The following is a 45,327-nucleotide window of genomic DNA, read 5'->3' as shown; positions in this document are numbered from 1 at the left end:
GGGGCGGTCAGCCGGTCCGGGTGGTTGACCTGCTGATACGCATTGATGCCCTTGGGGCAGGGCCGGTGGAGACCAACGCGCCCGCAGCCGCAGCGGCGGGGGATCTGGGTCAGGGGCGCGGGCCGGACGGGTCAGCGGGCCATGATGAGGCTCATCGCCTCGTTGCGCGTCGCGGGGTGCCGCAGCTGGCCCCGGACCGCGGAGGTGATCGTCTTCGCGCCGGGCTTCCGGACACCCCGCATCGTCATGCACATGTGCTCGCACTCGACCACCACGATCACGCCCCGCGGCTCCAGGATCTCCATCAGGGAGTCCGCGATCTGCGTCGTCAGGCGCTCCTGCACCTGCGGGCGGCGCGCGTAGACGTCGACCAGGCGGGCCAGCTTCGACAGGCCGGTGATCTTCCCGTCCGTGGACGGGATGTACCCCACGTGCGCGACCCCCACGAACGGCACCAGGTGGTGCTCGCAGGAACTCATCACCTCGATGTCCTTGACCAGCACCATCTCGTCGTGGCCCAGGTCGAACGTGGTCGTCAGCACGTCCTCAGGGCGCTGCCAGAGCCCGGAGAAGATCTCCCGGTACGCACGGGCCACCCGCGCCGGCGTCTCCCGCAGCCCCTCGCGGTCCGGGTCCTCCCCGACCGCGATGAGCAGCTCGCGGATCGCGTTCTCCGCGCGCTTCTCGTCGAACTCCCCGATGGAGCCCTCGCCGTCCAACGTCACCGGGTCGGTCATCTGTGCCTCGTTCCTCTTGCTCCGCGCGGTCGTCCGCATGCGTCGTCCGGATGCGGTCATACGAATGCCGCGTCCCCCCAGGCTAAAACCTGGGGGGACGCGGCAGCCATCCCGTCGGGGGTGTGACGCGGGAGACACCGTCAGGTGGTCTCCGGGCGCTCCTCCGGTGCGACCTCGATGCCGGGGACGGGGGTGTCCGTCGGCGTGGTGCCGTTCGCTCCCGCGGCGCCGTTCGTCAGGGCCAGCTCCTTGGGGGAGAGGACCGGCGGACGGGTCGAGGGGGTGCGGCGGGCGGAGCCGGTCCACGCGGGGCGGGCCGGACGCTTGACGATGGGGGCGAAGATCTCGGCGATCTCCTCCTTGCCCAGCGTCTCCCGCTCCAGGAGCTGGAGGACGAGGTTGTCCAGGACGTCGCGGTTCTCGACGAGGATCTCCCACGCTTCGTTGTGGGCGGTCTCGATGAGCTTCTTGACCTCCTCGTCGACGAGCGCGGCGACTTCCTCCGAGTAGTCCCGCTGGTGCGCCATCTCCCGGCCCAGGAAGGGCTCGGTGTTGTCGCCGCCGAACTTGATCGCGCCCAGGCGCTCCGTCATGCCGTACTGCGTGACCATCGCGCGGGCCGTGGTGGTGGCCTTCTCGATGTCGTTCGCAGCGCCGGTGGTCGGGTCGTGGAAGACCAGCTCCTCGGCGGCGCGACCGCCGAGCATGTACGCGAGCTGGTCCAGCATTTCGTTGCGCGTGGTGGAGTACTTGTCCTCGTCGGGCAGGACCATCGTGTAACCGAGGGCCCGGCCGCGGGAGAGGATCGTGATCTTGTGGACCGGGTCGGAGTTCGGCGAGGCCGCCGCGACCAGGGCGTGACCGCCCTCGTGGTACGCGGTGATCTTCTTCTCCTTGTCCGACATGATCCGGGTCCGCTTCTGCGGGCCCGCGACCACCCGGTCGATCGCCTCGTCCAGCGAGTGGTTGTCGATGAGCTTCTTGTCGCTGCGCGCGGTGAGCAGCGCGGCTTCGTTCAGCACGTTCGACAGGTCGGCGCCGGTGAAGCCGGGCGTGCGCCGGGCGACCGCGCCCAGGTCCACGTCCGGGGCGACCGGCTTGCCCTTCTGATGGACCTTGAGGATCTCCAGCCGGCCCTGCATGTCGGGGCGGTCGACCGCGATCTGGCGGTCGAAGCGGCCGGGACGCAGCAGGGCGGGGTCGAGGATGTCGGGGCGGTTGGTCGCCGCGATCAGGATGACGCCGCCCTTGACGTCGAAGCCGTCCATCTCCACCAGGAGCTGGTTCAGCGTCTGCTCGCGCTCGTCGTGGCCGCCGCCGAGGCCGGCGCCGCGGTGGCGACCGACGGCGTCGATCTCGTCGACGAAGACGATCGCGGGGGCGTTCGCCTTGGCCTGCTCGAAGAGGTCACGGACCCGGGAGGCACCGACACCCACGAACATCTCGACGAAGTCGGAGCCGGAGATCGAGTAGAACGGGACGCCCGCCTCGCCCGCGACGGCGCGCGCGAGCAGCGTCTTGCCCGTACCGGGCGGGCCGTACAGCAGCACGCCCTTGGGGATCTTGGCGCCGACCGCCTGGAACTTGGCCGGCTCCTGGAGGAACTCCTTGATCTCGTGGAGTTCCTCGACGGCCTCGTCCGACCCCGCCACGTCGGCGAAGGTGGTCTTCGGGGTGTCCTTGGTGATCAGCTTGGCCTTGGACTTCCCGAAGTTCATCACTCGGGAGCCGCCGCCCTGCATCTGGTTCATCAGGAACAGGAAGACCAGCACGATCAGCACGAACGGCAGCAGCGACAGCAGGATCGACAGGAACGGGCTCTGCTTGGACGGCGAGACCGTGTAGCCCTTCTCGATGTCGCCGGCCTCGAACTTCTGCTGCAGCTTGTCGGCGAGGTCGGCGCCCTGGGTGCCGATGTAGCTCGCCTGGATCTTGGAGCTGCCCTTGATCTTCTGGCCGTCCTTGAGCTCGACCTTGATGATCTGGTCGTCGCCGGTGGTCAGCTTGACTTGTTCGGCCTGGTTCTTGTCGATCGCCTGAATGACCTGGCCGGTGTCAACCGTCTTGTAGCCGCCCGAGGAGCCGACGACCTGCATCACCACGACCACGGCAAGGACGGCCAGCACGATCCACATGACCGGCCCACGGAAGTATCGCTTCACGTCCATCCATACGGGGCGGATTCGCCCCGTTCCTCCTGCCCGTAGGTAAGTGCTGCTGTGAGAAAAGACTGTTCTTCGGACGGTACCTCAGCTTGACAACCGTGACCGAACGGTACGGTCGACAAACCTGTCCTCCCCTGCATCAACGGTGGGAGGTCCCGCTTGGTTCCCGCCCCGCGCCCGGGTCGCCCCGTGCGGGGTCAGCCCCCGTAGACGTGCGGCGCGAGCGTGCCCACGAAGGGGAGGTTGCGGTACTTCTCGGCGTAGTCCAGGCCGTAGCCGACGACGAACTCGTTCGGGATGTCGAAGCCGATCCACTTCACGTCGATCGAGACCTTTGCGGCATCCGGCTTACGCAGCAGGGTGCACACCTCGATGGACGCCGGCTCGCGCGAGCCCAGGTTGGACAGCAGCCAGGACAGCGTCAGCCCGGAGTCGATGATGTCCTCGACGATCAGGACGTGGCGGCCCTTGATGTCGGTGTCCAGGTCCTTGAGGATCCGCACGACGCCGGAGGACTGGGTGCCCGCGCCGTACGACGAGACGGCCATCCAGTCCATCGTGACGGGGCTGGACAGGGCACGCGCCAGGTCCGCCATCACCATGACGGCGCCCTTGAGGACCCCGACGAGCAGCAGGTCCTTGCCCGCGTACTCCGCGTCGATCTTCGCCGCCAGCTCCGCCAGCTTCGCGTCGATCTCTTCCTTGGTGATGAGCACCGAGTGCAGGTCGGTGCCCATGTCCTTCTCGTTCACGCGGTCGCTTTCTCTCGCCGGGGGCCCGGGTCAGGCTTGCCGAATGACAAGTCTGCCACCCTGCCGCCGCGCCTCGACGCGGCCCGGCAGATTGATGGCTCCCTGGCCGCGCCAGCCGGTGATCAGCCGGTCGACCTCCTCGACGTGACGGGCGAAGAGCGAACCCGCGGGCGAGCCGGCGTCGATCACGGCCCGCCGCAGCACTCGGCGGCGCACCGCGGGCGGCAGCGCGTGGAGCTTGGCGCACTCCAACTCGCCGGCGTCGTCCCGTACGGCGGAGTCCGCGTCGGCCGCCCAGGCGTCGAGGGCGTCGGCGTCGTCGCGGGAGAGCTGTGCGGTCCGCGCAAGGGCCTCGACGACGCCCTTGCCCAGCGCCTTCTCCAGGGCGGGCAGGCCCTCGTGGCGCAGTCGGGAGCGGGTGTACGCGGGGTCGGCGTTGTGCGGGTCGTCCCAGACGGGCAGCGCCTGGACCATGCACGCCTTGCGGGCGGTCTGTCGGTCGATCTCCAGGAAGGGGCGGCGGTAGCGGCGGTGGGCGCCGGAGACGGCGGCCATGCCGGACAGCGAGCGGATGCCGGAGCCGCGGGCGAGGCCCAGCAGCACGGTCTCGGCCTGGTCGTCGCGGGTGTGGCCGAGCAGGACGGCGACGGCGCCGTGCCGTTCGGCGGCGGCGTCGAGCGCGGCGTAACGGGCGTCGCGGGCCGCGGCCTCGGGTCCGCCGTCGCGGCCGACGCTCACGGAGACGGCCTCGACGGGGTCGAGCCCCATCGCGGCGAGGCGCCCGGCGACCTCGGCGGCGCGCAGGTCGGAACCGTCCTGGAGGCCGTGGTCGACGGTGATGCCGCCGGCGCGGATGTGGAGTTTGGGGGCCTCGAAGGCGAGGGCGGAGGCGAGGGCCATGGAGTCGGCCCCGCCGGAGCAGGCCACGAGGACGAGGGGGACGCGAGCGGCGTGGTGGCCGCCGACGTGGCGCGCTGCGGAGGGGATGAAAGCGGTGGCGGGGCGGGGCGGGGCGGGGGCGGCGCTGGTGGCGCTCGCGGCGTTCGCATCGCGGTGCCGGGCGGCGGGAGCGGTCCGGCCGGGGCGTACGGCCCGTTCGGGGCGGCCGGCCTCGGGGCGGCCGGCGGGGACTGCCGGTTGTCCGGTCTGCGCGGCGGGGGCCGCGTGGTCGGCGAGTTCGGCGTACTCGGTCAGGAGGTCGTGGAGGACGCGGCGGACCGCCAGGCGTATCGCCGCAACCGCAGGATGGGGACCCATGTCGGTGCCCTTCGTGGAGAGGTTCTTTCAGGGGCCTCTGCGTGGCTCGGACGTCGTCACTCAGAGTGCGTCGATGGTGACAGAAGCGAGCCGTTCCCCGAGCATTGCACGCCTATCCCAACGCCTACGGTCCCTCGGACGGGTGATGCTGTGCCGTCCAGGGGGCCGTCTCCCGCCCACCTGGACGGCGTACGCCCCCCGGGGCGCGCGGCACGCTCACGGTTCCGTCCGGCGGTGCACCCGCGCCACCCAGTCCGCCGGTTTGGCGATCTCCGCCTTGGTGGGGAGGGTGTTCGGGGACGTCCAGACGCGGTTGAAGCCGTCCATGCCGACCTCCTCGACGACGGCGCGCACGAACCGCTCGCCGTCGCGGTACTGCCGCAGCTTGGCGTCGAGGCCCAGCAGCTTGCGCAGCGCCAGGTCCAGTCTGCTCGCCCCGCGGGCCCGGCGCTGCTGGAACTTCTCCCGGATCTCGGCGACGGACGGCACGACGGCGGGGCCGACGCCGTCCATGACGAAGTCCGCGTGGCCCTCCAGGAGGGACATCACCGCGGTGAGCCGGCCCAGGATCTCCCGCTGGGCCGGCGTCTGCACCAGTTCGACGAGGGAGTTCCCGCTCTCGTTCTCCTCGCCCTCCGGGCGGGCCCCCGACAGCGACTGGGCGGCCTCGCGCAGCCGCTCCAGGACGGTCATGGGGTCGACCTCGGTCTGGTCGAGGAACGACTGGATCTCGCCCTCCAGGTGGTCCCGGAGCCAGGGCACGCCGGTGAACTGGGTGCGGTGGGTCTCCTCGTGGAGGCTGACCCAGAGGCGGAAGTCGTGCGGATCCACGTCCAGCTCGCGCTCGACGTGGACGATGTTGGGCGCGACGAGCAGCAGGCGTCCGCCGCCGTTGCCGGCGGGCAGCTCGCGGGTGGGCGGGGCGAAGGTCTCGTACTGGCCGAGTACGCGTGAGGCGAGGAACGACAGCAGCATGCCCAGCTCCACGCCGGTCACCTTGCCGCCGACGGCACCGAGGACGGCGCCGGTGGGGCCGCCGGGGCGGCGGTCCTGCATCTTCTCCAGCAGCGGCTTGAGCAACTGGCGGAAGCCGGCGACGTTCGCCCTGATCCAGCCGGCGCGGTCCACGACGAGGACGGGGGTGTCCTCGGGTTCGTGCCCGTCGGGGATCATCCGGGTGAAGCCCCGGACATGCTCCTCGGACGCCTTGGCGTGCCGCCGCAGCTCGGCGACGACCGCGCGGGCCTCGTCCTTGCTCACGTCGGGGCCGGGCCGCACGAAGCGGGTCGCGGTCGCGACGGCGAGGTTCCAGTCGACCATCTCGGCTCCACCGATGCTCGTCATGCGTCAACGGTACGTGGTCCCCCGCGGAGGGGGTGCGCGCGCTTGGGGGACGCACTCGCCGTGCCGCTGCGGGAGCGTTTGGTCTCCACCGGCCGGTGGGTGGCTTGTCGCGCGGTTCCCCGCGCCCCTGGGTTGCCCGCAGTCGCCCAGCTCGCACAGGGATGCAGCGCGGGCGCGGGCCTTTGGGGCGCTGGGAGAGGAACTGCACGAACAACCACCCACGGTCCGCAGACGAACGGGGGTTTCAGGGGCGCGGGGAACTGCGCGAGCAACCCTCCACCGGCCGGTGGAGACCAATACGCTCCCGCGGGGGTACGGCGGGTGGTCGCAGCCGCAGCTACGTCGTCAGGGACGTGGCCAGGGCGTCGAGGGCTCGTTGCGCTTCCTCGGGGGACGCGGTGTCAGAGGCCAGGAAGGCGAAAGCCAGGACGCGGCCGGTGGGGGTGACCGCCGTGCCCGAGAGGGCGTTCACGCCCGTCAGCGTGCCCGTCTTCGCGCGGACGACGCCCGTCGCGGGGGACGCCGCCTCCCGGTAGCGGGACTCCAGCGTGCCGGTGAAGCCGGCGACCGGGAGGCCGGTGAGGACCGGGCGCAGGCCGGGGTGGGTAGGCTCCGCGGCGCGGGCGAGGAGGGACGTGAGCAGGCGCGCGGTGACCCGGCCCGCGCGGTCCAGCCCGCTGCCGTCCGCGAAGTGCGCCCCGGTCAACGGGACCTTCAGCACGGTGAGTTGCTTCTGCACCGCCCGCCCCGCGCCCGCGAAGCTCGCCTCCTCGCGCAGGGCGACCGCGGTGTGCCGGGCGAGCGACTCGGCGATGTCGTTGTCGCTGGTGGTCAGCATGCGCTCGACGACCGCGGACAGCGGTGCGGAGAGCACCGTGGAGAGCGGCTTCGCGCCGGCGGGCGGGCGCCCGTGCGCCGGCGCGCCCTCGATCCGTACGCCCCGCTCCCCCAGCAGCGCCGCGAACGCGCCGGCCGCCTCGCCCGCGGGGTCGGCGACGCGTTCCGCGGACCCGGTGGACCTGGGGTCGACCCGGCCCTGGTCGACCATCAGCGGGGTGACCTTGGCGAGGTTGCCGTTCACGCCGATGGGGTGGAGGTCGGGGCCTCGGTAGCGGGAGGTGTCGTAGCCCAGGCGCACGGCGGTGACCTTGCGGGAGCGCAGGTCGGACGCGGTGCGGTCGGCGAGGGTGCGCAGTCGGGCGCGGTCGAGCGTGGCGTCCCCGCCGCCGACGAGGGTGAGGGTGCGGGCGTCCTTCGAGGCGACGACGGTGGTGGGGACGCGGTGGTGCGGGCCGAGCGCGGAGAGCGCCGCCGCCGCGGTGGCGATCTTGACGGTGGAGGCGGGGGTCATGGCGCGGGTCGCCTCCGCGCCGTACAGCTCCCGCCCGGTGGCGACGTCCACGACGGAGGCGGCGCGCTGCTTCCCGAGGCCGGGGGCGCGCAGCAGCGGGTCGAGTTCGCGGGCGAGGGTGTCGGTCGCGCCGCCGCCGACCTCGCCCCGGCCGACCGCGTCGTCCGGCGCCGTACCCAGCGCGGAGAGCACGGCGGGGGCGCTCGGCGCCGGCGCGGGCCCCTCGTCGACTCCCCCGCGCCGGGTGCCGTCGGGGCCGCGGTCGCTCTCCGCGGCCCAGGTGCGCTCGGCGGTGCGCTGGCCGGAGTCCCACGGGCCGGCCGCGGTGACGGCGCCGGCGGCGAGGGCCAGCCCCAGGACGGCGGCACCCGTCGTGAGCTGCCAGGTTCCGAGTTGTCGCACCCGGCACCAGCCCCTTTCGCGATCACACACGTGCGTGAGGGACACTTAATCACCAGAACTGCGTCTTGCCGCGAGCATGGCACCCCGATCGGAGGCGATTGCCCACCGCCCGGGGGTCCGGGATCCCCCGGACGGGCACAGCTGGGCACAGCATCACCCTGACGTACCTGCCATAAGTGTTGATCTTGGAGGAGCCACCCGTGGAGTTCGACGTCACCATCGAGATCCCGAAGGGTTCGCGGAACAAGTACGAGGTGGACCACGAGACGGGTCGGATCCGTCTGGACCGTCGACTCTTCACCTCGACCAGTTACCCGGCCGACTACGGATTCGTCGAGAACACCCTCGGCGAGGACGGCGACCCGTTGGACGCCCTGGTCATTCTGGACGAGCCGACCTTCCCCGGTTGCCTGATCAAGTGCCGTGCCATCGGCATGTTCCGGATGACGGACGAGGCGGGCGGCGACGACAAGCTGCTCTGCGTTCCGGCGTCGGACCCGCGGGTGGAGCACCTGCGCGACATCCACCACGTCTCGGAGTTCGACCGCCTGGAGATCCAGCACTTCTTCGAGGTCTACAAGGACCTGGAGCCCGGCAAGTCCGTCGAGGGCGCTGACTGGGTCGGCCGCACCGAGGCGGAGGCCGAGATCGAGGCGTCGTACAAGCGCTTCGAGGCGCACGGCGGCCACTGAGCCCAAGACAAGGCGCTAGACGCCGTTCTGCGGGCGGGACACCCCACGGGGGTGCCCCGCCCGCAGTGCGTTCCCGGCCGGCTCCTCCGGCCGGAGGTGTTCCACCGGCGCGGGCGGGGCAGGCGCGGACACGAAGTCGTACGCACGCGCGTCGCCGCACATACTGATCGAGTCACCGATCTGATGGGACACGGACAACAAGACGGCAGGGGAGCGAGCAGGAGATGGTGGCGGAGGAGGCAGCGGACCCGGAGGAGCCCGACCCGCAGCACGCACCACGGGACGGGTCCCGGGACGAGCCGCAGCACGCACCACGGGACGGGTCCCGGGACGAGCCGCAGGACGAGGCCCCGGGCACGTCCCGGCACGAACCGCAGCAGCCGCAGGGCGAGCCGCAGGACGCGAAGCCCCGGTCGGACGAGGTCCGCGGCGGATACCTGCCGCGCTCCCCCGCTCCGCGCCCCGACGTGCCCGCGGACGAGCACCCCTCCTCCGAGTTCGCCGTCCCGGACGGGGTCGCCCCGCCCGACGCCGTCGAGGAGGACCAGGCGACGTCGGAGTTCGCGGTCCCCGACGGCGTCGCCGAGCCGGCCCAGCCGGAGACCGAGGGCTCCGCCTTCGCCCTGCCGTCGACCTACCGGTTCCGCGATTCGCCCACCGCGTTCACCCCCGCCGAGGGCCTGCCGCAGATCAAGCTGACCAAAGACGCGCCCTGGCAGGACCGGATGCGCACGATGCTGCGCTTGCCGGTCGGCGAACGGCCCGTGCCGGAGATCGTGCAGCGGCACGACGACACCGGCCCCGCGGTGCCGCGCGTGCTGGACCTGACCCTGCGCATCGGCGAGCTGCTGCTCGCGGGCGGCGAGGGCGCGGAGGACGTCGAGGCGGCGATGTTCGCGATCTCCCACTCGTACGGCCTGGACCGCTGCGAGCCGACGGTCACCTTCACCCTGCTGTCGATCACGTACCAGCCGTCCCTGGTGGACGACCCGGTGACGGCGAACCGGACCGTACGCCGCCGAGGCACCGACTACACCCGACTGGCCGCGGTCTTCCGGCTGGTCCACGACATCAGCTCGCCGGAGACCGAGGTCACGCTGGAGGAGGCGTACCGCAGGCTCGCAGAGATCCGCCGCAACCGGCACCCCTTCCCCACCTGGGCGCTGACCGTCGCCGGCGGACTGCTCGCCGGCTCCGCGTCCGTGCTGGTCGGCGGCGACTACCTGGTGTTCCTGGCGGCGGCGATCGGGGCGATGGCGGGCGACCGGCTGGCGTGGCTGTGCGCCGGGCGCGGGCTGCCGGAGTTCTACCAGTTCGTGGCGGCGGCGATGCCGCCCGCGGCGATGGGCGTGGCGCTGTCGCTGTCCCCGCTGGACGTCCGCGCCTCCGCGGTCATCACCGGTGGGCTGTTCGCGCTGATCCCCGGGCGGGCGCTGGTCGCCGGCGTGCAGGACGGCCTCACCGGCTTCTACATCACTGCCGCGGCACGGCTGCTGGAAGTGGGCTATCTGGTCGTCGGGATCGTCACCGGCGTGCTGAGCGTGCTCTACCTGGGGATCGCGCTGGGCGCCGCGCTGACGCCGGAGACCGCCCTGCACACCGTGGAACGCCCCGAGGTGCAGCTGCTGGCCGCGATGGGGCTCGCGCTCTGCTTCGCTGTACTGCTCCAGCAGGACCGGGAGACCGTGCTGCTGGTCACCCTGAACGGCGGCATCGGCTGGTCGGTGTACGGGGCGCTGGCGCTCACCGCGGACATCCCGGCGGTCGCGGCGACCGCGGTGGCGGCGGGGCTGGTGGGCCTGTTCGGGCAGATGCTGGCGCGGGCGCAGCACGCGTCGGCGCTGCCGTACATCACCGCTGCGATCGGCCCGCTGCTGCCCGGTAGCGCCACGTACTTCGCGCTGCTGTCGATCTCCCGGGGCGAGCTGAACGCCGGTCTGGCGTCGCTGTCGAAGGCGGCGGCGCTGGCGCTGGCGATCGCGATCGGGGTGAACCTGGGGAGCGAGCTGTCCCGGCTGTTCCTGCGGGTGCCGCCGGTGGCGGGCGGGTTGTCGGGGCCGGCGCTGCGCCGCAAGGCGGCGAAGCGCACCCGCGGCTTCTGAGGCACAGCGCAGGAGCCGCGTCCCCGTGTCGTGGGACGCGGCTCCCGGCGCGCATGTCAGATGGGCGTCAGACGTACGTCGGACGCGTACGGCTCAGCGCTTGGCGTGCCGCTCGCGCGGGTCCTGCCCTTCGGCCGCGGACCCGGCGTCGAACGGCGCCGGCGCCGATCCCCCGCCCTGGAGTCCCCCGCCCTGGAGCGCCGCGCCCGGCCCGTCGCCCTCGCCGCCGCCCGTGCGGGCCTGCTTCTTCCGCTGCGAGCGGGCCCGCAGCAGCTCGATCACGATCGGCAGCACCGAGAGCAGCACGATCAGGATCAGGATCGCCTCGATGTTCTGGTGGACGAACTCCACGTTCCCGAGGGCCGCGCCCAGCAGGGTGACGCCCGCGCCCCACAGGACGCCGCCGACGATGTTGTACGTGACGAACGAGCGGTAGTTCATCCGGCTGACCCCGGCGATGATCGGGGTGAACGTCCGCACGATGGGCACGAAGCGCGCGAGGACCAGCGACTTGGGCCCGTACTTCTCGAAGAAGACGTGCGCCTTCTCCACGTTCTCCTGCTTGAAGAACCGCGAGTCGGGCTTCTTGAAGAGCGCGGGCCCGACCTTGCGCCCGAAGAGGTAGCCGACCTGGTCGCCGGCGACCGCCGCGAGGACGATCAGCACGCACACCGCCCACAGGGGCAGGGTGTCCAGCGTGCCGCTGGTGACCAGCAGGCCGGTGGTGAAGAGCAGGGAGTCACCCGGCAGGAAGAAGCCGATGAGCAGGCCGGACTCGGCGAAGACGATGACCAGGACGCCGATGAGGCCGAAGGTGCCGATCAGATGGTCCGGGTCGAGCCAGCTCGGTCCGAGCGCAAGGGTAGTCACGAGGTCCGGGCTCCTGGGAGAAGTGGGAACGGACGGAGGCGAACGGCCTGCGGTCGAAGGGGCGGTGCGCTCGACCGGCCGTCTCCCCAAGCTATCAACGCATCGGCGCCGGGCCCCGCTCCTGCGGCTCCCGCAGGCCGCGCTGTGACGGCACTGGTACGAAGCCGGGCGCCCCCGTGCGCCGTGCGACGCGAGCGCCGCACGTGCCGCGCTCGCGTTGCGAGGTGCCGCGGCCCGTACGAGCCTGGGCACACGGCGACGGGCCCGGGCACGGCCCGGGCCGGGGGGCGGCACGGACGCGGAAGGCGGCGACAGCGGATGCCACTCCACCAGGGCGCGGACCCCACGGGCCGGGACGAACGACGCGACCGCGAGCGGCGCAGGCTGTCGTTGAACCCCTTCTACGGGGAGGCCAACCCGGTCAGCGGCATGGAGGAGGCGCCGCCCACGCACCGGCTGCCGGACGGGCCGTTGCCGCCGATGACCGCGTACCGACTGGTCCACGACGAGCTGATGCTCGACGGCAACTCCCGGCTGAACCTCGCCACGTTCGTCACCACCTGGATGGAGCCCCAGGCGGGCGTCCTGATGGACGAGTGCCGCGACAAGAACATGATCGACAAGGACGAGTACCCGCGCACGGCCGAGTTGGAGCGGCGGTGCGTGGCGATGCTGGCGGACCTGTGGCACGCGCCGGACCCGGTCGCGGCGGTGGGCTGTTCGACCACCGGGTCCAGCGAGGCGTGCATGCTGGCCGGCATGGCGCTCAAGCGCCGCTGGGCGAAGCGGAACGCCGACCGCTATCCGTCGACCGCCCGCCCCAATCTCGTCATGGGCGTCAACGTGCAGGTCTGTTGGGACAAGTTCTGCACCTTCTGGGAAGTGGAACCGCGGCTGGTGCCCATGGAGGGCGAACGCTTCCACCTGGATCCGCAGGCCGCGGCGGAGCTGTGCGACGAGAACACCATCGGCGTCGTCGCCGTGCTCGGCTCCACCTTCGACGGGTCGTACGAGCCGGTCGCCGAGGTGTGCGCGGCGCTGGACGCGCTCCAGGAGCGCACCGGTCTCGACGTCCCGGTCCACGTCGACGGCGCGTCGGGCGCGATGGTCGCGCCGTTCCTCGACGAGGACCTGGTGTGGGACTTCCGCCTGCCCCGCGTCTCGTCGATCAACACGTCGGGGCACAAGTACGGGCTGGTGTACCCGGGCGTCGGATGGGCGCTGTGGCGGTCGGCCGCCGAGCTGCCGGACGAGCTGGTCTTCCGGGTGAACTACCTGGGCGGCGACATGCCGACGTTCGCCCTGAACTTCTCCCGGCCGGGCGCGCAGGTCGTCGCGCAGTACTACACCTTCCTCCGGCTGGGGCGGGACGGCTACCGGGCGGTGCAGCAGTCGGCGCGGGACATCGCGACGGGGCTGGCACGGAAGTTCGGGGAGTACGACGAGTTCCGGCTGTTGACCCGCGGGGACCAACTGCCGGTGTTCGCGGTGACGACGGCGCCCGGGGTGCGCGCGTTCGACGTCTTCGACGTGTCGCGGCGGCTGCGGGAGCAGGGCTGGCTGGTGCCCGCGTACACCTTCCCGAAGAACCGCGAGGACCTGGCGGTGCTGCGGCTGGTGGTCCGCAACGGGTTCTCGGCGGACCTGGCGGAGCTGCTGGTGGAGGACCTGGACCGGCTGTTGCCGGAGCTACGGCGCCAGCCGGGCCCGCTCTCCGGCGACGCGACGAAGACGACGGCCTTCCACCACTGAGCCGTACGGGATGCGGGAGGCGGGGTGCGGGTTCACGGTTTACGGGTGCGGGGCAGGGCGCCCTTCGGCCTCACCGCTGCCGGGGTCGGGGGCGGGGTCGCCGTCGCCCGTACCGTCGTGGGCCGTCACCAGCTCCTTCAGCCACCGCTCGAACCCGACGGACCCGCCGTCCCGCTCCAGCGGAAGGACCGCGCCGCCGATCCCCCGCGCGTCGAGCCACATGGTGCCCCGGTGCGCTCCGGTGACCACCAGCAGCGTCGCCAGCCCGTACCCCTCGTCCCTGAGCACCACGGCACCGGCCGTGCGCCGGTGCTCGAACGGCTCGGCCTCCGCCTTCCACCGCTCGACGGCCTCCCGGTGGTCGTCGGCGGAGGGGAAGTCGGTCTCGGCGGGCTCCCGTTCGGCCTGCTCCGCCAGGGTCTGCCGGTAGGAGTCGGGGTGCGGGAAGTCGATGTCGAGCAGCCCGTACCGGGTCTTGTCGGCGTCGTCCCAGCGCCAGCGGCCGTCGGTGCGCTCCAGTGCGTTGACCGGGCCCGGGGGGTGGGGGTGGAGCAGATACGCGCGGTACTCGGCGGGGAAGGTGACGCCGTGCTCCTGCTCGGCCGCCCGCACTTCCTCCTCGGCGAGCCGGCGCTGGGGCGTGCGGGTGCGCTTCTTCCGGGGCTCGTCCTTGTCGTCGTCGCCCTCGAACAGGTCCAGCCAATCGATGAGTTCGACCGCCCCGCGGCCGACCCATCCCGCGGCCCGCACGACCGCGCCCACCAGCTCTTCCATCCCCTTGGCTCCCCGTTTCCCCCGGACACGCGGATCCCTCGGTCGGGGGATCCGGACCGATCCAGCGTATCCGGGGCCCACGGCCGCCGAGCGGGCCGGCCGGCTACTGGCTGAGCCTGCGGAACCGGCCGACCGCCAGCGGGAAGAAGGTCGCCAGCAGGACCAACGGCCAGACGACGGCGAGCAGCACCGCGTGGTCCGCGGGCCAGGAGCCGCCCACGGGCAGCCCGCCCAGGTCCCGTACGGCGTTCGCCGTCGCGGACAGCGGGTTCCACTCGACGGCCGCGCCGAGCCAGCCGGGCATCGAGTCGGGCGAGGCGAAGGCGGTGGACAGGAAGCTGACGGGCCAGACGAGGATCTGGACCGCCTGGATCAGCTCCGGGCGCCCCGCCACCATCGCCAGGTGGATGCCGATCCAGAGCATCGCGAAGCGCATCAGCAGGAGCAGCCCGAGGCCGGCGGCGAACGCGGGCGCGCCCCCGTCCCAGCTCCAGCCGAGCGCGAGCCCGATGCCCGCCAGGAGCAGCAGCGACACCGTCGACTCCAGCATGTCGGCGAGGCTGCGGCCGACCAGGACCGCGGAGTCGGCCATCGGGAGCGAGCGGAACCGGTCGATGACGCCCCTGTTGAGGTCCTGCGTGACGTACGTCATCGTCGATTCGAGCCCGAAGGCGACCGTCAGGGCGAGGATCCCGGGCATCAGATACGTCAGGTAGTCCCCCTGGATGCCCCGCCCGCCGCCCATGAGGTAGGCGAAGACGAAGAGCATCATCACCGGGAAGACGAGCGCGATCACCACCTGCCACGGCATCCGGGCCCAGCGGGCGAGTTCGCGCCTGGTCATGGTCCAGGAGTCGCTCAGGAACATCGACGTCGACGTCATGCGGTGACCTCCTTGGTGAGGTGCAGGAACACCTCGTCGAGCGTGGGGCGGCGGACCGTGATGTCCTCGGCGTCGAGCGACGCCTGTTGCAGGGCCCGTACGACGTCGGTGAGCGCGGCCATCCGGTCGGGGACGGGCGCGCTCAGCAGCCGGCGGTCCTCGTCGAGGGTCAGGTCGGCGCTGAAGGGCAGCAGGGCAGCGAGGACGGCCAGGTCGGCGGCGTCGCGCAGGACGACGTCGATGCGGTCGCCGCCGAGCTTGGCCTTGAGTTCGTCGGCGGTGCCCTCGGCGATCACGCGGCCGGAGTCGATGACGCTGATGCGGTCGGCGAGTTGATCGGCCTCCTCCAGGTACTGGGTGGTCAGCAGGACGGTCGTACCGCCGCCGACCAGGGAACGGACCGCTTCCCACACCTCCGACCGGCCGCGTGGGTCGAGCCCGGTGGTGGGCTCGTCCAGGAACAGCACGTCCGGGTCGGTGATCAGGGACGCGGCCAGGTCGAGCCGGCGGCGCATGCCGCCGCTGTACTTCTTGACCGCCTTGTCGCCGGTGTCGGCGAGGCCGAACCGCTCCAGCAGTTCGTCCGCCCGCGCGCCGGCCCGGCGCGCGCCGAGGTGGTGGAGGCGGCCGAACATCTCCAGGTTCTGCCGGCCGCCCAGCTCCTCGTCCAGCGCCGCGTGCTGACCGAGGAGCCCGATCCGACGGCGTACGGCGGCGACGTCGGTGCGCACGTCGTGGCCGGCGACGCGCACGGTGCCCGCGTCGTGGCGCAGCAGGGTGCTCATGATGCGGACGGCGGTGGTCTTGCCGGCGCCGTTGGGACCGAGGACGCCGTGGACGGTGCCGCGGGCGACCGTGAGGTCCAGGCCGTCGAGGGCCTGCTTGTCCCCGTACCTCTTGCGCACTCCCTCGACGGTGATCACGTCGTCTGTCATTCGTCGTCCGTCCTTCCGGCAGGCTGCGGGCCGCACCGATCGAGTAGTCAAACTTGACCAGCGGCGCACACCGTAGCCACCCGAAGGGGTTCTAGTCAAACTTGAATAGGAGGCCAGGGAGGAGACCGCGGACGGGCTCCTCGGCGCCGGGGCCGACTACTCGCGGTCGCCTTCGTGCGGCACGCCCGTCGCGTAGGGGTTCTCGTCACCCTCGCCGAGCACGCCGACGAAGGGTTCCCCCTCGCCCTTGAAGGTGTACGCACCGGCCTCGATGCGCTCGATCAGGCCGAGGGTCCACTCCTTGCCGAAGTCGGCGGAGGCCAGCCAGAAGTTCATGATCTCGCCGATGTGCCCGAACTGGCCGGGGCCCTGGGCGGGGTCGTAGTACTCGACCACCGAGGACCGCCAGCCCTCCATCATCTCGATGCGCTTGCGCAGCAGCGCCACGGCCTCGGCGCGCTCCAGCTCGACGATGAAGCCGATGGCCGCGGTCAGCGACTCCTGCTTCTGCTCCTCCCAGTCGACCAGGGCCTCGCGCAGCAGCCGGAAGAACTCCGTGGCGCCCTCGTCGGTGACCTCGTACTCCGTACGGGGCGGGCCGCCGGCCGTCGACGGCGCGACCTCGTGGGCGATCAGCAGCCCCTGCTTCGCCATCTGCTTGAGGGCGTGATAGATCGAGCCGGGCTTGGCGTTGGACCACTCGTGGGCGCCCCAGTACTCCAGGTCGTTGCGGACCTGGTAGCCGTGGGCGCGCCCGTGCTGACGCACCGCCCCGAGAACCAGCAAGCGGATCGCTGACATGACCTGACACCTCTCCCCGAGCCCTCGACCTCAAGAGGCTCTTCAACTTTGACTAATCTATTCAATTTTGACTAGGGTCAGTCTATGGCCGAGAAGACGATTCCGCTGCTCCCGTGTCAGTCGACGCTCCTCCCCGCGGTGGTCGAGTTCTACACCGCCCTCGGATTCACCACGACCTTCCGCCAGGACAAGCCGTACGCGTACGCCGTCGTGGAGCGCGGCGACGTCGAGCTCCAGTTCTACGGACTCAAGGAGTACGATCCGGCGTCCTCGTACTCCGGCTGCTACGTCCTCACGGACGACGTGGACGCGCTGCACACCGCCTTCCGGGCCGGGCTGAAGGCGGCGTACGGCAGGATCCCGAGCCGGGGACTGCCCCGCATCGGGCCGCTGAAGGACATGAGCTACGGCGTGCGCCAGTTCCTGGTCACCGACCCGACCGGGAACTCGCTGCGCATCGGCCAGCAGATCAGCGAGGACCAGCACCACTCCCCCGCGCCCAAGGAGCGGTACGCGCGGGCGCTGCACCAGGCGGAGCTGTACGCGGACTCCAAGGAGGACCTGCCGGGCGCCGCGCGGATCATCGACCGGGCCTTGGAGCGGGCCGACGGCGAAGGGGAGACGGAGGCCGGGCCCACCCCGGTGCAGTTGCTGCGGCTGCTGGTGCTGCGGGGCGACGTCGCGCAGCGGCAGGGCGAGGCGGGGCTGGCGCAGGAACTGCTGACGCGGGCGGCGGGGGTGCCGCTGACCGACGAGGAGCGGGCAGGCGCGCAGGACGCGCTGACGAGGCTCGCCGAGCTGACGGAGTAGCGACGGACGGGTGCGGGCGGGCGCCTGCGGGTGCGGGTGCCCGTGGGCGCGGCGCCCGCGAGTGCCTTCGGGTACGGACGCCAGTGGGGCGGACGGGTCTCTCCCCGTCCGCCCCACTGTTCGTACGACACGGCCTTACGCCGCCGCGGAACCCTCCGCGCGCCCCGCGCCCTCCTCGTGCTCCAGCGCCACCAGGTCGAAGGCGACCTTCCCGTCCAGCGTCTCCCGGATGACGTCGGCGTGCCCGGCGTGCCGCCCCAACTCCTCGATCAGGTGCAGCAGGAACCACCGCATCGAGACCCTGCCCTCCTTGGGGAACCAGGGCTCGTCGGGCAACGGGAACGTGTCGTCCAGGCTCGGCACCGACGCGATGAACTCCGCGGTCTCCGCGGCGACCCCGTCCCAGAACGCCAGCACGCCGGACACGGTCTCGTCCCCGACCAGCCGGAAGCTGTCGCGCCAGGTGTCCTCGGTGGGCCGGTGCTCGTCCCCGCGCTGCTGGGCGAGGCGCAGCCAGCCCACTTCGGCACCGGCGGCGTGCTTCACCAACCCGGACAGGGACAGCTCGCTGGCGCTCGGCCGACTCGCGGCCTGCTCCTCACTCAGCCCGATGACCGAACGCCGCAACGCACCGCGCTGCGCCTCCACGAAGCCGAGGAGCGCACCGCGCTCGTCTCCGTGGGCTTCCGCGGGAACGTGGGTGACCATGGTGTCCGCCTTCCGAACGTGACAGGAGAGCCAAGCGAGCAGCCGCGTCAAGGAGAGGCTTTCGCCCTCCCACCGGCACCGCAAACGCTACGGACCATCTAGGCCAGGATCTGTCCTAAAGGGACGGGGTGGGCGGGGTCGGGTCAGGTCGGGTCGGACTGGGTCGGGTCGCGGCGACGCCCGCTCCACGGCGTGTGCAGTGCTCCGGCGAGAGAGCAGTGCTCTGGTTGTGGTGCGCCGCGCTCACGCGAGAGCACCGCTCCCGTTCCCGCACCCTGCTCCGTACCGAGAGCGCCGCTCTCGCCCGCGCACCCTGCTCCGTACCGAGAGCGCCGCTCTCGCCCGCGCACCCTGCTCCGTACCGAGAGCGCCGCTCTCGCCCGCGCACCCACTCCCCCAGCCCCCTGCTCCACTCCGGGTGCACCGCTCTCGGCCCAGTGCGCTGCTCCAATCCACTGATCGCTTGGGCTGGTTGGACGACTCATGGCGCGCGCTGCGCGGGCCGTGGGGCGACGCTGGCGGCACGGGGCCCGCTCCGGGCTCCGGTTCATCGAGGAGCAGTTCACCAAGGAGCAGATTGATGAGTCCTCACCCCACCGAAGGGATGCGTTCCGGGCGCTCGAACGGCCGCGCCCGGCGCGGCAGACGGATGACGGCCGGCCTCGCCGCCGGCGCCGCCCTCGCCCTGGCCGTCGGCATCACCGCACCGGCCGCAGCCACCCCGCCGGAGTCGAAGACCGTCGCGCCGGCCGCCGCGCCGAACGCCCAACAGCACGTTGCCGGCAAGAAGATCATCCAGGAGATCCGCGGCAACCGAGTGACCGTACCCGCGTTCGGGTTCGCCGCCAGTAGCGCCAGGTGTCCCGCAGGACAGCAGGCCGCCGCCGGGGGCTGGGTGCTCGGCTCGAACCAGTTCATCGTGCCCGTGATGTCGTTCGCCTTCAGCCAGGCCGCCCAGCACGACTCGTGGCAGGTGCAGTTCCACAACCCGGGCGGCGAGGACTACTTCTTCGCGCAGGCCATCGCCTTCTGTTCGGCGAACACCTGACGGTCGTCCCGACGTCCCGCATCGCGAAGTCCCGAAAACACCGCTGCGGGACTCGTCGCCCCCTCGGGGCGGGTCCCGCAGCATCACGGCGTACTACGTCAACCGGCCGAACCGGCCCCGGCCAGCCCGATCGGCCCTGCCGGTCAGAAGGGGAACTGCGACCGGCCGTGCTGGACCGAGATCCACTTCTGGGTGGTGAACGCTTCGATCATCGACTCGCCGTTCAGGCGACCGCTGCCGGAGTGCTTCTCGCCGCCGAACGGGACGATCGGCTCGTCGTGCACGGTGGAGTCGTTGATGTGGATCATGCCGGTGTTGATCCGCTTCGCGAGGGCCACCCCGCGCTCGATGTCCGCCGTGTGCACCGCGCCGCTCAGCCCGTACGGGGTGTCGTTGGCGATCCGCACCGCGTCGTCGTCCCCGTCGAACGGCACGATCAGCGCCACCGGTCCGAAGATCTCCTGCCCGAGCACCGGCGAGTCCGTCGCGATGCCCGTGAGCACGGACGGCTCGACGAGGTTGCCCTCCGAGCCGCCGTGCAGCAGCGCGGTCGCGCCGGCCGCGAGCGTCTGGTCCACCAGCGAGGTGACGGCGTCGGCCTGGCGGGAGTTGATGAGGGGGCCGATGTGGGTGGTGGGGTCGGCAGGGTCGCCCACCTTCAGCGTCCGCACCTTGGCCACGAACTTCTCCGTGAACTCCTGCTCGACGCTGCGCGCGACCAGCACTCGGTTGGCCGCCATGCACACCTGGCCCTGGTGGACGAAGCGGCTGAAGACGGCGGCGTCGACCGCGTAGTCCACGTCGGCGTCGTCGAGCACGATCAGCGCGCTGTTGCCGCCCAACTCCAGGATGGCGCGCTTGAAGTTGGCCGCGCACACGGTGGCGACGTGCTGTCCGACCTTGTCCGAGCCGGTGAAGGAGATCGCCTTCGGCACCGGGTGCTCGATCAGCGCGTCGCCGATCTCCGCGATGTCGGTGATCACCACGTTCAGCAGCCCGGGCGGTAGGCCCGCGTCCTCGAAGACCTTGCCGACCAGCGAACCGCCGCAGATCGGCGTGTTCTGGTGGGGCTTGAGGACGACCGCGTTGCCGAGCGCCAGCGACGGCGCGACCGACTTGATCGAGAGGAGGAAGGGGAAGTTGAAGGGGCTGATGACCCCGACCACGCCCACCGGCAGCCGGTAGACCCGGTTCTCCTTGCCGTCGACGGGCGAGGGGAGGATCCGGCCCTCCGGCCGCAGTGCGAGCTGGATCGCCTCGCGCAGGAACTCCTTCGCCAGGTGCAGCTCGAAGCCGGCCTTGATGTGGGTCCCGCCCAGCTCGGCGATGATCGCCTCGGTGATCTCGGCCTCGCGCTCCTCGATGATGCGCAGCGCCTTCTCGAAGACCGCCCGTCGGGCGTACGGATTACTCTCGCCCCATGCCACCTGCGCACGCTCGGCAGCGCGATACGCCTGGTCCACCTCGGCCGCCGTGGCGACGGGGATCGAGGCGAGCTTCTCACCGTTGAACGGATTGAAGTCGATGATGTCCCAGGAGCCGCTCCCGGGCCTCCACTCGCCGTCGATGTACTGGTGGGCCAGCTCGGTGAACAAGGACATGGTGATCCGATTCCTTATCCCTCAGTTGCCTCGGAAGCGCATGACTGGTGCGGTGCTGATGTGACGTCACTATACGGGCGCTTTAATCAAGTTGGAGTAGACCACGGCGATAAAAACTGCGGTGGACCAGACCTGTCCGTCGTGCGGCGGAGGGCCGGAGGACGGCGTTCCGCCAGGGGTTTCCCGGGCGTCGAGACCGGCGGGAGGGCCGGGACGGCAGGCCCGAGGCGGAAGGGGCGAGGCGGAAGGGGCGGCTGACGGCGCAGGGAAGGACACTGCGGCGGTGACCCGGCGGTTTGGGGGGTGGCGACCCGCGGCGTGATGCGGGGCTCGGTGGCCGGGAGTGCGACCGGTGCCGGAGGGCGAGGGCACCCGCCGACGGTCTGGCGAGCCGTGACGACCGGCTCGATCGAGTGGGATACGGGGATCAGAGGATCAGGGACAGCGGTTCAGGGATCCGGGGATCCGGGGATCCGGGTTCAGGTGAGCTGGAGCAGCCCCCGCAACACGTCCCGGCTCTCCGCAGAGTCCGGGCTGTCCTCCTGGAGTCGGTGCAGCGCCCGCTCGTACTGGGCGACCTCCTCGCGCTTGTCCAGGTACAGCGCGCTGGTCAGCTGTTCCAGATAGACGATGTCGGAGACGTCCGACTCGGGGAACCGCAGCAGGGTGAAGGCGCCGCTCTCCCCGGAGTGCCCGCCGAAGCTGAAGGGCATCACCTGGAGCGTGACGTTCGGCATCTCCGAGATCTCGATGAGGTGCTTCAACTGCCCCTGCATCACGGCGCGGTCGCCGTACGGCCGGCGCAGCGCCGCCTCGTCGAGGACGGCGTGCAGATGCGGTGCGCGCTCGGAGACGAGCACCTTCTGGCGCTCCAGGCGCAGGGCGACCCGTCGGTCGACGTCGTCCTTGGGAGCATCCGGGGTGCCGCGGGTGACGACGGCGTGGGCGTACGACTCGGTCTGGAGCAGACCGTGGACGAACTGGACCTCGTAGATGCGGATGAGCGAGGCCGCGGCCTCCAGTCCCACATATGTCTGAAACCAGCCGGGCAGCACGTCGCCGTACCGCTGCCACCAGCCGGCCACGTTGGCCTCCTTGACCAGGGCGAGCAGCGCTTCCCGCTCCGTCTCGTCGGCCACCCCGTAGAGGGTCAGCAGGTCCTCGACGTCCCTCGCCTTGAAACTCACACGTCCCAACTCCATGCGGCTGATCTTCGATTCTGAAGCGCGGATCGAATAGCCGGCCGCCTCACGGGTGATGCCTCGCGATTCGCGCAGTCTCCGCAGCTGCGAACCCAACAGGATGCGCCGCACCACGGACCCGCCACCCGGGCCCTGCGCCCACGACTCGCCAGCGGTCACGACTCCGCCCCTCCCCTTCCATCGGTCTCTGTCTGTTGCCCAACGTGTCCGTCCGCACGTGTCGGCCCTCCGGTTCTTCAGTACAGCGTGGAGCATGCCCTAACCCCAAGTGCGGGATTCTGCCACCAAAACACTCCACCCTGTACTCGTTCGGTTACGGAAATGGAAAGCACTTGGGAAGCCGATGGACCAGATGAGAGGAAGATATCGGCAGGAAACCTGATGAAAGCTGACACGGCAGGCACGTGCACGTGCATCTGCCCTTGCATCTGCCGTAAGCATTGGCAACCATGGTCCCGCGTACAGCGTGCCCGTTCGTGTTAAAGCGTCACAGCTGCGATTCCCGGGGGAGTGCCTCGCATGGGGACGAATGGATCGACCATGCTCAAGCCCTTAAGGCAAGGGCTTCCCCCCATCGATTCCGCACGGGCCGTCAGCTCGGCGTCCTGCTCGCTGCCCGGCCGCCACGAAGCAGTGCGCGCGGCACGGCAGTTCGCCAGCGCGACCCTGCGGGACTGGGAGTTGCAGGAGCGCTACGACGACGTGACCCTGGTCGTCTCCGAACTCGTCACCAACGCACTGCGGCACGCCCTGCCGGACGAGCCCGCGCACGAGACGTACGAGAGGTACGACTCGCCCGTGCGGCTGCACCTGATGCGCTGGCCGGGCCGACTGGTCATCGCGGTGCGCGACCCCAGCCCGAAGACCCCGGGGACGCACTTCGGCGCCGCCGCCGACACGGACGCCGACACCGAGGCGTTCGACTTCGACACGGACGGCGTGACGCCCCAGGGCGCGGCGCCGCAGGGCCTCGCGCTGCTCCCGGAGGCGTGCGACACGGCGGAGTCGGGCCGCGGGCTCTTCCTCGTCGACTCGTTCAGTGATGCCTGGGGATGGCACCCGCTCGCCGGAGCGCTGCACGGCAAGGTCGTGTGGGCGCTTTTCAGGCTGGCTTGAGCGGTTGCGGCCGGCGGCGCGAGCCGACCGGCGGAGACGGGCCCGCCCCCTAGGGGGCGGGCCCGTCTTCTTGTCCGGCTACCTTCCGGGAAACTGCTGCGTACGGCCGGGTTCCCGGCGTCAGTCCGCCATCAGGTGGTCGAACTCCCCGTCCTTCACGCCCAGGATCATGGCTTCGATCTCGGCGGGCGTGTAGATGAGCGCGGGCCCCTCCGGGTGGCGCGAGTTGCGCATCGCCACGCCACCGCCGGGCAGCTTGGCGAACTCCACGCAGGAGCCCTGGGAGTTGCTGTGCCTGCTCTTCTGCCAGACGACCCCGGGAAGCTCCGTGGCCGCCATGCCGTTGTACGCGTGGTGCACGTGTAGCTCCCGAGGTACAAGGTGCATGTGTCAACTGTCGGGGATCATAGCTGTGTTTCGCGTGCGCATGCGCGAGCATCCGCACGCGCAGATGCACGTGCACGCGGGGTGTTGTTTCGGTTACGCATCGAACGGTCCCGCTCGGCGCTCGAAGCGCCGCCCGGTGAGGGCCCCCGTGCACTGGATGAGACGCGGAGCGAGCCCCGCAGGCTCCAGTTTCCACGTAATGACGGGTGATGAGCAGGACGACGCGCGACCAGAGGCCGCCGAGTGCGGTCATTCCACCAACACCCGCCACGACAGCCCCTGCGCGCCTCCCCCGTCGCACCCGAAAGCGCTTGTGCATCGACACGGGCCGAACGGAACGCGACGAGCGGAACGAGCCCGTCCGATCCGATCCGATGCGATCTGAGCACGGCGACGGATGTCGAATCCGGTGCACGTGCCGCAGCCTTCTGACGCATCATCAGCACTCGATGTCGTGAAGGCGGGGGACGTCTTCCCCGTTGCCACGTCCGACCGGCGGGCCGCCGGCCGCGGCAACGGGCGACGCCGCCGCCACGGGAAGTTCTCCCCTACCTCTTCGCCTCCGCCGCGAGCGTCGCGGTGAACTCCTCCAGTGCCCGGCCGATCTGCGCCGTCGCCGTGTCCAGTACGTCGTACTCCTCTTCGACGTCCTGTTGCTGCGGCGGAGCCTGGGCCGCCCATTGGGACAGGGCCTCCGTCACCCCGTCCCAGCGGGGCACGCGTCGTTCGCGCACCGCGCGGGCCGCGCGTTCGCCGTCGTGGCGGAGGGCTTCCGCCAGGGTTGCGGCGGCGGGGACGGGTGCGTCTTCGTGGGCCGGTAGGTGGGCCTCCAGGAGCATGGCGCCGCGGCCCAGTTGGGAGAGCGCTTCGCCGGCGGCGTCCGCGGCGCCGCGGGACAGGCCGCGACTGCGGACGGGTTCGTTGGCGGCCCGTTGCAGGGCGTCCTGCCAGGCCACCCGGGCGTCCCGGGCGGCCAGCAGCGCCTGCCGGATGTCCTGTTTCGCCGCGTCCGTCTCGGCGGGGCGGGCGTAGTGGTCGACGACCGCGGCGGCGTACCGGCAGTCCGCCTTCAGCCAGTCGGCGAGGCGGTTGCGCAGCCGCGGGGTCTCCCAGGCCGGGTAGACGGCGTACGACAGCATCGCCAGCACGCCGCCGATGAGGGTGAGGACGATGCGTTCGGGCACCGTCTGGCCGGCCTCCTCGCCGCCCATGTGCAGGAGGAAGACGACGTACGCGGAGATGCCGACGTTGGCCGCCGCGTAACCGGTGCGCAGCACCAGGTAGGTGGCGAAGCCGCAGACCACCGCAAGGGCGGCGGACGGGTAGGGGCCCGGGTTCGCCGCCTCCGCGACGGCGGTGGCGAGGCCGACGCCGACGAGCGTGCCGCCGAAGCGGGCGACGGAGCGGGCGTACGTCTGGGAGAAGTCGGGGCGCATCACCATCACGGCGGTCATCGGCGCCCAGTAGCCGTGGCCGAGCGGGAGCGCCGCGCCGGCGAGGTAGCTGGCGACGACGACCGTGGCCGAGCGTTCGGCGTGCCGCAGCACCGGTGAGCCGCGGCGCAGTTCGGCGCGGACGGTGCGCAGGGCGGACGGCAGCAGCCGCAGCAGGGAGGGACGGGCCCGGTGTCCGTCGGCGGTGCCTTCGCCGCGGGCGGTCTCCGTGACGTCGTCGAGGAGTGCGGAGAGGCGGACCGCGGCGCGGCGCGGCGGGCCGGCGAGCACCGCGCCGGTGTCCGGAGTGCGCAGCGCGGCGAGCGCGGGTGCGGGCAGCCGTGCGGGTTCGCCGTGGCGCACGGCGTGGGCGGCGGCGTCCAGGACGACGGCTGCGGCAGCGAGGAGTTCGCGTACCCGGGCCCGTTCGGGGCCCTCTTCCGGGACGCCGACGCAGGGGTCGGCGAGCGAGGCGAGCACGGGCCGGATGCGTTCGGCGATACCGCGCGTGCCGTGCAGCTCGGCGGGGCGGCGGCGGGCCTGGCGCGGGCTCACCGCGGCGGCGCTGCGGGCCAGCATCAGCGGCGCCGGGTCGAAGGGGGCGGTGGGGTCGTGGCGCAGTCGGCGCGCGTAGTCGGCCTCCGCGGCGAGGGCGTCGGCGAGCGCGTCGCGCTGCGCGCCCCAGGGTCGTACGGGGAAGAGCAGGATCAGCGCGGCCTGGACGAGTCCGCCGGCGGCGATCACCGCGGCGTGGCCGGCCGCGGCGGCGACGGAGGTGGGCAGGGTGATCGTGACCAGCATGATCGCGACGTTGGAGGAGGCGATGATGCCGACGGTGGGCCCGAGGGCCCAGCAGAGCCCGGCGCCGAAGGTCCACAGGGCGATCAGGGCGGCGAAGAGCGCGGGGTGGCTGGCCGTGAGGTAGCCGATGAAGGTGGAGACGGCGAGGCTGCCGCCGGACGCGAGCGCGAGCACCGGCCGGGGCCGCCAGGAGCGTTGGAAGGTCGCGATCACGGCTTGGAAGGCGCCGAAGGCGGAGCTGACGGCGACGAGTGGCCCGAAGAGCGCGAGGGTCCCGATGACGACGATCGCCAGACCGGCTGCGCCGCGCAGTGCGACGAGCGGTTCGAGCCCCTGTCGTTCGACGGTGAGTCCCAAGCGCGCGGTCTCCTTCAGCGCGCGAAGCCAGGTCATGGAGGGAGGCTATATCGGGGTATACGGTACGGGTCACCCTTGGCGGCAACGCCATCGGAGCGTCGCCGAAGGCGTCATCGAAGGCGCCATCGGAGACATCGCCGGGGGCGTCGCCGGTGAAGCTTTTCGCAGCAGTTCGCGACCAACCCCAAAATAAGTCTTTGACAGTGATGGGGGGAGGGCGCAGACTGCCGGGCATGTCAGGTGCCGACCACCATCCGCCCCTCAGCGGGCTCCGCGCCCTCGCGCACCCCCTGCGGCTGCGGCTGCTCTCCCTGCTCACCGGTGCGCCGATGAGCAGCGCGGAGGCCGCCCGGGAACTCGGGGAGTCCCAGGCGAACGTCAGCTATCACATGCGCCAGTTGCACGCCGTCGGACTGCTCGACCTCGTCGAGGAGACGTCCGTACGCGGCGGGAAGGCCAAACGCTACCGGCATATGCCCGACAGCGGCGAGCGTCTGCCCGTCGGATCCGGCGCGGACCACCGCGCCGTCGCGTCCGTACTCGCCGACGAGTTGGTCCGGCGCAGCCGCGAACGGCTGCCGGGCGCGGCGGGCGACTTCACCGACGCCGAGCTGACACTGGCGCCGGAGTCGTGGCAACGGGTGAAGGCGCTCGCGGCGGAGCTGGGCCGCGTCCTGCACGAGGAGGCGCTGCCGCCCGGCACGGCGGAGGCGGTACGGGTCAGCGCGACGGTCATGCTGTTCCCGATGGTGGGGCGGGGCGAGGAACTCAAGACGCCCGCGCCGGAAGACGGGGCGGCGTCCCGCGGTGGCGCCCGATGAGCGACTCCCCGGACCTCGAAGCCGTCGCGCCGGCACCGGTGTCGCTGTTCGCACCGCTGCGGCACCGGCCCTTCCGCTGGCTGGCCACCGGTCGCACCCTCACCCAGCTCGCGAACGCCATGGCCCCGATCATCCTGGCCTTCGCCGTGCTCGACCTGACCGGCTCCGCGGTCAGCCTCGGGCTGGTCGTCGGCGCGCGCTCCATCGCGACCGTCGTCCTCGTCCTCTTCGGTGGGCTGCTCGCCGACCGGCTGCCGCGCCCCCTGATCCTCCAGGGCACCAGCGCCGCCGCGGCGCTCTCCCAGGCCGCCGTCGCCGCGGTCCTGCTGCTGGGCACGTCCTCCGTACCGCTGCTCATCGTGCTCAGCGTGGTCAACGGCGCGATGTCCGCGATGTCGATGCCCGCGACGGCGGCGCTCGTGCCGCTCGTCGCGCCGAAGGACATGCTGCGCAGCGCGAACGCGGTGACCCGCATGGGCGTCAACCTCGGCATGATCGTGGGCGCGTCCTTCGGCGGGCTGCTCGCCTCGCTGCTCAGCCCCGGGTGGGGCATGGCGGTGAACGCGGCGGTCTTCGTCTGCGCCGGCCTCGCCTACCACGGGATCCGACTCCCCCCGCGGGCGGCGGACGACGCCGCAAAGGCGCCGCCGAGGTCCCGGCCACTGGCCGAACTCGCGGAGGGGTGGCGCGAGTTCACCTCCCGCTCCTGGGTGTGGATGGTCGTCGCCCAGTTCTTCGTCGTGAACGCGGTCACCTCCGGCGGCATCCACGTCCTCGGCCCGACGATCGCCGACGACACCTTCGGCCGCACCGCATGGGGCCTGGTCCTCGCCTCCCAGATGGTGGGCGCCTTCGTCGGCGGCTTCGTCGTGGCCCGGTCGCGCTCGCGCCACATGCTGCGCATCGGCGTCGCCGTGATCGCCCTCGACGTGTTGCCGTTGATCGCCCTCGCGGAGGCGGCGCCGGTCGCGCTGCTCGTCGTCGCGATGTTCGTGAACGGCATGGCGATCGAGCAGTTCAGCGTCGCCTGGGACCTCTCCCTCCAGGAGAACGTCCCGCCCGACCGGCTCGCCCGCGTCTACTCGTACGACATCCTCGGCTCGCTCCTCGCGCTCCCCCTGGGCGAGATGGCCGCGGGCCCGCTCGCCGAGCGGTACGGGATGCGCGCGACGCTGCTGGGCGGTGCGGTGCTGAGCCTGGCGGCGACGGGGGCCGCGTTGTGCGACCGGGGCGTGCGGACGCTGACGGTCCGCCCGCCGCAGGTGGTCGCGAAGGGCGAGCCGAGCGAGTCGGTGCCTTCGCCCACGTCCCCGGCCACGGAGGCGGACCGTCCGTGAACCCGAGCCCCGTGACGACCGGGTCAGGAGGCCACTCGGACGGGGAAGACGCAACTTCGACACGGCTCGCAGAGGCAGCTACCTTCACCTGGTCTTCGGCGATCGCCCACGGTCGCATGGGAGTTCCTCCGGGCTGAGCCACCCGCGACGGGATGAGCTGGTCACGCCCCACGAACCCCCGCCCCATGCGTGAGCCACCGAACGCGGGTCCGCACCCGTGCGCCCCCGACCAGGGAGAGATGCATGCCCCGTCTTGCGCTGTACACGTTCGGCGCCCTCACGTCACCTCTCGCCGACCCCGGCCCCCTCACACGTGAGTTCTACGACCTGGGTGAGGCCGTCTACGGGAAGATCGGCCAGCACCCCGGATACCTCGCGCGCGCCGAAGCGGCAGAGGGCGACCGGGCCCGCTGACCCGACCGCTCGGCCGGGTCTCTGCGGCCCTCCTGCGGCTGGGCGCGCAGGTCCCCGCCCCGGAGTCCAGGCCCCGGGGCTACTCCCCGCGCGGCTCCTTCAAGACGTACGCCACCAGCGCGTTCGCATGGCCGTGGCCCAGGGCGTGGTCGGTCTTCAGCCAGGCGACCAGCTCCATGTGCTTCGTCAGGGGGGACGCGCGGATCAACTCCAGCCACTCCTCGACCGGGCGCCCGTACTTCTTCTCGATCGCCGGGAAGTAACTCGCGGGGCCCTTGGCCCCACCCGTCGACCCGCCCGTGGTGTTCGTGCTCATGGGACCCCTTCTCCGTCATCGCCGCGTGATCAGCGAATATGACACGAGTCACCCGTCGAACTCATCGGTGTGGCCGAGTGCCACACTGTGCAACATGTCACATGATCATGACAGCGACAGCCCCGTCCTCAGCGTGGGCGAGCGCGATGCGGACCTGAGCCAGTGCCTGTCCGACGGGCTCGACGCGGTGAACTTCCCCGCGACCGGGACGACCGCCGCCGACCAGACGAGCCTGTCGGTGAAGGTGGTGGACGCCGCGGGCGAGGTCGTCGCGGGGCTGACCGGCTGGACGTGGGGCGGGCTGTTCGGGATCGACATGGTGTGGGTGCGCGAGGACAGCCGTCGCGACGGCTGGGGCAGCAAGCTGCTGCTCGCCGCCGAGGAGGAAGCACGGCGGCGCGGCTGCGACCGGGCGTGCGTGTCGTCGTTCACGTTCCAGGCGCCCGGGTTCTACCAGCGGCACGGCTACGTGGAGACGGGCCGGACGCTCGGCTTCCCGGGCGGCGCGGAGGACGTCCACATGTACAAGTCGTTCGACATGTCCGCGTGATACGGGCGCGTCGCCGTGGCCCCCGGGCCGTGCTCCCGCACCCTCCCCGACCAGGCCACCAACCGCAAGCGCCGCAGTTGTGGTGACGGTCGCCCACCGGCCGCCGAGCCCGCGACCGGTCGACGCTGTGCGTAGGCTGCCCGGCGAGATCATGAACCACTCACCGGGGGAAAAGACATGACGAGAAATCGGATAGCCCGCGGACTGGCGGTCGCCACCGCCGCGACCGCGCTGACGCTCAGCATGACGAGCTCCGCCCACGCGGCGAACGCCACGCTGTGGGTGAACGACCGTGGCTACATCAAGCACATCGACGACGGCGACCGCTTCGAAGTGTGCGACCGGAAGGCCGACGGTCACGGTGTGACGGGCACCCTGCGCGGTTACGACGACACCGGTCAGAACGTGATCCTGGGCAGGGCGTCCGACGGCGGAGACGGCGGCTGCGGCACCTTCTTCTACAACGTCCAGAAGTACCGCGAGTACCTGTTGATCATCGAATGGCACGGCGGCGAGTGGAAGCAGCGAAGCCTCAGGGAATAGCCCGACCGACGGGCCCGCCACGACCAACGGCGGGCCCGCCAGCCCTCTCCCGTGTCGGCGCCCCGAAGAGGCCGCCGCTTCCTCAGCACCGCCGCAGCCCTGACGCACGCGTACACCACGGCCCTGCACCGCAACGGCGCGCTGGTCGTCAAGGGCATGACCTCGCTGTGCGGACACCCCGCTCACCGTGCCGGTGGGTGGTCCGTTCGGCCCGGCCCGGAAGGCTGCCCTTCCGGGCCTCCCACCACCTTGCGCCCCCTTGATAGACCGGACCGGGCCCGACGAGACCCGACGAGTCTCACGAGGCCAACCGAGAGGTGGTGCCGCGATGCATGAGAACGAGCTGTCGGAACGGTCCCGTTCAGCGGCCCGTGCCCGATCACGCCCGCCAGCACGGGCCGTCGGCGCCGCCGCACCGGTCAGGGACCGGGCGGGCCCGGAGATCCCCGGCCTCCCCCGCGGCGGCGCCGACGTCCTGGCCCTCCAGCGCACCGCCGGCAACGCGGCCGTCACCCGGGCGCTGGCGGCACGGCGGCACGTCGGCGATGCCGCACCCGGGCACGGCCTGCCCGTGCAGCGGGTGCTGCGCAACAACCAGCGGCAGTTCGGTCCCGGCCAGTTGCGGCAACCCAGGGCGAAGGACCAGGAGCACCTGGAAAAGGTCTTCCCCAAGACCGCGACCGGCGCCAACGAACAGTTCCCCAACCCGATCACGATCCACAAGTCCCTCATCGACTCGCTCTCCGCGCGCCTCAACAAGGTCCCCCAGGACGAAGTCGGCACCGAAGGCCCTGCCGCCTGGGTGAAGGGCATCAACAGCCAACGGGCCAAAAAGGATGGGTACGAGCGCAACTGCATCGACGCGGCGCGCAGCTTCATGGCCTCGTGGTCCGGCAACCCCACGGTGGCAGCCCCGGTCCACGACAAGGGCAAGAACGACGTCGAAACGGACGGCCCCGACCGGACGAAGCAATGGCTGGGCACCAACTGGAGGACCACCGAGGCGCAGACGGGGCAGCAGGTCCAGGATCGGTGGCAGGTCGTGGCGAACCGCCTGAGGGGCTCGGGACACGGCGCAGCCAGCATCGTGGTGTTCAGAAACACGAAGACGAACAATGTCCACGCCGTCAACGGCGTCAACCACAACGACAGGGTCGTGTGGATCGACCCTCAGCAGGGCCTGGTCAGTGACACGCCACCCTACGAGGGCGACATGTTCATGACGATCACGCTCGACCGCCATTTCGCACCGGTCGACCCGCCGTGAGGCGTGGTCAGCCAGCGGGATCGGGGGCGTGGGCCGGCAGCAGGTCGGCGATGGCGCGCAGCTCGTCGCGGAGCCGCGTGACGTACGCCTGACGGTCCGTGCGCTCCTCGTCCGGCAGCCCGCCCCCGCCGTCCATGAGGTGCACGCCCAGCCACATCCGACCGGCGATGTGGGCGTGCACCTCCCACAGCTCCTTCTGCGTGAAGCCCCGCCCCTGGCACGCGGCAACGGCGGAGCGCCCGGCCTCGACGACGGACTCCGCGAGCTGCCGGTCCGCCGGCGAGGAGGCGCGGGACGTGCTCGTGACCCCGTCCCGTTCGAGCGCCCGAGCAGCGTCCCGCCGGGCGTCGAGCCGCCGGTCCCCGTCCCGGGTGCGCAACGCGTCGGACACCTCCCGGTCCAGCCCGTACGGGAAGAACCACGTCCCGTCGTCCTTGCCGGGCATGCTGCTCATGTACGACTCCCCTTCGTTCCGCACGACGCATGAGCGACGCACAAAGCGAGGATGCCCCACCGAGCCAGAGAATGGGACTCGGCGGGGCACCCTCGCGGTGGTACGGGGTCGGTCGTCAGACCGAACCGTCCTTAATGCCGGCCACGAAGGTGGCGAACGCGTCTGCGGGGACGCGCAGGACCGGGCCGGCCGGGACCTTGGAGTCACGGACGGGGACGACGCCGGCTGCGGACGCGTAGGCCGGTGCCCACTCGACGCAGTTGCCCCCTTGTTGGCTGTAGGACGACTTCACCCAGTAGTCAGCCGTCGGGTCAACGTTCATGTTCAAGTTCCTTCCGAGCGGTACCGATGGCTTGCAGGGATGCCGACGGAGACAGTGCTCCTGCCTGCAAGTGATCGTAGGCCCTCTCCCATGTGTGGATGAGGTCCTCGTCCCGCTCCAGGTAGCCACGGCTGGCCGACTCCGTATAGCCAACTACCGTGCGGTCCCGCATCGATAGCAAGACCACGGGGAGCAACAGCGGGCGCAGGTCGCCGAGGCTGAACGGGACGACTTGAACCGTCACGCGAGGTGCCTGGGCGTGCCGCATCAAGGAGTCGAGTTGCTCTGACATCACATCGTGTCCGCCGACCCTTCGGCGCAGGCAGCTCTCGTCCAGCACTGCGTAGACCAGCGGCGCACTCTGCCCGGTCAGCAGCCGCTTCTGGCGCGTGCGCAGAAGGGCAACCCGCTCGGCAGCCAACTCGGCTCCGATCACACCTCGCTGCACGTCCGCAGCCGCGAGCGCTTCGGCGTACCGAGAGGTCTGGAAGACGCCTGGAACAACCCCGAGTTCGAACGTGCGCAGCCTCATCGCCCGAACCTCCTCTTGCAGGTACTCCGGGAAGCCCTCCAGCAACACAACCTTCCGGATGGCCTGCCACATCACCTGAAAGGTCGCACCCGTGCTCAGCGCCGCGTCAGCCCGCTGCGCGAATTTCTCGGTTGGGGATTTGCGGCACGTTTCCACGGCGGATACGTGGGTTCCCGAGTAACCCATACGCTCGGCTAGCTGATCTTGAATCCATCCTTGTGCCTCTCGTGAACTGCGGAGTTGTGCACCGAATGCCGCAGCGGGAGAGGACTGAGGGTCAAGTTCCTTGCGATTCATGGCCCACTTCAAATCTTCCCGTAGTCGCAACAGGTTGAAGATGTGCCCGACTCTAGGCCAACCTGACAGCACTTGGTAGTGAAACCACTACGGAGAGGAGTCGTCATGCCTGGCGAACTCGCAGTCGGCGCACTCGCGTACGACACCGTGGAGAAGCGGTGCGGTGTGGTCATGGACGTCTACGGGTCACTGGTCATGCTGCGTCCGCGCCACGGCGGATGTGAGTGGGACGCGCGGCGGGAGAACGTCCGTACCGCCACCCTGGACGACCGACTCGGGTCCGCACTCGCCGAGCTGAACGCGCTCAGCAGCAGACGCACCCCGTAACCACCCACAACTCCGCTCGCGCGTAACGGCGTTTCCCTGGCGCCGAAGAGAATTACGCGAGGGCGGTAGGGGTGAGGGGGACGGTGATCCCCCTTGCTCCTGGTCCCGGTCGCCCGCGAGGCACGCCCCTGCCCCCGGGCGACCGGGGCCGAACACCCCCACCCCACAAGCGGAGTCCTCGATGACGCTCAACGTCGAACCCACCCACGCCATGCCCGACGGCACCCGCATGGTCCGGCTCTGGGACAGCAACGCACCCCACCGCGTCATCGTCACCCCCCGCGCAGCCTTCACCCACTTCCTCGGCCTCGCCATGGACGACGGATACCGCGACCTCGAAGCCACCGACGAGGAAATGACCACCGCCGCCCGCCACGAACGAACCACCGTCGACCACCAATACGGCATACTCCCCGACCCACCACCCCCCACCCACTTCCCCGACGAACACCCCTGACGTGGCACGCAGAAAGTGCCCCGCCGAGCGCCCCTTCTCAGGCGTCGGCGGGGCACCTTCATGCTCGGCCTCCGCTACGGACGAGGTGAAGGCGACGGCGGGAGCGCCCCGCGCAAACCCGGGATCAGCACCGCCGCCACCGCCAGGTGGATCAGGGTCAGCGCGGCCCGGGTGCCGCCGGCCATGTCGCCGGTGAGCGGGAGGAAGGAGAGGGCCAGTACGGCGACGGCCACGCCGGTCCAGACGGCGCGGGCGCGGCGTACCCCGAACCGTTCCAGCGCGGCCAGGAGGCCCCAGCCGGCGAGGGCGACCAGCAGGGCGACTAACGCGACCGCCACCGCGCCGATTTCCAGGGTCTCGTCGCCGTTGGCGATCTCCAGCCGCCGGCCCAGCATCGGGTCCGCGACCAGCCACACCAGGAGGGGCGCGAGGACCGCGAGGCCCGTGACCGCCGAGCGTCGTTCGCGCACGTTCACTTGGCGCCTTCCGCGACCGCGCCGTGCAGGAAGATCTCCACCAGTTCCTGCGTGGTCAGCTCCGGCTCGTCCTCGATGTGCGGCTGCGTGAAGAGCAGCCCGAAGAAGAGGGCCGCGATCTGCTCCGGCGGCCGGCGCAGGGTGGCCTTGTCGGGCTCCAGCAGTTCCGCGATGGCCGTACGGATGCGGGTCGTCGACTCCTCGCGGCCGGCGCCGCGCACCGTGCCGGCGTGCTTGCCGCCGCGGTGTCCGGAGGCGTGCAGCGAGCCGGCGATCGCGCCCATGCGGTCCAGGTGCGCCTGGAGGGCCTGGGCCGCCTCCACAAGTCGGTCGGGCAGCGGCTGGGACACGTCGATCGCGCCGAGTTCGCGGACCGCGTGCTCGGGCGAGAGCGCCTCCGCCAGGCAGGCTTGCAGCAGTTCGTCCTTGTCGGCGAAGACGCGGAAGATGGTGCCCTCCCCGATTCCCGCAGCGCGGGCGACCTTCGCGGTGGTCACCGCGGAGCCGTACTCGGCGATCAGCGGGATCGCGGTCTGGATGATCATCGCGCGCCGCTGCTCCGGGGACATGCCGGGGGCGCGACGGCGTGCGGACGGGCTTTCCTTGGGTGCTGTCATGACGACGAGAGTGCGGAGTGAGTCCTCACTCCGTCAATGAGTGAGGACTCACTCCACAGGTGACTGAAGTCCTGGCGAATCTTCCGCCGAGCCCGCTGCACCCCCAACCGCATGACTGCCATCACCGCAGCCGTCCTCACCCCGGAGCGTCAACGCCAAAGGCTCACTGCCTCGGCGACTCGTTCTCTGAACTCCCGTACGACCGATACCGCGCCGTGGTGGTCCATGGATGCCGCGAGGTCTCGGACGTGGTCGTTGCTGCGGGGGGAATTGAGGGTGTCGAGGAGGTCGAGGGCCTGCATCCCGGTATGACAGGCGCCGTCGAGATCGCCCTGCTGGTAGTGGGCGGTGGCCATCCGGGAGAGGTAGAGCGCGCGGGTGCGGGTGTATCCGTCGCCGTAGGACGCGTGGGCTTCGGTGAACTTCGTCTGGGCATCGCGGGGGTGGCCCAGATCGAGGAGGCAGGAGCCGGTGAGCATGTCGATCTCTGGCTTCTCGACCCAGTAGGACCAGGTGGGGTCGTTGTCCCGGCGGCCAGCAGCGAGATGGTCGACTGCCTGGTTCAGCGCGCGGTAGCAGGCGCGGGCGTCGCCCGCTTTGGCGAGAGCTCGTGCCTGGCGGGCGGAGAGCATGGCGTCGACGACGGGGGTGCTCTGGCCGCGGACGGCGACTTGCGCGGTCCGGATCATCGCGTCGGCATCGTGGGGGTTTCCCACCGAGTAGTGCTGGACGGCGGCGAACGCGAAGACGTTGGCGCAGAGCAGTGCGTCGCCGCTGGTGCGGGCTGCCCGGAGGGCGGCGTTGAAGTAGCGCTGGGCGGCGGCGTGGCGTCCGGCGTCGAAGGCCATCCATCCGCACATGCGTGCCAGATCGGCTGCTTGGGCGTGGAGGCGGGCGCCTTGGGCGCTGGTGTAGGAGCTGTGTGCGAGGAGTTGGTGGACGAGGGAGAGGTGGGCTTCCGCCTCGGTGATCAGGTCCCCGCCGCCGTAAGCGTCGTCATCGCGCTGGAGTTCGCAGATGCGCGCCGCGATGCGGTCGACCATGGACGCGCTGACGCGGCGGCCACCTTGGGCGGTGGCGTGGGCGATGTCGGGGTTCGCGGTGAGCCAGTCGTGGAGAAGCGCGGTCAGAGTGACACCGGAGACGATGATGAACTTCCGACGGTCCATTCGGCCGCTCCTCAGCACGTCGTCGAGTACGGCCACGGTACCGACGGCGGTCCAGGGCCGGTACAGCTCGGGAAGGTCGGGACCGGGCAACCAGTACGGCCATGGCATCGCTTGCCTGGCCTGTTCGGCCACGCCGAAGACGACGGCGATCAGACGTTGCGTCACTTCGTCGGGAGTCCGGCCGTGTTCCCAGCAGGAGACGGTCTTCTTCGTGGTGGCCACATTGATCCGTGCTCTGTGCCCGGCTTCGCGAATGCGGTCCGCGAGCATCTGCTGCGACAAGCCCCAACGCCGACGGGCGTGAACGAGAGGATGGTCGTTGTCCGGGGTTGGGGACACCGGGACCTCCTGGGCCGGGACGAACGCGATCGTCGCGGAGTGTAGAAGCCACGTGACGGGCGACGAAAGGGCGCAGGACCCGATACGGCAGCGCAACGGAAGGGGACAGCCGGGGGCTTGACAACCACCTTGGACTACGAGGTGGGGGCTTCGCCCGGCCGAGGGTGAGACGCCATGGTCGGGAGAGTCCCGCGGCTCTCCCCCTCGGGTGTCTGCCCGGGCCGGGACCGCACGCAGAGTTCGAGGAGACGCACATGAACACCCTCGCACCGACCATGATCACCAGCTCGGACGTTTCAGCGTTGGGGCCACAGCCGGACCCGGCGGCGTCGACGGTCCGCCCGTTCGGGCTGACCTTGGCCACCCCGGTCGCCGTGGCCGAGGAACCCGACAGCCCCCTGGCCTTCTGCCCCGAGCGCCAGCTCACCGTCACCGACGGCGGGGAGCCCTTCATCCACGCCCCGTCCATGAAGACCGCGTTCACGACCACGTCCCAGACGCGGGAGGACATGCAGCTCGCGACGGACACGGACAACGACACCGACTGACCCAAGGGGGTAGTGGATCATGACGGTCCTGGTGCTGACCCGCCGCCGCATGGACGCCACTGCGGACATGATCGTCGCCGAGTTGTCCGCACGCGGTGTACCGATCGTCCGGCTCGACCCCGGCGACTTCCCCGAGTCCAGCGTGCTCACCGCACGGCTCGATCCCGGGCGAACCGGCTGGGAGGGCGTGTGGCGGGGGCAGCACCGGGACCTTCCGCTCGAAGCAGTCACGTCCGTGTACTACCGCCGCCCCACAGGGAACCGGTTGCGCCCCGGCCTCTCTGTTGAGGACGCCCGCTGGGCGCAGGCCGAGGCCCGAGCCGGACTCGGCGGCGTGCTCACCTCGCTGTCCTGCACCTGGGTCAACCATCCGCACCGCAACGCCGTCGCGGACTGCGTTCCCGTGGCCCTGGCCGAGGCCGCCCGTAGCAGCCTGACCGTCCCCTCCACCCTGATCACCAACGACCCCGCGGAAGCACGCGACTTCGTCTCCGCCCTTCCTGGCGGCCGGGCGGCCTACAAGCCGCTGGGAAACAGCGCGCCGGGAGCACACCGGGGGCAGCGGCATGCGCTGTGGACGACGCTCGTCACCGCCGATCAGATCACCCCGGACATCGCCGTCACCGCCCACTTGTTCCAGGCATGGGTCGACAAGGCGTACGAGGTTCGCCTGACCGCAGTGGGCGACCGGCTGTTCGCCGGTGAGATCCATGCCGGGTCCGAGGCGTCCCGGTCCGACTTCCGTCGGGACTATGACGCGCTCACCTACGCCCCCTGCGAACACGTGCCCAAGACCGTTCGCCGGGGTGTGAGAGCCCTCATGCGCACCTTTGGTCTCCGCTACGTGGCGATGGACTTCCTCGTTGACCACCAAGGGGGCTGGCACGCAGTCGATGTGAACCCCAACGGCCAGTACGGCTTCATCCCCCACCTGCGCGAGCCGATCACCCGAGCCATCGCCGACGTCCTGCAAGGAGAGATTCCCCCATGCCCACCGCCACCGCATCACCCGACTCCGCGGAAGCTCGCCGGCGCCTGGCCGACACCCTCACCGCCGAAGGCATGCTGACCGAGGGGTCGCCCTGGTACGAGGCATTCGCCACCGTCCCCCGGGAGATCTTCGTCCCCCGATTCACCCTGAGCGGACCCGACGGCCGCCGCGCGGTCGAGCCCGGCGATGCCGACTACCTCGACGCCGTCTACACCGACACCACCCTCACCATCCGGCACGACGACGCCGGCACACCGATCAGCTCGTCAAGCCAGCCGTCGGTGATGGCCCGGATGCTGGAGGCGTTCGCCGTCCCCGCCGACGCCCGAATCCTGGAGATCGGCACCGGCACCGGATACAACACGGCCCTGCTGTGCCATCTGCTCGGCGCGGTCCAGGTCACCACCATCGACGTCGATCCGGAACTGACCGCCACCGCACGCCTACGCCTGGCCGACATCGGCCACCACCCCACCGTCGTCACCGGCGACGGCACCCAAGGACATCTCGCGGGTGCCCCGTATGACGGCATCCTCGCCACCTGCGGCGTCGACCGCCTCCCCATCGCCTGGACCCGTCAGGTCCGCCCCGGCGGCACCATCGTGACGAACATCGGCAACGGCGTCGTCCGCCTCACCGTCGACCAGGACGGCACCGCCGAGGGTCGCTTCCTCCCCGACGACGCCATGTTCATGCGGGCCCGCCCGGCGCCCGACCACACCGCCCCCGCAGCAGGGCAGTTCACCGGGCTGATCATGAAGGAAACCGGCACCCGCCGGGAGATGGGCATCCCCGTTCCCGCCGACGAAGTCATCCACACCCTGGCCCACGAGGTCTGGATGCTTCAGCACGACGTGCTGTCGATGTCGTTCGAGACGGACCCCGCCACGCTGGTGCACGGCCTCGTCCACCCGTCGTCCGGATCGTGGGCCAGAATCACCCCTCAGGCCGGTGACCGCGTCACCGTCGAGCACGGCGGCGCGAGGGACCTGTGGACCGAACGCCTCGACCTCGCCGTCCAGTGGGCCGCCGCCCACCGACCCCGGCCCGGCGTCTACACCCTCACCATCGGATCCTGCGGCACCCACACCCTCCGGCGAACCGGCACGTCCCCCGTGTACTGGACGTTCTGACAGCGCTGTGCGGGCCCTGGCGTATGTGTGGGCCCGGCCGGACACGACCCAGCGGGGCGCGGGCCCGGAGGCCCCCCGCCGACAGGGGGCCTCCGGGCCCGCGCGGTCGTTGTCGGGTGAACGCGTGCGGCGGTCGGCGTTCACCCGCTCCGTCGGGGCGCCCGCCGGCCGGACAGTGGTGGCACGGTGAGCGCGCCACCACCGCCCGACCCGGCCACGTCGGTGGGAGCGACAAGCGCGGCGACGGCCGACGCACCGACGGTGCCGGCGCTCGGCCGTGCTCGTCGGGAGGGGGGAAGGCCGTCGTGGGGGGTTGTGCGCTTGGTCTTCACTGCTCGCCTCCGCGTGGATCCGAGGCCGGCGGGCGCCGCTCGGCCCCGTGGGACCGGGAGGCGCCCCCGGCCCACCTCCAGCCCGTTCCGCACGACGGGCCCTCGGTGGCGCCGACGCGTCCGACCCCGAATGTGGCGGGTCATGATCCTGTCAACCGGCGTGATCAGGAATCTAGGTCGCCGCACCCGTCTCGACAAGGACGGCTTTTGGTCGCGCCCGGCCGCGTCGGTGGCGGCTGTGACCTGCGGGAAGCCCTCTTTGCCGGTCCCGCGAAAGGACGGCCGCCTCCGCTGCCGGAGCGCGCCCTGCGCGGCGTGCGCGATGCTGGCTCGTGGGTCAGTACGCCGCGGGCCGTCGGCCCCGGGCTGCCGCCCCCGCCTGTTCGATTGACACACCATCATCGAACTGGTCGCGCGGGCCGGGTGGTTCGAACGGGCCACACGGTGGACCGCTCCTCAACTGACTGACGCTCCTTCATTTTTCCGCAAGACGGTTACGTAATGTCCCCCACCCTGACACGGAGGTTCCGGCCCCGGGGGTCGACGGTCGATCGGTGGCCACCTTGCTGTGTGACGGAAGCGACCGGTGTTACGGGAGAGAGGGCTGGGTGTGCAGGTCCGGGCATATGGGGGCGTAACTCCGGTACGGGCGCGGCTGAAACACGCCCCCCGGCAGCGGAGATCACCGGTCCGCCGGTGCGGCCAATGCCACTGCCCCCTCTCCTGGATCAACCGATCCATGTCGGTCTGTCACTGAAAGCCCGAAGGCACGAGGTTTCGCCGCACCGCCCTTTCATGAACGGCGGCACCGGACGGGCATCGAGGGGTTCGCGGCAGAAGGTGTCAGCGTGCCCCTGCTATCAGTCAGCGGTTGTACAGCCGTGTTTCCGACCGTTCGCACGATCCATTCCGGCATCCGAATCGGTCAATCACACCGTGATGATCAGTTCCAGATAGACCCTTGGCATGGATACGGAACTCGCCACTTCCCTCGCTGAATGTTCTGCCTGCCCGCCATCGCAGCGATACGTCTGGCCAGCAAGGCAGTTGCCGCGAGGAGGCGCAACGACGTTGGCTGACAGGATTCGCTTGGCGGCGTTGTGCACCCGCTGAGCACATCGACCTACGGCCAGAATATTCAGCCATCCTCCCCTAGCCCCGTAGTGGCGTACCTTTTGGCCCCCTACCATCTCAACGTCCGTATATCGGCGGTGAATTGGAGTCCAAGGAAATGGTCAGATTCGTACGCCTTATATCTGCTCTCGCGGTCGCAGCCACTCTGACCGTGACGGCTAATTCGGCCCACGCGTCCGACAGCGGAACTCGCACGATCGTCGCCATCCAGAAGCAGGAGTCCGGCGTCGCCCACGAGGACACTCCGCAGAAGGCGCCACCTCGTTCCAACCCCGGCTCCCTCAACCCTGAGGATCGTCTGGGTCCCATCCCGAAGGAATCTGCGGAATCCACGCAGAAGAGGCTTGAGGCCGCCCAGAAGTTCAGGGCTTTACGCGAAAGCGGAAAGGGTGCGACTCAGGCAAATGCCGGAGTCGCAGAATGTCAGGCTCTACCGCTCTCCTACCGCAACATAGGGGTGGTGGTGGATCACTTCTCCTGGTGTCACGTCGGCAACTTCATCGTGACCGTCCGGGAGTGTACGTCCGGGGGCAGTTGCACCGAGGTCGGGAAGGCCACGTTCCGGGCGACGACGGTTGGCTTTGGACGGAACGGCTCCCGCCAGGCGAGCTTCACGATGTCGTTCGACCAGTGGAATGTGAGTGGCAAGGCACCGGCTCAACAGATCACATTCGACATGAAATGCACTGTCACCAGCGGATCCGCGTGCAACGGTGACACGGCCAACAAGCAGACGGCAACGATCGCCCAGTGGCAGGCCATGCCCAGCGCCTACTTCGGCTTCACCTCCCCCGTGGCGGGCTCGGTGGGGACTGACCTATTGAGCTGGAACACTTTCGTTCCCCAACTGTCCGTGGTGGGTGGCAACACCGTGGACATGTCGTGGAACGGGTTCCGCTGCGACTCCGCCTCCTACATCCCGCAGACTCAAGGCTGCGTTTTCGACCTCTCGACGGAACTCTGGTACGACCTCAAGCTGGCTGATCCAGAAGTCAATGAGTCGGCTACGCACATCCAAGACGCCCAGAATCAGCCTGACGTCACCTTCCCGATGTACGCGGGGAAAACGGTGCCTGGCGGTGTGCTCAGCGGGCAGCCGCTCACCCGCGTCTACCATGACACTGCTTTGCGTGAAGCCAACCACCGCAAGGCGGTATCTACATGCAGGCAGCATTTTGGAAACTACTCTGCCCGCGGCCTGGACTGCGACGAGTATCCGTTCCAGTCCACTTTGCAAGGGGCCGCGGCGGGCGATAACCGGTACTCCGCTCGGGCTCTGACCTCTTCGGACAATCAGGCAGCTGGTCGAAAGCTCGGTACCTGGTACGGGAGTCAGAGGATCCTCGACGGTGACACCTTCTACACTCTGGTTCTGCCCTGACCAGTAACTAGCGCCACCAGCGGCGCGGCAGACGGCCTCTGTCGCGCCGCCTTGGCTAGGAGGAACAGTGCCCGGAGCAGAGCAGCCCCTGCAGAAGCAGCGCGTGAACCCCCGCGTCGAGTACCGCCACTTCCAACTGCTGGACGACGGGGCCACGGCAACCACACCGCCGGGGTGGCCGACTCCCGGACGAATCGTCGTCTCCGGGGGGAGCTGTGCGCTCTTCAGCACCGCTGGGAACGACTTCTATCCCGACGTCACCATCGAGGTTTGGGCTGAGGAGCCCGTGACCTCGGCCGAGTACCAACAAGTCATGCTGAATTCCCCATCCGGTGTCGTTTGGCTGAGGGAATGGGACGGTGGCCCTTGCGGTGCTCCCATCACGCTTCCCGCGCCGGGGGATTACCTTGTTCGCGCAACGTGTTCGGGGCGCGAGGAGGCGGCTCGGCGGGTGGGAGAGGAGCTCTACTACCGCGGTGTCGAGCAATGGCTGATCCAGGTCTGGCCGAAGGAAGCCTCCATCGCAAACGGATAACCCGACGCCGAGCCGGGATTCGAGGTCACCGACCCGACGCCGCCGACGTCATCGACGTCACCGGTCCGACGTCACCGGCACCGACGCCTTGAGGTCCGCCCAGAAGGCCGGGCGGGGCGAGACCCGGTAGCCCAGGAGATAGACCGTGGTGCGGGTGGGGCCGTGGACGCGGAGGTGGACCGGGGTGGGGCCGGGGTGGGCGTGCAGGGTTTCCTTGAGGCGGGCGATCGCGTGCGGGGTGACCTGCGCGGCGTCGATGTCGAGACGGATCGGCGCGTCGCCGGCCGCGGCGGCCAGGTCCAGCGGGGTGAGTTCCATGGCGACCAGGCGCGGGGTGTCCTCGCGCTTGTCGAGGCGGCCCTTGACGAGGACGACGGTGTCCTCGGTGAGGGCGGAGGCGACCATCTGGTACGTCGCGGGGAAGAACAGGCAGTCGACGGAGCCGGCCAGGTCCTCGACGGTGGCGATGGCCCACGCGTTGCCCTGCTTGGTCATCTTCCGCTGGAGGGCGGTCACGATGCCGCCGACGGTGACGACCGCGCCGTCCGGGTGGGCGCCGCCGGCGAGCGGGGAGATCGCGGTGTCGGTGCGGGCCGCGAGCAGGTGTTCCACGCCGAAGAGCGGGTGGTCGGAGACGTACAGGCCGAGCATCTCCCGCTCCTGCGCGAGGAGGTGGGACTTCTCCCACTCGTCGTCGGGGAACTCGACGTCGAGCCCGAAACCGGAGGCGGAGGCGGAGGCGGAGGCGGAACCGGGATCGGAACCGGAGTCACCGGCGAAGAGGTCGAACTGCCCCTCCGCCTCCTTCCGCTTCACCGCGAGCACGCTGTCGACCAGCGGTTCGTGGTGGGCGAGCAGCCCCTTGCGGGTGTGGCCCATCTCGTCGAAGGCGCCCGCCTTGATCAGCGACTCGGTGGCGCGCTTGGTGCAGGCGGCGGCCTCCACCTTGTGGAGGTAGTCGGGGAAGGAGGCGTACCGCCCCTTCCCCCGGCGGCTGCGGATGATCGCGTCCACCACGTTCGTCCCGACGTTGCGCACCGCGGAGAGGCCGAAGAGGATCACGTCGTCGCCCTGCGCGGCGAAGTCGGACCGGGACTCGTTGACGTTCGGCGGCAGCACCCTGATGCCCATGCGACGGCACTCGTTGAGGTACACCGCCGACTTGTCCTTGTCGTCCTTGGTGGAGGTCAGCAGGGCGGCCATGTACTCGGCGGGGAAGTTCGCCTTCAGATACGCGGTCCAGTACGACACCAGCGCGTACGCCGCCGCGTGCGCCTTGTTGAAGGCGTAGCCGGCGAAGGGGACCAGCACGTCCCACACCGCCTGGATCGCCCCGTCCGAATGGCCCCGCTCGCGGCAGCCCGCGCGGAAGGGGACGAACTCCTTGTCGAGGACCTCCTTCTTCTTCTTGCCCATGGCGCGGCGCAGCAGGTCCGCCTGGCCCAGGGAGTAGCCGGCGAGGACCTGAGCGGCCTTCTGCACCTGCTCCTGGTACACGACCAGGCCGTACGTGAGGTCCAGGACCTCCTTCAGCGGCTCGTCCAGCTCGGGGTGGATCGGGGTGATCTCCTGCTGGCCCGTCTTGCGCAGGGCGTAGTTCGTGTGGGAGTTCATGGCCATCGGGCCGGGCCGGTAGAGCGCGGTGACCGCGGTGATGTCCTCGAACTGGTCCGGTTTCATCAGCCGGAACAGGGCCCGCATCGCGCTGGAGTCGAACTGGAAGACGCCCAACGTCTCGCCACGGCCGAGGAGTTCGAAGGTGGGCGCGTCGTCGAGGGGCAGCGCGAGGAGTTCCAGGCTGACGCCCTTGTTCGCCTTCACCATCTTGACGGCGTCGTCCATGATGGTGAGGTTGCGCAGGCCGAGGAAGTCCATCTTCAGCAGGCCCAGCGACTCGCACTGCGGGTAGTCCCACTGCGTGATCGTGACGCCGTCGGTGTGCCGGACCCAGATCGGGGCGTGGTCCACGATCGGCTCGCTGGACATGATCACACCGGCCGCGTGCACGCCCATCTGCCGCACCAGGCCCTCCACACCGCGCGCGGTGTCGATCACCTTCTTCACGTCCGGCTCGTTCTCGTACATCCCCCGCACCTCGCCCGCCTCGCCGTGGCGGGGGTGCGCGGCGTCGGTGATGCCGGCCAGCTCGATGCCCTTGCCGCCGACGTCCGCGGGCATGGCCTTGCTGATGCGGTCGCCCATCGCGTACGGATAGCCCAGCACGCGGGCCGAGTCCTTGATGGCGTTCTTCGCCTTGATGGTGCCGTAGGTGCCGATCATGGCGACCTTGTCGGCGCCGTACTTCTCCGTCACGTACCGGATGACCTCGACGCGCCGACGCTCGTCGAAGTCGATGTCGACGTCCGGCATGGAGACGCGCTCGGGGTTCAGGAACCGCTCGAAGATCAGCCCGTGTTCCAGGGGGTCGAGGTCGGTGATGCCGAGGGCGTACGACACCAGGGAACCGGCCGCAGAGCCGCGGCCGGGGCCCACCGCGATGCCGTTGCGCTTGGCCCACATGATGAAGTCGGCAACGACGAGGAAGTACCCCGGGAACCCCATCTCGACGATGATGTCGAGTTCGTAGTCAACCTGCTTCTGATACCGCTCGTCCCAGCCGTCGGGATAGCGCCGGCGCATTCCGGTGAGCACTTCGGCGCGGAACCAGGTGGTCTCGGTGTAGCCGTCGGGAATGTCGAACTTCGGCATCAGGTTCCGGGACTCGAACATCCCGGACGTGTCGATCTGCTCCGCG

The 45,327-nt window shown here is 70.5% G+C and carries 41 protein-coding genes and 1 pseudogene; 18 read left to right on the top strand and 24 right to left on the bottom strand.

Annotation, left to right across the window (positions count from 1 at the left end; genetic code table 11):
* Positions 1-131: 131 nt before the first annotated feature.
* From folE to dacB, 6 genes are all read right to left on the bottom strand, one after another.
* A complete protein-coding gene (folE, locus tag AB0E05_RS34535) occupies positions 132-737 on the bottom strand; it encodes a GTP cyclohydrolase I FolE (protein WP_361971193.1) in 606 nt (201 codons plus the stop codon).
* A 140-nt stretch (positions 738-877) separates the two neighbouring features.
* Complete coding sequence (gene ftsH / locus AB0E05_RS34530; protein WP_361971191.1) at positions 878-2,905, bottom strand: ATP-dependent zinc metalloprotease FtsH; 2,028 nt, start codon at positions 2,903-2,905, stop codon at positions 878-880.
* Between the two features lie 194 nt (positions 2,906-3,099).
* Complete coding sequence (hpt, locus tag AB0E05_RS34525) at positions 3,100-3,639, bottom strand: hypoxanthine phosphoribosyltransferase (protein WP_361971196.1); 540 nt, start codon at positions 3,637-3,639, stop codon at positions 3,100-3,102.
* Between the two features lie 45 nt (positions 3,640-3,684).
* Positions 3,685-4,911, bottom strand: a complete 1,227-nt coding sequence (gene tilS / locus AB0E05_RS34520; protein WP_361971189.1) for a tRNA lysidine(34) synthetase TilS — start codon at positions 4,909-4,911, stop codon at positions 3,685-3,687.
* 216 nt (positions 4,912-5,127) lie between these two features.
* Complete coding sequence (locus AB0E05_RS34515; RefSeq protein WP_361971187.1) at positions 5,128-6,255, bottom strand: zinc-dependent metalloprotease; 1,128 nt, start codon at positions 6,253-6,255, stop codon at positions 5,128-5,130.
* 337 nt (positions 6,256-6,592) lie between these two features.
* Positions 6,593-8,008 (bottom strand): D-alanyl-D-alanine carboxypeptidase/D-alanyl-D-alanine-endopeptidase, encoded by a 1,416-nt coding sequence (dacB, locus tag AB0E05_RS34510; protein WP_361971185.1) that lies wholly within the window; start codon positions 8,006-8,008, stop codon positions 6,593-6,595.
* A gap of 200 nt (positions 8,009-8,208) precedes the next feature.
* Between dacB and AB0E05_RS34505 the strand changes: the two genes are divergently transcribed.
* Together AB0E05_RS34505 and AB0E05_RS34500 are read left to right on the top strand one after the other, a co-directional pair.
* Positions 8,209-8,700 carry an inorganic diphosphatase gene (locus tag AB0E05_RS34505; RefSeq protein ID WP_006347521.1) on the top strand — a complete coding sequence of 164 codons (492 nt, stop codon included), beginning with the start codon at positions 8,209-8,211 and terminating at the stop codon, positions 8,698-8,700.
* Positions 8,701-8,924: 224 nt separating this feature from the next.
* Complete coding sequence (locus AB0E05_RS34500; protein WP_361971183.1) at positions 8,925-10,802, top strand: threonine/serine exporter family protein; 1,878 nt, start codon at positions 8,925-8,927, stop codon at positions 10,800-10,802.
* Positions 10,803-10,895: 93 nt separating this feature from the next.
* Here the strand turns inward: AB0E05_RS34500 and AB0E05_RS34495 are convergent, their stop codons facing one another.
* Complete coding sequence (locus AB0E05_RS34495) at positions 10,896-11,672, bottom strand: DedA family protein (RefSeq protein WP_361971181.1); 777 nt, start codon at positions 11,670-11,672, stop codon at positions 10,896-10,898.
* A gap of 318 nt (positions 11,673-11,990) precedes the next feature.
* On the opposite strand from AB0E05_RS34495, the gene AB0E05_RS34490 reads away from it, so the two are divergent.
* Positions 11,991-13,424, top strand: a complete 1,434-nt coding sequence (locus tag AB0E05_RS34490; RefSeq protein WP_361971179.1) for a glutamate decarboxylase — start codon at positions 11,991-11,993, stop codon at positions 13,422-13,424.
* A gap of 39 nt (positions 13,425-13,463) precedes the next feature.
* On the opposite strand, the gene AB0E05_RS34485 is transcribed toward AB0E05_RS34490, so the two are convergent.
* The 4 genes from AB0E05_RS34485 to AB0E05_RS34470 form a co-directional block, all read right to left on the bottom strand.
* Positions 13,464-14,198, bottom strand: a complete 735-nt coding sequence (locus AB0E05_RS34485; protein ID WP_361971177.1) for an SMI1/KNR4 family protein — start codon at positions 14,196-14,198, stop codon at positions 13,464-13,466.
* 103 nt (positions 14,199-14,301) lie between these two features.
* Complete coding sequence (locus AB0E05_RS34480) at positions 14,302-15,081, bottom strand: ABC transporter permease (RefSeq protein ID WP_361971175.1); 780 nt, start codon at positions 15,079-15,081, stop codon at positions 14,302-14,304.
* Positions 15,078-16,016: an ATP-binding cassette domain-containing protein gene (locus AB0E05_RS34475; protein ID WP_361971173.1), complete on the bottom strand. Its 939-nt coding sequence runs from the start codon at positions 16,014-16,016 to the stop codon at positions 15,078-15,080. The genes AB0E05_RS34480 and AB0E05_RS34475 overlap by 4 nt, the downstream gene beginning before the upstream one ends.
* Positions 16,017-16,172: 156 nt before the next feature.
* Positions 16,173-16,817: a PadR family transcriptional regulator gene (locus AB0E05_RS34470; protein WP_361971171.1), complete on the bottom strand. Its 645-nt coding sequence runs from the start codon at positions 16,815-16,817 to the stop codon at positions 16,173-16,175.
* Positions 16,818-16,901: 84 nt separating this feature from the next.
* Here AB0E05_RS34470 and AB0E05_RS34465 point away from each other — a divergent pair, with 84 nt between their 5' ends.
* Positions 16,902-17,627: a VOC family protein gene (locus AB0E05_RS34465; protein WP_361971169.1), complete on the top strand. Its 726-nt coding sequence runs from the start codon at positions 16,902-16,904 to the stop codon at positions 17,625-17,627.
* A gap of 135 nt (positions 17,628-17,762) precedes the next feature.
* Here the strand turns inward: AB0E05_RS34465 and AB0E05_RS34460 are convergent, their stop codons facing one another.
* Positions 17,763-18,335, bottom strand: a complete 573-nt coding sequence (locus AB0E05_RS34460; RefSeq protein ID WP_361971167.1) for a DinB family protein — start codon at positions 18,333-18,335, stop codon at positions 17,763-17,765.
* Positions 18,336-18,915: 580 nt separating this feature from the next.
* Here AB0E05_RS34460 and AB0E05_RS34455 point away from each other — a divergent pair.
* Positions 18,916-19,383, top strand: a complete 468-nt coding sequence (locus AB0E05_RS34455; protein WP_361971166.1) for a hypothetical protein — start codon at positions 18,916-18,918, stop codon at positions 19,381-19,383.
* A gap of 143 nt (positions 19,384-19,526) precedes the next feature.
* Here AB0E05_RS34455 and AB0E05_RS34450 read toward each other — a convergent pair whose 3' ends face one another.
* Together AB0E05_RS34450 and AB0E05_RS34445 are read right to left on the bottom strand one after the other, a co-directional pair.
* Positions 19,527-20,984: an aldehyde dehydrogenase family protein gene (locus AB0E05_RS34450; RefSeq protein WP_361971164.1), complete on the bottom strand. Its 1,458-nt coding sequence runs from the start codon at positions 20,982-20,984 to the stop codon at positions 19,527-19,529.
* Positions 20,985-21,463: 479 nt separating this feature from the next.
* Positions 21,464-22,345: a helix-turn-helix transcriptional regulator gene (locus AB0E05_RS34445; protein WP_361971162.1), complete on the bottom strand. Its 882-nt coding sequence runs from the start codon at positions 22,343-22,345 to the stop codon at positions 21,464-21,466.
* A 360-nt stretch (positions 22,346-22,705) separates the two neighbouring features.
* On the opposite strand from AB0E05_RS34445, the gene AB0E05_RS34440 reads away from it, so the two are divergent.
* Positions 22,706-23,302, top strand: coding sequence for an ATP-binding protein (locus AB0E05_RS34440; RefSeq protein WP_361971160.1), 597 nt, complete (start codon positions 22,706-22,708; stop codon positions 23,300-23,302).
* Positions 23,303-23,422: 120 nt separating this feature from the next.
* Here AB0E05_RS34440 and AB0E05_RS34435 read toward each other — a convergent pair whose 3' ends face one another.
* Positions 23,423-23,662, bottom strand: a complete 240-nt coding sequence (locus AB0E05_RS34435) for a DUF397 domain-containing protein (RefSeq protein WP_361971194.1) — start codon at positions 23,660-23,662, stop codon at positions 23,423-23,425.
* Between the two features lie 575 nt (positions 23,663-24,237).
* Positions 24,238-26,316 (bottom strand): FUSC family protein, encoded by a 2,079-nt coding sequence (locus AB0E05_RS34430; protein WP_361971158.1) that lies wholly within the window; start codon positions 26,314-26,316, stop codon positions 24,238-24,240.
* A 197-nt stretch (positions 26,317-26,513) separates the two neighbouring features.
* On the opposite strand from AB0E05_RS34430, the gene AB0E05_RS34425 reads away from it, so the two are divergent.
* The 3 genes and pseudogenes from AB0E05_RS34425 to AB0E05_RS34415 form a co-directional block, all read left to right on the top strand.
* Positions 26,514-27,101, top strand: coding sequence for a helix-turn-helix domain-containing protein (locus AB0E05_RS34425; protein ID WP_361971156.1), 588 nt, complete (start codon positions 26,514-26,516; stop codon positions 27,099-27,101).
* Positions 27,098-28,438 carry an MFS transporter gene (locus tag AB0E05_RS34420; RefSeq protein WP_361971154.1) on the top strand — a complete coding sequence of 447 codons (1,341 nt, stop codon included), beginning with the start codon at positions 27,098-27,100 and terminating at the stop codon, positions 28,436-28,438. Before AB0E05_RS34425 ends, AB0E05_RS34420 begins: the two co-directional genes overlap by 4 nt.
* A 243-nt stretch (positions 28,439-28,681) precedes the next feature.
* Positions 28,682-28,843, top strand: a pseudogene (locus AB0E05_RS34415) (DUF3291 domain-containing protein); the annotation flags it as partial.
* Positions 28,844-28,931: 88 nt separating this feature from the next.
* Here the strand turns inward: AB0E05_RS34415 and AB0E05_RS34410 are convergent.
* Complete coding sequence (locus tag AB0E05_RS34410; RefSeq protein WP_361971152.1) at positions 28,932-29,168, bottom strand: DUF4287 domain-containing protein; 237 nt, start codon at positions 29,166-29,168, stop codon at positions 28,932-28,934.
* Positions 29,169-29,262: 94 nt separating this feature from the next.
* Here AB0E05_RS34410 and AB0E05_RS34405 point away from each other — a divergent pair, with 94 nt between their 5' ends.
* The 3 genes from AB0E05_RS34405 (at position 29,263) to AB0E05_RS34395 (ending at position 31,528) form a co-directional block, all read left to right on the top strand.
* Positions 29,263-29,718 carry a GNAT family N-acetyltransferase gene (locus AB0E05_RS34405; protein ID WP_361971150.1) on the top strand — a complete coding sequence of 152 codons (456 nt, stop codon included), beginning with the start codon at positions 29,263-29,265 and terminating at the stop codon, positions 29,716-29,718.
* A gap of 177 nt (positions 29,719-29,895) precedes the next feature.
* Positions 29,896-30,261, top strand: coding sequence for a hypothetical protein (locus AB0E05_RS34400; protein ID WP_361971148.1), 366 nt, complete (start codon positions 29,896-29,898; stop codon positions 30,259-30,261).
* A 328-nt stretch (positions 30,262-30,589) separates the two neighbouring features.
* Positions 30,590-31,528, top strand: a complete 939-nt coding sequence (locus AB0E05_RS34395) for a toxin glutamine deamidase domain-containing protein (protein ID WP_361971146.1) — start codon at positions 30,590-30,592, stop codon at positions 31,526-31,528.
* A 7-nt stretch (positions 31,529-31,535) separates the two neighbouring features.
* On the opposite strand, the gene AB0E05_RS34390 is transcribed toward AB0E05_RS34395, so the two are convergent.
* The 3 genes from AB0E05_RS34390 to AB0E05_RS34380 form a co-directional block, all read right to left on the bottom strand.
* Positions 31,536-31,982 carry a hypothetical protein gene (locus tag AB0E05_RS34390; RefSeq protein ID WP_361971144.1) on the bottom strand — a complete coding sequence of 149 codons (447 nt, stop codon included), beginning with the start codon at positions 31,980-31,982 and terminating at the stop codon, positions 31,536-31,538.
* 115 nt (positions 31,983-32,097) lie between these two features.
* Complete coding sequence (locus AB0E05_RS34385; RefSeq protein ID WP_361971142.1) at positions 32,098-32,304, bottom strand: DUF397 domain-containing protein; 207 nt, start codon at positions 32,302-32,304, stop codon at positions 32,098-32,100.
* The gene (locus AB0E05_RS34380; protein WP_361971141.1) at positions 32,294-33,133 is read right to left on the bottom strand and encodes a helix-turn-helix transcriptional regulator; all 840 of its coding nucleotides are present in this window, start codon (positions 33,131-33,133) and stop codon (positions 32,294-32,296) included. The genes AB0E05_RS34385 and AB0E05_RS34380 overlap by 11 nt, the downstream gene beginning before the upstream one ends.
* 105 nt (positions 33,134-33,238) lie before the next feature.
* Between AB0E05_RS34380 and AB0E05_RS34375 the strand changes: the two genes are divergently transcribed.
* Positions 33,239-33,460: a hypothetical protein gene (locus tag AB0E05_RS34375; protein WP_361971139.1), complete on the top strand. Its 222-nt coding sequence runs from the start codon at positions 33,239-33,241 to the stop codon at positions 33,458-33,460.
* 181 nt (positions 33,461-33,641) lie between these two features.
* The gene (locus tag AB0E05_RS34370) at positions 33,642-33,917 is read left to right on the top strand and encodes a hypothetical protein (RefSeq protein WP_361971137.1); all 276 of its coding nucleotides are present in this window, start codon (positions 33,642-33,644) and stop codon (positions 33,915-33,917) included.
* Between the two features lie 74 nt (positions 33,918-33,991).
* Here AB0E05_RS34370 and AB0E05_RS34365 read toward each other — a convergent pair whose 3' ends face one another.
* The 3 genes from AB0E05_RS34365 to AB0E05_RS34355 all read right to left on the bottom strand — a co-directional run bounded on the left by AB0E05_RS34365 (position 33,992) and on the right by AB0E05_RS34355 (position 36,401).
* Complete coding sequence (locus tag AB0E05_RS34365) at positions 33,992-34,393, bottom strand: DUF6069 family protein (RefSeq protein ID WP_361971135.1); 402 nt, start codon at positions 34,391-34,393, stop codon at positions 33,992-33,994.
* Positions 34,390-35,010, bottom strand: a complete 621-nt coding sequence (locus AB0E05_RS34360) for a TetR/AcrR family transcriptional regulator (protein WP_361971133.1) — start codon at positions 35,008-35,010, stop codon at positions 34,390-34,392. The genes AB0E05_RS34365 and AB0E05_RS34360 overlap by 4 nt, the downstream gene beginning before the upstream one ends.
* A gap of 149 nt (positions 35,011-35,159) precedes the next feature.
* Positions 35,160-36,401, bottom strand: a complete 1,242-nt coding sequence (locus AB0E05_RS34355) for an XRE family transcriptional regulator (protein ID WP_361971131.1) — start codon at positions 36,399-36,401, stop codon at positions 35,160-35,162.
* Positions 36,402-36,772: 371 nt separating this feature from the next.
* Between AB0E05_RS34355 and tgmA the strand changes: the two genes are divergently transcribed.
* The 4 genes from tgmA (at position 36,773) to AB0E05_RS34335 (ending at position 42,037) form a co-directional block, all read left to right on the top strand.
* On the top strand, positions 36,773-37,066 hold the full coding sequence (tgmA, locus tag AB0E05_RS34350) for a putative ATP-grasp-modified RiPP (RefSeq protein WP_361971129.1): 294 nt from the start codon (positions 36,773-36,775) through the stop codon (positions 37,064-37,066).
* A 19-nt stretch (positions 37,067-37,085) separates the two neighbouring features.
* Entirely contained in the window at positions 37,086-38,135 is a 1,050-nt protein-coding gene (tgmB, locus tag AB0E05_RS34345) for an ATP-grasp ribosomal peptide maturase (protein WP_361971128.1), read from the top strand.
* Entirely contained in the window at positions 38,054-39,190 is a 1,137-nt protein-coding gene (locus tag AB0E05_RS34340; RefSeq protein WP_361971127.1) for a methyltransferase domain-containing protein, read from the top strand. The genes tgmB and AB0E05_RS34340 overlap by 82 nt, the downstream gene beginning before the upstream one ends.
* Before the next feature lie 1,548 nt (positions 39,191-40,738).
* Entirely contained in the window at positions 40,739-42,037 is a 1,299-nt protein-coding gene (locus AB0E05_RS34335; RefSeq protein WP_361971125.1) for a NucA/NucB deoxyribonuclease domain-containing protein, read from the top strand.
* A 592-nt stretch (positions 42,038-42,629) separates the two neighbouring features.
* On the opposite strand, the gene dnaE is transcribed toward AB0E05_RS34335, so the two are convergent.
* Positions 42,630-45,327, bottom strand: a 2,698-nt coding sequence (gene dnaE / locus AB0E05_RS34330) for a DNA polymerase III subunit alpha (RefSeq protein WP_361971123.1), incomplete at its 5' end; no start/stop codon positions are given.

This window comes from Streptomyces sp. NPDC048057 (assembly GCF_040653095.1).
Lineage (GTDB): Bacteria > Actinomycetota > Actinomycetes > Streptomycetales > Streptomycetaceae > Streptomyces.
This window is presented reverse-complemented; position numbering and strand designations above follow the sequence as displayed.

Bases quoted from the DNA above. Each gene is read 5' to 3' on its own strand.
- folE (WP_361971193.1), bottom strand. From the start codon at position 737: ATGACCGACCCGGTGACGTTGGACGGCGAGGGCTCCATCGGGGAGTTC.
- ftsH (WP_361971191.1), bottom strand. From the start codon at position 2,905: ATGGACGTGAAGCGATACTTCCGTGGGCCGGTCATGTGGATCGTGCTG.
- hpt (WP_361971196.1), bottom strand. From the start codon at position 3,639: ATGGGCACCGACCTGCACTCGGTGCTCATCACCAAGGAAGAGATCGAC.
- tilS (WP_361971189.1), bottom strand. From the start codon at position 4,911: ATGGGTCCCCATCCTGCGGTTGCGGCGATACGCCTGGCGGTCCGCCGC.
- AB0E05_RS34515 (WP_361971187.1), bottom strand. From the start codon at position 6,255: ATGACGAGCATCGGTGGAGCCGAGATGGTCGACTGGAACCTCGCCGTC.
- AB0E05_RS34500 (WP_361971183.1), top strand. From the start codon at position 8,925: ATGGTGGCGGAGGAGGCAGCGGACCCGGAGGAGCCCGACCCGCAGCAC.
- AB0E05_RS34490 (WP_361971179.1), top strand. From the start codon at position 11,991: ATGCCACTCCACCAGGGCGCGGACCCCACGGGCCGGGACGAACGACGC.
- AB0E05_RS34485 (WP_361971177.1), bottom strand. From the start codon at position 14,198: ATGGAAGAGCTGGTGGGCGCGGTCGTGCGGGCCGCGGGATGGGTCGGC.
- AB0E05_RS34480 (WP_361971175.1), bottom strand. From the start codon at position 15,081: ATGACGTCGACGTCGATGTTCCTGAGCGACTCCTGGACCATGACCAGG.
- AB0E05_RS34475 (WP_361971173.1), bottom strand. From the start codon at position 16,016: ATGACAGACGACGTGATCACCGTCGAGGGAGTGCGCAAGAGGTACGGG.
- AB0E05_RS34470 (WP_361971171.1), bottom strand. From the start codon at position 16,817: ATGTCAGCGATCCGCTTGCTGGTTCTCGGGGCGGTGCGTCAGCACGGG.
- AB0E05_RS34465 (WP_361971169.1), top strand. From the start codon at position 16,902: ATGGCCGAGAAGACGATTCCGCTGCTCCCGTGTCAGTCGACGCTCCTC.
- AB0E05_RS34460 (WP_361971167.1), bottom strand. From the start codon at position 18,335: ATGGTCACCCACGTTCCCGCGGAAGCCCACGGAGACGAGCGCGGTGCG.
- AB0E05_RS34455 (WP_361971166.1), top strand. From the start codon at position 18,916: ATGAGTCCTCACCCCACCGAAGGGATGCGTTCCGGGCGCTCGAACGGC.
- AB0E05_RS34450 (WP_361971164.1), bottom strand. From the start codon at position 20,984: ATGTCCTTGTTCACCGAGCTGGCCCACCAGTACATCGACGGCGAGTGG.
- AB0E05_RS34440 (WP_361971160.1), top strand. From the start codon at position 22,706: ATGGGGACGAATGGATCGACCATGCTCAAGCCCTTAAGGCAAGGGCTT.
- AB0E05_RS34430 (WP_361971158.1), bottom strand. From the start codon at position 26,316: ATGACCTGGCTTCGCGCGCTGAAGGAGACCGCGCGCTTGGGACTCACC.
- AB0E05_RS34425 (WP_361971156.1), top strand. From the start codon at position 26,514: ATGTCAGGTGCCGACCACCATCCGCCCCTCAGCGGGCTCCGCGCCCTC.
- AB0E05_RS34420 (WP_361971154.1), top strand. From the start codon at position 27,098: ATGAGCGACTCCCCGGACCTCGAAGCCGTCGCGCCGGCACCGGTGTCG.
- AB0E05_RS34410 (WP_361971152.1), bottom strand. From the start codon at position 29,168: ATGAGCACGAACACCACGGGCGGGTCGACGGGTGGGGCCAAGGGCCCC.
- AB0E05_RS34405 (WP_361971150.1), top strand. From the start codon at position 29,263: ATGTCACATGATCATGACAGCGACAGCCCCGTCCTCAGCGTGGGCGAG.
- AB0E05_RS34400 (WP_361971148.1), top strand. From the start codon at position 29,896: ATGACGAGAAATCGGATAGCCCGCGGACTGGCGGTCGCCACCGCCGCG.
- AB0E05_RS34395 (WP_361971146.1), top strand. From the start codon at position 30,590: ATGCATGAGAACGAGCTGTCGGAACGGTCCCGTTCAGCGGCCCGTGCC.
- AB0E05_RS34390 (WP_361971144.1), bottom strand. From the start codon at position 31,982: ATGAGCAGCATGCCCGGCAAGGACGACGGGACGTGGTTCTTCCCGTAC.
- AB0E05_RS34385 (WP_361971142.1), bottom strand. From the start codon at position 32,304: ATGAACGTTGACCCGACGGCTGACTACTGGGTGAAGTCGTCCTACAGC.
- AB0E05_RS34380 (WP_361971141.1), bottom strand. From the start codon at position 33,133: ATGAATCGCAAGGAACTTGACCCTCAGTCCTCTCCCGCTGCGGCATTC.
- AB0E05_RS34375 (WP_361971139.1), top strand. From the start codon at position 33,239: ATGCCTGGCGAACTCGCAGTCGGCGCACTCGCGTACGACACCGTGGAG.
- AB0E05_RS34370 (WP_361971137.1), top strand. From the start codon at position 33,642: ATGACGCTCAACGTCGAACCCACCCACGCCATGCCCGACGGCACCCGC.
- AB0E05_RS34360 (WP_361971133.1), bottom strand. From the start codon at position 35,010: ATGACAGCACCCAAGGAAAGCCCGTCCGCACGCCGTCGCGCCCCCGGC.
- tgmA (WP_361971129.1), top strand. From the start codon at position 36,773: ATGAACACCCTCGCACCGACCATGATCACCAGCTCGGACGTTTCAGCG.
- tgmB (WP_361971128.1), top strand. From the start codon at position 37,086: ATGACGGTCCTGGTGCTGACCCGCCGCCGCATGGACGCCACTGCGGAC.
- AB0E05_RS34340 (WP_361971127.1), top strand. From the start codon at position 38,054: ATGCCCACCGCCACCGCATCACCCGACTCCGCGGAAGCTCGCCGGCGC.